This is a genomic window from Aurantimonas sp. E1-2-R+4, assembly GCF_036549515.1.
GTDB classification, from domain to species: domain Bacteria; phylum Pseudomonadota; class Alphaproteobacteria; order Rhizobiales; family Rhizobiaceae; genus Aurantimonas; species Aurantimonas coralicida_A.
Map to the genome: position 1 here is coordinate 1 of NZ_JAZHLK010000033.1, position 45,341 is coordinate 45,341.

Genomic DNA, 45,341 nt, shown 5'->3' on the forward strand with positions numbered 1-45,341 from the left:
CGGTGGTGTTGACCTTGGCCGATCAGCTCTACGAGACACGACAACGCCTGTTGTCACTGACCGCGGCTGTCGCGGCGCAGGACGAGCCCATCCAGAAGGCGATCATCGCGGCTTTGTCGCCGAGCGGCCTGGACTCGCCTCGATAAAGTGGCTCTTGCGCATGTTGTGTGGTTTTACGGCGCCAGGATCAGTCGGCGGCGGAGCAGTTCGAGATTTCCGCGGCCATACATGGAGCGCTTGAGCAGCTTCAGCTTATTCACCTGGCCCTCGACCTGGGCGCTACTCCAACAGGTTTCCAAAGCGGCTCGAACCGCATCGCCGTCATGCTGAAGGCCTGCGGCGAAGGTTTCGACAGGACGCAGACCACAGCGCTTTGCGCCACGAAGCCAATCGTCGAACGCGGGGCCGGCATCATGGGCCTTGGTTCCGACCCGGCGGACGAGATCGACGAAACGGCGAACAACTCGAATGAGGATGGCGGCGTCGCGATCCTGGCTGATTCGCAGGATCGCGTTAGCCTCTTCGATCGACCTCCTTTCTGGTGCCTTGACGATCAACCACGCGAGTTGCTTCGGGGACGGAATCGAAACAGGGTTTTGGGTGGCGGGAGCTGGCGGAGCCGTATCGACCGTCCTATGCGGGGCATGTTTCGACGGAGCCGTCCGGTGGTCCTGAAGCCACCGATGAATCTGGCTGGCGGAACCGCCATAGCCAAGATCGCGGCATTCGCGCCAGAGCTGCAGGCCGTTTTCGCATCCGTTCGCGAGCCGCGATCTCAGCAACGGCAGAGAGGGATCAATGATGCTGCTTGCCGTTGCCCGCACGGCCCGCTCGGGAAAGGCATCGGCATAAGCGAACTTACGGACGGTGGTCGGTGACAAACCTGTCGCTCGGCTGATCGCCACGATCGCCTCGCCGGCGAGGTAACGCCGACGCACATCGTCATATTGCGTCAGTCGCCGTGTGCGGCTTTCGGCAGCGACATCAGCGTCGGAACGCAATCGTCTGAACGCCTTCGTTCGACACGTCTTCGTTCGACACGTCTTCGTCGCCTTCGGCGATGACAGTTCGGGCAGCCGCCGCAAACGCGCATGAGCGCCGGCAGCCCATCGCTCGACCATCTGCCGCGTGTTGTGGAGAAGGTGCCAACGATCGGCGATCTGGACGGCGTTCCGGGCACCGATCGTTATGGCGCGCCGGTATTCTGTCGATCGGTCCCGAGCAACGATTTCGATCCCAGGCCTGGATTCCAGCCAAACGATCACCGTCTCCGCCGTGCGGTCAGGCAAGAGATCTATCGGACGGTGGCGTTGGAGGTCGACGATGATCGTGCCGTAGCGCAGCCGCTTCTTCATCGCCCAATCATCAACGCCGATAATTGTCGGTGTCGACGGCGTCGGCTCGGGCAGCAGACGAACCAGCCGAAGGATTGTGTCGCCGCTGACAGGCATTGCCATTTGCCTTGAAAGGCGGNGATTGTCGGTGTCGATGGCGTCGGCTCGGGCAGCAGGCGAACCAGCCGAAGGATCGTGTCGCCGCTGACAGGCATTGCCATTTGCCTTGAAAGGCGGCTGTCCGCCGCTCCGCCCAGAGCAATTCCCGTTCTTGCCTGCGCCTTGGACAAGCCGCTTCGTCCTTCGCGCCGACGGCGCGACCAGCATCGGCACGTTCTCGCCGAAGGTCCGGCGTCGGCAGCCGGCATTCCGGACACCGCGCAACCTTATAGCGCTTCTGCAACGAAATCGTCAGTCCCGATGGACCTTCGGGCCGGATTCCATTGAAGCGACATCCGGGCATCATCGATATTTGAGGCATGCTTCCTCCACCGCATCATCTGCGGTGTTAGAAAGAGTCGCCACGCCTCAAGACCACACAACATGCGCAAGAGCCACCAAATCGGGGCAAGTCCAGGGCGCTATCAGTCGGAGGACGGCACAAGGCCAGCTACAATGTCATGCGCTCGCCTCGAATCGCGGGAACAGCACGTTGTTCTCAAGGTGGATATGTTCCATCAGATCATCCTTGAGTTGCGCCGCTCCGGCGTAAAGCGCCTGCCACGACCGGCAAGCGCCGTCCGGCAAGGTATAGTCGTCAGTTATCTGCGCCACCCGCTCCAGAAAGGCGCCGTGAGCATCGTGATCGTGGCGCATCTCGGTGATCGGCGCATCCAATTGTCCCGCAGCCTGTCTACGCATGGCTGGAAACAGGATCAACTCCTCCTTCTTCATGTGCACTTCCAATTCGCCCATGATCAGTTGCAAGGCGTCGGCCAGCCCTTCCGGCGCGTTCGGGTGGGCGGCATGAACCGCCTCGACCTTGCGCGACAGTTCGATCAGTTCGGGAATCTGGCGTCGGTGGACCTCGTGATAGCGGGTCTGGATGTGATCGATCAGCGCGGTGGTTTCCCGCGGCGCCTGCGGTGCGGCTGCGGGGTCGAGCGCCTGCAGCGCTGTTTCAAGTTCGATAATATTGAGCTTGCGCTGGTACGCCGCCTCGGTCAGCGAAACGTCGCCGTGGCAGCAGAAATCGATTCCAAACCGGCGGAAGACACCGGTGGCGCCGGGAAGTTGCGCGGCGATCTCGCCGACATTCTGGTCGTGCAGGGGCTGGGTGGTCTCGGTCATGTTCTTCGCCTTGTGTAGATGATTTGATTGAGTTGAAAGGTGTGCGGGTGTGGGCCCCTGTGGCGTTGGTGCCCCGCTTTTCGATTCCGTCGACCTGACGTGGGCTCACTCCGCCGGTTCGGCCGCGAACGTTGCGCTGGTGTAGACGGCAAGCGGCTCGACATTCCGGGCGGCGAGCGAACTGAGGAACCGCCAGACGAAGAGCAGCGTCACCAGAAACAGCCCCGGATAGCCGACGCCGGCCATCAGGTACGGGAAGAACGGGCTGCCATCGCGCACGCTGGAAAGGTTGAAGCTCAGAAGCCCCAGCGTGATTACCGCGCCGAAAACCCACATTCCCAAGAGCCACAGCCCGGCTTCCCAGCCGGTCAGCAATCGCTTCCAGCCTGGCATGACAGCGTGCGCCGGGCCATCATAGGCGTCTGCTGTCTCGAAGCCGCGCGCCGCCGGCGTCGTAGCGACCCGTGCGCGATAGCCGAGCGTGAGCAGGTCGAAGACCAGAAGCCCGACGCCAATGGTAAACACCAGCCCGAAGACCGGCACCTGCAGCTTGGCGATCTGCATCGCAGGCGAGACGTCGCCTCCAAACCAGTCAAGGCCAAGCGTGCGGTAGACATAGACCTGGATCGTGCCGCCGATGGCGAAGGCGAAGGCCAGGCCAAGCATGCCGGTGAAGATGAGCCAGAAGGCCAGCTTGCCAAGACGCTGGTCGAAATCCCGGATGCCGCGCATCAGCGGCACCGCATAGTAGGCTGCCGACAGCCCCAGCATGCCGAATGTGCCGAAGAGCGCCAGATGCGCGTGGCTCAGCGTCACCCAGGTGCCGTGCGACCACACGTTGGTCAGCGCGAAGGTCATGGTGAAGCCGAGGATCCCCGCCCCTACCTGCTCCAGCACCACCGAGCCTAGAAGGAAGGCGAACGCAGGCATATTAGCGATAGGTTTGCGGTCGTGATGAGCGTCGAGATAGATGTGCCAGAAGCAGAAGATCAGAGGCAATGGTTCGAGCGCGCTGAACAGCGAGCCCCAGAATTGCCAAAACTCCGGCGTGCCTATCCAGAAATAATGATGCGCGTTGCCCAGAAGCCCCGAGAGCCAGACCAACGAAATGCCCCAGAAGACCGCGTAGCCCACGGTCTTCACGCTGGCGTTGAACATCAACACCACGAGGAAGCCGACCAGGCTGATATGGATGACCTCCCAGACTCCCTCGACCCAGTAGTGCACGACGTACCAGCGGAAATATTCCTGCAGGTCCAGCCGCCCGATGAAGAACAGCCCGAACACCCAAACAGCGGTCAGTGCCAGCACGCCAAGTCCCAGCCCCCAGTGAATCTCGTTCCACTGGGACATTGGCGGGAAAGTGCGCAGGACCACATAGCACAGGATTGCGAAGCCAATCAGGATCACAATATCGGCGACGCGACCGGCCTCGAGATACTCCAGTCCCTCCTGCAGCCAGGGCTGCCCCAGCCACCAGCCGGCGATCCCCTGTTGCGCCAGAAACTGCGTCAGGACGTTCCAGACTACGACGGCCAGTAGTGCATAGAACAAGAATTTGATCAGCCAAGGCGCGGCCAGTTCACGTTTCGACAGCAGCGGCCCGATGAACAGAATCGTGCCGATAAAGCCGGTGAGGATCCACAGAATGCCGAGATTGGTATGTTCGGCCCGGACGATGTTGAAATTGAATACCCCCGAGAGCAGTGTCGGATCGATGTGCTGCGCCGCCAGAAGCAGGCCGAATGCGGTCTGAAACAGGAACAGCACAAGCATTACCAGAAAAAAACGCAGGCTCAGCCTTTGGGTCTGGTATTCGATCCGGATCATTGTCCCTCTCCTCCGAGACTGCGGATATAGGCGACAATGGCTGCGACCTGATCGGCCTCCAGAATGTCGACATACGATGGCATGACGCCGGCGTGGAAGCCTGCGGCGACCTGCGCGTCCGGGTTCATGATGGCCTCGGTCAGATAGGCGTCGTCGACCTTTACCGTCGACCCATCGGCAAGCTCCGCCTCACCTCCGTAAAGCCCGCCCCAGGCCGGGCCGACGAGTTTCTCGGTTCCGGCGGAATGGCAGGCGGTACAGCCGTTATCCTCGACAAGTTGGGCACCAAGGTCGACCGGATCGCCCAAGGCGGCTGCAATGCTACCCTCGGGCGGTGCTGCTACTGCGGTTGCAACCGCCTCCGCCGGCATCTGCGTCGCCTGCGGGAAAGTTAGCCCGACGATCTGTGGGATCGGTGGCCAGCCCTCGGTATCCATCTGCGACGTGTATTTCAGGAAAGCGATCAACTGGGCGACCTCGCCCGCGCGAAACGGCAGGTTGGGCATGATCGTGGCATGGCCGCTGCGCCGATTGACCCGTTCCACAGCAGCGGGATACTTGTCGAAATAGGCGTCGATCGAGTTGACGTCCGCTTCAGTGACGACGGCAGATTTCTGCAACTGAACCTGCACTGCCGTCTGCGTCGGCCAGCTGCCTGCCGAGGGCAGAAACGCCTCCAGCCAGGCAGGCCCGACATCGCCATAGAGTTTGGTCAGATCCGGCCCAAGATAGGCACCATTGCCGACGATCGTATGACACCCCATGCAGTTATAGGCTTGGAAGACCCGCTTGCCCTCGACAGCATCATGGCCCGCATATTCGACCCCCGTCGGCACCACTTGGCCGCGGGAATCGAGGAAAGACATGAACGACAGCGCAACGAAGATCAGCGCCATCAGCCCAAGCACGCCAAGTGCGGTGCGCCGCTTCTTGCCTTCTTGACAGGGTTGACCTGGACGGCAACTCATGACTGGCCCTCTGTGTCATCGGGCTCCGCCTGTTCGACAAGTTCGGCGCGCTCGATGGCGTCATGCTCGAAAAGCGTGCGCAGGCTGCCGAAGAACGCATAGAAGACGTAGATCGCCAGCACGAAACCCGTTGCGAAATAGATCACCCACATGATCCGCGATTCCGCCCAGTAGCTGAAATCCCACCACCACGGCCAGGCGAGGAAGAAGGCGAACACGCTGGCAACGATAGCCAGCGAGAGCGCGATGACCCCTTGCGCCCTCGGGACCGGTCGTTTCCGGCTTGTATCGGATGTTTCGGCGTCGATCGCTTCCACATGTCGGCTCATCACATCCACCCCCTCAAGGCTTCGGCTGTCCGAGCCTGCCGTTAATAGGTATTTGCAATATGCATTATCTTCCGATATATTCGTATTGTCAATACCATTTAAGGAGCACCGATGCGGCTGGCGTCTTTCACCGACTACGGTTTACGCGTTCTGATGCGGCTGGCCGGAGCGCCCGAAGAGTCGATCTCCACCGGACAGATCGCCGAGGAGTTCGCGATCTCGCAGCATCATCTAGCCAAGGTGGTGCAGGATCTCGGTCGCGGCGGATTTGTCCGGGCGCAGCGCGGCAGGAGTGGCGGATTACGGCTGGCCCGCGCGGCACATACGATCACTGTCGGGGAGGTCGTGCGCCATCTCGAGCAGCGTTTCGCCATCGTCGAATGTTTTCGTGCGGATGGCAGCGCTTGCGTGCTGCAACCGCGGTGCCGCCTGAAACCCCAACTCGCCGCTGCGCGGGCGGCCTTTATGACGGAGCTTGACCGGACAACGGTGGCGGATTGCGCTTGGCCCGGGGACGGATCACTAATCGCGGCCGCATGAATCCGAGGAAGCGCAGGGAAGTGGAGAAGGTCAATGACTCATATCGCATTTGCCGATGACGCGATCCAGATCGACGCCGATGTCCTTGCCAAAGCGTTCCGGATCGAGGCGGATGACCTGAAACAGGGAATGCGCGACGGCACGATCACCAGCCGGTTCGAACGCGGCGCGGACGAAGACGCGGGCAAGGTTCGGCTGACGTTCTTTGCGGCAAGCCGTCGGGTCCGCATGACCATCGACGAAAGCGGAACGATCCTCACATGCAGCGCAATCGATTTTGGCAAGCTGCCGCTGCCCGCGTCGTCGAGAAGGGTCGGTTGATTCCCCTGCAACCGAATCTGACAAGTGGTTTGAGACTGCGTTCACGGTTCCGATCTGGGGATAATCTATGCGGGCGGCAAGGCGGCGCGCGGCGGATCAAGCGGCAGCGACGGCTTAGCGGGGCACGCTTATCCATGGGATCCTCATGATCTTGCTGCTGATCGTCGCGTTCCGAGGTGGTGGTTGAAGATTACGTCCGTTCGCGCGCACGCTTTAACGGACCCGGTCGGCGGCATCATCAGTCGGCCTAGAGAAGAAGGAGCCGCCCCATGAAATATCGAATGACGCTGAAACATATCGACCCGGTTACGCACGATACGAATCATCTGATTTTCGACCGGCCGGAAGGGTTCGAATATAGTCCGGGTCAGGGAGTGGAACTGTATCTTCTCAAGGATGGTTGGGAAGACAAAGGCCGCCCCTTTACCCCGGTGACCTTGCCGCATGAGCCGACTTTGGAATTCGTCGTCAAGTCCTATCCCGACCACCACGGCGTGACTGAACAGATCGGTGTGATGAAGGCGGGCGACGAGGTGGAAATCAAAGGACCGTTCGGCGCGATCTCGGATCAGGGACCGGGCCTGTTTATTGCCGGAGGGGCCGGGATCACACCAATGATCGCAGTGATGCGCAAGCGGTTGCACGATCACGGCACGCTCGCGGGATCGACGCTGGTTTTCGCGAACAAGACCGAGGCCGACATCATCTGGCGCGAAAGGTTCGAGGCAATGAAAGGGCTGAGAACCGTCTTCGTCGTGGACGAGCCTGGCGCCGGCGTACCGCAACAAAGACTTGATCGGGATTACTTGCGTCAGTTCGTCGAAGCAAACCGCCTCTGCTATCTCTGCGGCCCGCCGTCGATGATGGATGCGGTGCGCCAGGCGTTGCACGACCTTGGCATTAAGGACGACCGTATCGTCGAGGAGAGGATGTGAATGCCGTGGAACTGACCCGCGGGCGCTGCGGTGACCGGGATCGTCGCGGTGCTTCTCATCGCGCTGGCTGAGTAGGAGGCCATAATGTTGATCCAAAAGTTTCTGCCTACGGCAAGCAAGCGGATGCTCTGCATCGAGATGACGGCAACCCTGCTCGAGGCCGCTCGGCTTCTGGATGATGGCAGCGACATGCTGCTGGTCAGTGATGTAGAGGGCCGGATGGCAGGTATTCTTACCAAGACCGACGTGGTCCGCCAAACCGGCCGCTGCGCGGGCGCCAGCTGCACCGCGCCGGTGGTCGAGGCGATGACGCGTGATGTGATCACGGCGGAGCCCGAGGGCCAGTTGCACGGCGCCTGGGAGGTCATGAAGACCAGCGGCTTCAAGAACGTCCCAATTCTCGATTCGGACGGTAAGCCGCTGGGTGTTCTGAACGCCCGCGATGTCCTTCAGATGCTGCTGCAAGAGATCCAGCAGGAAGAGAACCTGCTGCGCGACTACGTTATGAATATCGGTTACCGCTAGGAAAATGCAGGAGAAACACTCATGTCCGATCCGCTATACCCGACGAACACCCATGCGTTGGCACAGCGCCGCAAGGCGCTGACGCCGGACGCTGAAGAGGCGTTCAAGGTGTTCAGCCAGACTGTGTTCGCCGATGGCGCCCTGGATGCAAAGACCAAGCAGCTGATCGCCGTCGCCGTCGCCCATGTCACCCAGTGCCCCTATTGCATCAAGGGTCACACGAAGGCGGCACTGCGGCATAAGGCGAGCGAAGCCGAGATCATGGAAGCGATCTGGGTCGCCGCCGAGATGCGCGCTGGCGGCGCCTATGCCCATTCGGTGCTGGCGCTCAACGAGATGGAACAAACCAAGGCCGGGAATTGATGGAAACTGGAGCGAACATTCCCAACACATTTTACAAAGGAGAAATCGACATGACCCGCAGGACCACCACTCTGGGAACCGCGATCGCGCTGGCGGTACTGACTGGAGCTGCTTCCGCGCAGGATTCGGATGGAGTCTATCGTGCCGATCTCGCGCCGCTCAACGCCGAGACGACGGGTAGCGAGGCCGGCGGCACCGCGACGCTCACCGTCTTCGGCGATACGCTGACAATTCGCCTCGACGCCACGGGTACCGCGCCGGGGATCATGCATCTTCAGCATTTCCACGGGTTCGCCGATGGCGACGAGACGTCCCGTTGTCCGAGCACCGACGCCGACACCAATGGCGACGGCATCATCGACTTGATCGAGACCGAGCCGCTCGCGGGCGTCACCATGGTTCCGTTCCACGACGATCCGGGCAGCATGGAGATCGTCGCCGACAGCTATCCGACCGCCGATGCCGACGGCGCCTACAGCTACGAGCAGAGCGTATCGCTCCCGGCGCTCCGGAAGGCGTTCGATGCCAAGTTCCCCGGACAGCAGCTCGATTTCGACCGGCGGGTGATCTTCCTGCACGGCGTGCCCGAGGCGAGCGAACTCCCGGACACCGTCCAGTCGCTCGGTGATGTTCCGGCGCAAGTGACGCTGCCGATCGCCTGCGGCGCTATCCAGCGGTCCGAAGGCTGACCGGGCGTCGCGCCCGGGCTGCCATCCACACCACGTCGCCAGGAGAGACGGTCATGCTTCGATGGCTTCACCCGATCGGAAGGTCCGGTCTTGGTCTGCCGCGGCTGCTCTGGTTCGTCGTCGGCGCTTTCTCTCTCGCCCTCGCCGGGCTCGGGGTCGTCCTGCCGGTCCTGCCCACGACGCCGTTCATCATCCTGGCGACTTTCGCCTTCGGCAGGAGCGCGCCGGGACTTCAGGCGCGGCTCCAACGCAGCCACGTTTTCGGCCCGATGATCGCCGAATGGCAGGAGCATGGCGTGATCGCTCCGCGTTACAAAACGGCGGCGATCGCGATGATGGCCGGGGCGATGCTGCTGAGCCTCGTCATGTCCGTCTCCGCGATCGTCATCGCGATACAGGCGGTCTGCATGGCTGCAGCGGTCGGCTTCATCCTCAGCCGCCCGAACGGGGCGGCTGCCCGGGTTCGATCCGAAATGACGGGAGCTCAGACCTGTGAACGATCGTAAAGTGCTTTTTAATGGCTCTTCCTCCGGGCCTCTGTCGCATCTGGGACGCCTCATCGCCATCGCCAGCGGCAAGGGCGGGGTCGGCAAGTCGACGGTCGCGGCCAATCTGGCAGTGATGCTGGCGCGCCAGGGGCTACGTGTCGGGCTGGTCGATGCCGATCTCTACGGCCCGTCGATTCCCGGCATGCTGGGTATTCCCGGCGGTGAGCCTCCGGCCATGACGCCGGGCAAGAAGGTGATCCCGGCCGAAGCGTATGGCGTCAAGGTGATGTCGATGGGGATGCTGACCGGCGACGACAAGCCGGCGGTCCTGCGCGGTCCGATGGTCACGAAATATCTTCAGATGTTCATCACTCAGGTGGACTGGGGCCAGCTCGACGTGCTGATTCTGGACCTACCCCCCGGCACCGGGGACACGCAGCTGACCCTGGCGCAGGCGTTTCCGCTGACCGGCGCGGTCGTCGTCTCGACGCCGCAGGATGTCAGTCTGAAGATCGCGAGGCGTGGCTTGCGGATGCTGCAGCAGGTGAACGTGCCGATCCTGGGGATCGTCGAGAACATGAGTGGCTTTACCTGCCCCTCCTGCGGGGAGGTCACGCACATCTTCCGTCAGGGCGGTGGCGAGAGCATCGCGGCCAGCCTCGGCGTGCCATATCTCGGTGCGATACCGCTCGACCCGGCGATCGTCGATGGTGGCGACAGCGGCGTGCCGCTGACGGCATCGGCTGCCGACAGTCCCGCGGCACTTGCCTATACAGCGATTGCGAACGCCCTGACCGCAGACATGAGTCCGGCGGGAGGTCTTCAGATTCCATTTGACTGGGATGTGACGTCCGGCAAGGGCCAGCCTACCCCTGTGCCGGATGCAGCATCCGACCGGCCCTTGGCGCTGGAATACGACGGCACTGGGCTGATGATCCGTTGGTCCGATCGCGAGCAGAGGATCGACCCGCGCGATCTGCGCCTCGCCTGCCGCTGCGCTGCCTGCCGTGACGAGGTGAGCGGGAAGCGACTGCTGGACCCGGCGACAATGCCGCTCGACGTTGTACCGGCGCGGATATGGAGCGTCGGCAATTATGCACTCGGCATCGCTTTCAGCGACGGGCACAATTCCGGCATCTACACCTTTACCGCGCTGCGTGAGATAGAAAGTGTCGAGACCGAAGATGTTTGACGTCGCCGTCCTCCGCCGCATCCGGGCACAGGCCTCGCCGCGCGACCCGACCGTGATGCGCTTCATTCTCGATGTGCCGGTCGAGGCCGGGCGGTCGGCTGGCTTCGATGGGCCGATGGACGAGGCCCCCCTGGCGCGTGCGCTGTTCGCACTCGCGGGCGTGACGAAAGTGCAGGTGAATGGTGAGACGATCCTGGTGACGCGGGCGCCCGGCAGCGAGTGGCAGGCGCTCAAGGCCCCTATCGCGGCAGCGATCCGCCAGGTTCTCGATGATACCGATCGGCCGCTCGGCGACGCACCGGCGACTCCGATGACCGAGGATAGTGACGCGGCGCTTCTGGCCGCAGTAACGCATCTGCTCGATACGAAGGCAAACCCGTCGATCGCCCGACATGGCGGCTATATCAGCGCTGAACGCGTGGGAAACGACACGGTCTATCTGCGAATGTCCGGTGGCTGCCAAGGCTGCGCGGCCTCGTCAGTGACGCTCAGGAAGGGGGTCGAGACCATACTGCGCGCGGCCCTCCCCGTGATCCGCGAGATCGTCGACGTGACTGACCATGCTGGAGGTCAGAACCCTTTCTACCGCGATGTGCCGGGGCAAAGCCCGGTCTTCGCGCGCCCCGTCCCGCGTGGCGTCATCGGATGGGATGGTGGTCAAGTGACGATTGACCCGGACTACCTCGCGCCACGCCTCGGGATGAAGCCGGACGCATTGCAAGCCGGATTGACGTGCGGCGACATCGTCATAACGACGGAGAGTGGCCCGGCAACCTCGCATGAAGGGATGCGGGTGATCGTGCGCAGTGCCGAGCGCACTTGGGCGGCGGAAGTCATGGCTGACGGAACTGCGCGAGAGCTTCCGCCCCCGCGGGCGGCGGCGGCGCCTGGCGGACGCACACCGGCCACGCTTGCTCAAAGTGTCCGCCGTCACTTGCACACTCTGCCGGCGGACAAACTTCCGATCACCTACGGCGCGCTCGCCTGGGGACTGGCGCTGTATGCGCCGGGCTCCATCCGCAAGATCACCCGCGCGCTCGAGACGACGATGCGCGAAGACGCAGAAGCTGGCCGTCCGTTTATCGCTGCGCGCGTCGTCGGCCGCGGACTTGGACAGGTCCCCGGGCGCGGGTTCTTCGACCTTGCCCGCGCGTTGGGTCGCGGTCCGGAGCCGGGCGAAACCGAGCGGGAATTCCACGATCGGCAGATGAATGAGCGCCGCTCGTCAAGCTGACGAAACGGCGCGGGCGAGATAACGAGACCTCGAATCGTTCGCTCGTCAAAGTGGTTGCGTCCGTCAAGCTGGTGTAAATTTGAAGGCGGCCATTCCGGTGGTCGTCATGCGGCGGCAGGTTGAAGTTTGAGGATGGGGTCGACGGCGATGGTATCGATCTGAGCCATAGCCTCGAGTTGCATGTATCGGTGCTGGGTCTGCCATTCGTCGTTTTGTTCGAGGAGGACGGCGCCTATCAGCCGGGTGATGGACTCCTCGTTCGGAAAGATTCCGACGACGTCGGCGCGGCGTTTCACCTCATTGTTCAGGCGCTCCAGTGGATTCGTTGAGTGTAACTTCGTGCGGTGCTGCACTGGGAAGGTCATGTAGGCGAGGACGTCTGGCTCGCTGGCAGAGGCGTTAGAGGTGGCTCGGGAAATCTGGACATCGGGCGTAGGGGGATTTTCGGCCTAAACGCAGCATGATTGTCGTGAACAGGAACGGAAATGACGAGACGAGTTCGGCGGAACCACAGCCCGGCTTTCAAGGCGAAGGTGGCTTTGACCGCAATCAAGGGCGAGAAGACGCTGGCCGATCTGGCGCAGCAGTTCGACGTCCACCCCCATCAGATCACGCAATGGCGTAGCCAGCTTCTTGAGGGAGCCGCTGGCGTCTTCGGTTCCGAGGCAAAGTCGGGAGCCGCAGCGCCCGCGATCGATGTGAAGACGCTGCATGCGAAGATCGGAGAGTTGGCGCTGGAGAACGATTTTTTGTCCGGCGCGCTCGGCAAGGCCGGCCTTCTGAGCGCAAAGCGATGATCGATCGCAGGCATGATCTGCCGTTGGCGCGGCAAGCCAAGGTGCTCGGGATCAGCCGGGGCAGCGTCTATTACCTGCGCCACGCGGTTAGCGCCGCTGACCTGGCGTTGATGCATCGGATCGACGCGTTGCATCTGGACACTGCCGACGGAAGGCTCGATGCCGGTTTCGGCGAGATGGTCTGCTCCCCGGAACGTGGTCCTCCCTGACGTATGGTTTTTGAACCATTGGAGGACGAGAGAATACCGCAGAAGAAGCACAAGCCCGAAGAGATCGTCGCGAAGCTCCGCCAGGTTGATGTCCTGGTTTCGCAAGGCCGATCGGTCGTCGAGGCCGTCCACGCGCTCGTGAATTCGCGGTCCACGATCAGCGAGCCGCAGTCCGTCCTGCTGCATTAGACGTTTGGCGTCCGCCGCTTGATCGAACCGCGGCACGGCTTGGTGTCGTCGGCCTGGCGCGTGACACGCTCCACCGCGAAGCGCCGGAGCTGGCGCGCGATGTCGATCATGTCGTCATCGACGGACCGCCACGCGTCGCCAGTCTGATGCGCTCGGTGCTGCTCGCCGCCGACCTCGTGCTGATCCCAGTGCAGCCATCGCCGCTCGACGGCTGGGCATCGGCCGAAATGCTCGCGCTGCTCAACGAAGCACGCATCTACCGCCCAGAGCTTGCCGCTCGCTTCGTGCTGAACCGCTGCGCGGCGCGCACCGTGCTCGCCCGCGAAACCGCCGAGACGCTCGCCGACCACGACCCGCCATTGCTCGCGACGACCATCGGTCAGCGCATCGTCTTCGCCGATGTCGTGCAGACCGGCCGGATCGCCGCCGAGCAGGACGAGGATTGTCCGGGCGCGCGTGAGATCACCGCGCTCGCGGCCGAAATCTTGGGGATCGGCTTATGAGCGAACGATCCCCCAAGCGTGGATTCGCGTCCCGGCCAGGCGATCCGGAGAGCTGGATCAAGGCGCCCGATCGCCAGGTACAGCGACCGCAGTCCACGGACGACTTCTCGGCCAGGCTGACCATCGACGTCACCGCCGATATGCGCGGCCGGATCAAGATCTCGGCCTTCCAGCGCGGCCAGACCGTCGCCGACATGCTCCGCGCACTGTTCGAACGCGAATTCCCACCTTCTCAAGGAGACACTCAATGACTGGCCTTGCCGCCGAATCCGCGCGCGCCGGCCGCGCCCTACACGCGCCGCCGGAGGATCTCACCCAGGTCGAACTCATCTGGATCGAGAAGCAGATCGAGCACTGGATCCGCTTCGGCCGCGAGGTGCGCGAACAGGTTCTCGACCGCCGTCGCCGTATCCTCTTCTTCCCTCCCGGCACGACCTTCGCGCTGGTGCGCTGGGCCACGAACGAGCATGGCACCGTGCTCTCGCGCCTCGACATTCTGCGCGCGGTCGGGTCCGGCGAACCCTGCCAGACGATCCCTACCGTGACGCCTGGCAGCGACATCCTGCTGCGCGTTGATGGCTGGCCGAAAGTGGAGCGCATGCTCCAGCTTATCGACGCGATCGAGGCGATCGGCATCGATCCAGTCGAGGTCGCACCGGATCACTGGCGGCACGTCCACAACCGTCTGACCGCCGGTGAGACGCTGCGCGCCTACACGATGCAGCGCCATCGCGCCTTCCTCTTGGCGCGGAGGATCGGCGCATAACTCGGCTCGGCTACGCCATCACCACGACGGGCGCGGTGTCGTTGCTCGGCATCATGTCCCTCGTGTCCTTCGCGCCGAAGCTGATCTGGAATGCCTCCGCCAGCACGCCGATCGGCCTCTATACGATCAGTCCCAGCGACGGATTGGGAGCGTCCGACCTTGTCGCCGTAGCAGCGCCAGAGCCGATCGCCACGTTTCTTGCCGATGGCGGATATCTGCCGCGCGGCGTGCCCCTGCTTAAGCGGGTCGCCGGCCTTCCCGGACAACGCGTGTGCCGTACCGACCGCACGATCACCGTTGACGCCTTGCCGATGGGCGATGCGCTCGATCGCGATCGTCGCGGCAATCCGCTGCCCGTCTGGCAGGGCTGCCGCGTCGTCGCCAAGGGCGAGCTCTTCCTGATGAACAGGGAAGTCCGCGACAGCCTCGACGGCCGCTACTTCGGGCCACTCCCCGCCTCCGCCGTCATCGGCCGGGCCATCCCTCTCTACACCGACGAGGACGGCGATGACCGCTTCGTCTGGCGCGCGCCGACGCGGTCACGGCGTGCCTATTCCCAACCTCACCGCACATCAATGGAGGCAATCATGTCCGTAATCGGTCAATTCACTCGCGACGAGTCCGGCTTCGTCGGCCATTTGGAAACGCTCTTACTGCAGCAGGACATCATCATCATCCCGGCTGAGCACTCCGATGCCGAGAATGCGCCAGATTTCCGCGTTCATGTCTTCGACGGTATGAACAACGAACCCGGCGCCGAGATCGGCGCAGGGTGGAAGCGCACCGGCGAGAAGGCCGGAGACTACGTTTCGCTGCAGATCGATGATCCGACCTTTGGTCATCCGATCCGCACCAATCTCTTCCAGTCGGCCGACGACAAATCCGTCTGGGGTCTGCACTGGAACCGCCCGCCCCGGCGCAGCGAGCGGGACTGAGCGATGTCGGCCCGCCGCCATCGCGCTGTCGTCGAGCGGTCGAGCACCGCCCGGCGCACAGCCTTCCTTCTCCTTTCCGGCCTGCTGATCGCCGCGCCGCTTTGCGCCGACGCGAATGCGCAGACCGTGTCGGCCGAGCGCCCCTCTCGCGTCGATCCCTACGCCGCCCTCATCGCCGAAACCGCGCGGCGGTTCGGCGTTCCCGAGCACTGGATTCGTGCGGTCATGCGCGTCGAAAGCGCCGGCGACATGCGCGCGATCTCTACGGCCGGCGCCATGGGCCTGATGCAGATCATGCCCGCAACCTGGGCCGAGCTGCGCGCCCGATATGGCCTTGGCAGCAATCCCTACGATCCACGCGACAACATCATGGCGGGCGCGGCGTATCTGCGCGAGATGCACGATCGCTACGGCTCGCCGGGCTTTCTGGCGGCCTACAATGCCGGTCCCGGCCGCTACGAGGAATATCGCGCGACCGGTCGCCCGTTGCCGGCCGAAACACGCGCCTATGTCGCCGCTCTCGCGCCAATCATCGGCGGAAGCGATCTTGCTGCCCCCGTCACGGTGGCGACCGCCGATCCGCTCGCCTGGACTCGTGCGCCGCTCTTCATCGTGCAAGTCGATAGCAGCGCTGGTGCAGTCCAGCGGCAGCGGCACGGCGATCCGACTGCACCCTCTGCGCAGGAGTCCGCGCGCGATCCGGTCCTGCCTGCACCGCAATCAGACGGCCTATTCGTGGCGCGAACCGATACTGCGGGGCCGCGATGAGGGCCTTCGCGCTTCATGCGGCATTGTCGGGATCTGGCGTGGATTTGGCGTCAGAGGCCGGAAGAGCAGGCAGCACAACCGAACGATGGCGAGATAAAAAGGCGCGATGTGCGCCTCGGTTGTGGGGAGTGATTTCAGGGACTTACACGACGATTTCGCGATGTGCGTGCATTCTGCGCAGCCTGCGATACTCCCGTTTTTGCCGTGAATTCAATGCCTTCGCGCGATGTGCGGGATTGCCGACATGAGCGACGAAGACGAGTTCCGCATCCGGCCCGGGCGCATCCGGTCATCCTCCAGCCAGCGGGCGCGGCCCTTCATCGCTCAGGCATTGGCGGCCGTCAAACGTGCCGGCGGGCATGTCTCCCATTCGGGCAGGATCACGTCGGGCCGTCGCTCCTATTTCGGACGCGGTAAGCGCGCCGCCGTGCAGGCCAATCGCTGGGTCACAAGCAGGTCCCGCATCGCCGTGATCAAGACCCGCGTTGTCCGTCATAGTACGCGTAGCGCGCCGCTCGCCACCCATCTCTCCTATCTGCGCCGCGAAGGCGTCACCCGGGGTGGAGAGAAAGCGCAACCGTTCGGACCGGGCGAAGACGAGATCGACGCCAAGGAGTTTGCGGAACGGTGTCAGGACGACCGGCACCATTTCCGCTTCATCGTCTCGCCCGAGGATGCCGTCGACATGACGGACCTCAAGGGCTTCACCCGCGATCTGATGCGCCAGGCGGAAAAGGATCTCGGCACCAAGCTCGATTGGGTCGGCGTCGATCACTGGAACACCGAGCACCCGCATATTCATGTGATCGCAAGAGGCCGCGCCGATGACGGCGAAGACCTCGTCATAACCCGCGACTATATCAAGGACGGAATGCGCGCCCGCGCTCAGGATCTGATCACGCAAGAACTCGGCTACCGCACCGACCGCGACATTCACAACACGCTCGAACGGCAGATCGACAGCAAACGTTGGACCGGACTTGACCGGCAGCTTGCGCGAGACGGTGATCGGCACGGCATCATCGATCTCGCGCCACCGTCCAGCCATCAACCCGACGAATTCCATGCCCTCAAAGTGGGGCGACTGCGCAAACTCGAATCCCTCGGCCTCGCGTATCAGCTCAGCCCCGGCCAATGGATCATGGACGAGACTGTCGAGACGACCTTGCGGGAACTCGGCGAACGCGGCGACATCATCAAGCGCATTCATCGCGGTCTCACCGAACGCGGCATCGAACGGGGAGCAAAGAACTATGTGCTCGCCGGCGAAAGCCTCGATGATCCCGTCATCGGACGGCTTGTCGATCGCGGCCTCGACGATGAACTGAAGGGCACGGCCTTTGCAGTGATCGACTGCGTCGATGGCCGCACCCATCATATCCGGCTTCCCCACATCGAAGCCGCCGGAGACAGCGCGCCCGGATCGATTGTCGAGCTGCGCAGGTTCGACGATGCGAAGGGTCGACGACGCCTGGCACTCGCAGTGCGATCGGATCTCGCCATTGACCGCCAGGTGACGGCGACCGGTGCGACATGGCTCGACCGGCAGGCGATTGCTCGCGAACCGATGCCGCTCGGTGGCGGCGGGTTCGGCGCCGAAGTCAGCGACGCGCTCGAACTCCGCGGCGAGCATCTGATCGATGAAGGTCTCGCGAAACGACAAGGGCAACGCATCATCTTCGCTCGTGATCTGCTCACCACGCTGCGCAAACGTGAGCTGGACGCCGCCGGCGAAAAGCTAGCCGCCGAGATCGGCCGTCCGCGTGGCGGAAACATCGAGGATTGATGACGCCGGATTGCGGAGTGCAGGAGGCACTGATCCAATGCCGGAGTTTACCGGCGCCAAACGCGCATGCGATCCTCGAGTGCAGATGCCAGGATCCGGTAGTCCATCCCGGCAAGGACGAAGTGGACCGTTAACGCGAGATGATCGGAGAGAACGGCGGGCGATGAATACCGCCGAGTCCGAAATACAACTCGGCTGCATCGACCGCCCGCCCGATTATATCCAGGGCCTCGACCATGGTGGGTGCCTCGGGGTTGCCTATGACATCAAGATCGACGGACAGGTCGACACAGCCGATCAGGATGCCATCGAGGCCGGGCACTTTGACGATGGCATCGATATTCTCGATGCCTTTCGCCGATTCGATCATCGCGATCGCCGGCGTCCTTCGGTTCCCTTCGTTCATGAGCTTTCTTGACGGGCTCTGCGGGTAACCGAGTTGGGGAGAGGCGCCTCCCCAGGAGCGGGCTCCCAGGGGCGGATATTTGCACATTTCGACCGGCTGGCGCGCTTCGTCTTCGCCTTCCACGACTTTCCGGGCATTCACCGCATTCGCACAAGGGTCCGCTCTTGGCGCATTGCGACACATGGAACCCAGGAGGGTCATCGGAAACAGAATTTCGAAGGATCGTCTGCAAGCGAAGTGGTTCAGTGGCTGAGCAGCGTAGCAAATCGCGCCTCGACCAGTTCCAGAAACGGCGCCGCTACACGCGAGGATTCGCGCAGCGCCGGCAAGTGCAAATCGTAACGGAACGGTTGTTCGGGGTGCAGGGGCCGCGCGATGACCCTTCCGGCCGCGGCGAAATTGGCGGTCGTTACCGGCTCGACGATCGACACGCCCGCCCCATTTGCCACCAATTCGCAGATCGAAGCCGACAACTGCGCCTCGGCGACGATGCGCGGACGGGCGCTGCCGGCCGCCAGAAAGATATCGGTTTCGGATCGCGTCGCGATTTCCGCCCCGAGCGCCACGAGATTTTCGCGCATTCTTTATTCGCTTTTGTTCGCACTGATTTCCACGCCGCGCCGTTCTGCGTACTCAATCAATGCCAATTCGATTACGGATGTGATCGAGCGCCGCTCAGTCTCGGCAAGCTGCTGAGCCAACGCCAATATCGAAGGATCGAGGCGTGTTGTGAATGGCTTCTTGGTCATCGCAACTCTACGGCTTGAATTTCCATCCCGGCAGGTTCATAACTATGCACGTGCTTTGCAATTGCATTGCACAGATAGCGGCCGACCGAAGTGCGCCAACACTTCAGCCGACCTGACCACTCGCCAAGCTGTAAGGAGCTCGGATCATGGCTGATTCTGAGACTAGCACGAGTCTGTCTACCGTCACCCGTCGCATGCTGCTAGCCGGCACCACATTGATGGCAGCGGCATGGACGACCAATCCATTGAGGAGATCGCCAGCAAGAAATAGCGCCGAGCCGGATGTCGCATTGCAGCTCTGGCACGAATGGAACGACGCTCACCTTCGCACTTATGAGGCTTGCTGCAAGCAGCAGACCCTCGAGGCCCGATTGGTCGAGACGATTGGGTTTCCTCGTGCAGAGGTCGATCTGCCTGACGAGGGCAGATCGATCTTCGTGCATACCCGTGATCAGATTGAAGAGACCTTCGGCGACGATCCGGCATTGGCCGCGACGTGGGCAATCGCGGAAGTTGAGCTCACGGCACACCAGGCTCGCTGGGATGCCGCAGATGGCGAGTTGGGATACTCCGTCGCCAAAGAGGCCGAAGAGGCCGCAGCCTTCCGCGAACAACAGCTGGTCGATGCGCTGATGAGTGCACCTGCCACGTCAGTTGCCGGCGTCGCGGGCAAGCTCGATGCCATCTTACGCGAGGGAGAAAGCTCCGCTGAATGTCCGGAGTTCCCCTGGCCCTTTCTCCGTTCGGCGCTTGTCGACCTCGTGCGCATCGCCCAAAAAGCTCAGCCAGATCGATTTGTGCCCGGCTCGGATCGCATTGCGTTGTTGTCAGGTAGGAGCGACCGTCAAGAATGAACTCACATTGTGGATAAGCGAGGAAGCGGGACCCCGCGGCGCGACGCCCGAAGGAAAGAAGGAACTTGTCGGATTTCAGGTGGGCGTTCGCGAGATCGCTCAGAGCTGGCGCGAACTGCTCGTCGATCTCAAGGCCCGTGGCCTTTCCATCGCATCCGTCCGCGTCCGTTTCCTCGAGATTGCCCTCGACTTGGACGCCCGCATGGGAATGGAAGCTCAGCAATCCCGGATAAAGACGGCGACTTCGGTCTTCGAAGTTTGTCGCGTTTCATGAGCGCATGTCGCACAAAAACAGGAAGGCCAGGGAAAGGCATCGAAAGCTGCGTTACAAGATGTTTTGCTTAGTGTCAGTGGAAAGATCGGGGGACACAGTGAATGCCCGCGCACGATGAAAACGACGCCGAGATCCTCCGCAGCCTTGCGGCCGGCGAGCGCAGCGCGTTCGAAAGCCTCTATCGCCAGCACAATGGTGCGATGGTGCGGGTGGCCTCGGCAATCTTGGACAATCACGCTTCCGCAGAAGAGGTGGCGCATGAGACTTGGATCGCAGTGCTGCACAACATTGGCGGATTTGAGGGGCGATCATCCCTTGGAGGTTGGATCTTCACGATTCTGTCAAACAAGGCCAAGACCCGTGCCATACGCGACAATCGCAGTGTGTCGCTTGACACCTCGGCGAACGACGACGAGTTCGCCGACGCCTTTGATGGGCGTGGTCGCTGGAAGCACATGCCGGATCTGTGGGACGAGTTGACGCCCGAACGTGTTGTCGCCGGACGCCAGATTCTGGACCATGTCGGCGATGCGATTGATGCCTTGCCACCCGCGCAACGCGCCGTATTGGTGCTGCGGGCGCAACAGAGATTGGATGCGCAAGAGGTTTGCAAGATACTCGAAATCACCGAGGGCAACATGCGAATTTTGCTGCACCGGGCGCGCCGGACACTGCGGCAGGCGATAGACGGGGCCGCGGGCTGATGTCCCGCCATTTGAATATCATAAAAACCATTTCAAAAATTCTTGTAACGAAACGCGGGCTGAATGGTCCTCTGTTCGTAAGGCATGACAATGGATGAAAACTATGCTGACCTGCCGCGATCTTGCCCAACAGGCTGACGCTTTTCTGGACGGAGAGTTGAACCTTGGACAAAGACTGCGGATTCGTCTGCATCTGTCGATGTGCAACGGCTGTGCCCGGTTCATGGGCCAGATGCGTCAGACGCGAAGCCTGATCACCGCTGAAGCACGCAATGCAGCGTCAGGCGAAGACAACACGGCGGTCGATACCGATATCGACAACATCCTTGATGCCTTTCACGATGGAAAACAGTCCGGCGGTTGAGATGGCCCCGCGACACCTGTGAAAGACCAAGAAAATGACAAACCTCAAGAACGGCTTTCTGGCCGGTTTCATTGCTACAGCCGTGTTGTCAGTGATGATGGTGGCCAAGGGCATAATGGGCGTGATGCCCGAGCTTGATGTCGCGGCGATGCTCAGCATGATGATGGGCGCCCCGGTTATCGTAGGCTGGCTCGCCCATTTCATGATCGGCACTCTGGCCTGGGGTGGTGGTTTTGCCATCCTCTATGAGGTGGTCCCTGGCGGCAGCGCCGTCGTCAAGGGCATTGTCTTCGGCGTGGCCGCTTGGCTGGCCATGATGATCATGGTCATGCCGATCGCCGGAGCTGGAGTCTTCGGCATGAACTTCGGCATCTTGGCGCCGATGATGACACTGGTCCTGCACATCGTCTTTGGCGCGGTGCTGGGGGGCGTTTATGGCGCGCGCGTACCAGCAGCGGTCGCGCACTAACTCCCCTTCCCTTTCCCGCGACCGGACAAGGTCGCGGGCCTCCCCTTGAATTTGCGGCGCAGACTTTGCGCGCCCTAGCCGTGCGCGCAAAGGCAGCATCCCTGCCGCCAACCAGAAAGTCTGGCCATGACCCCCGACGAAATTTTGGCGCTCAACGCCATGCCCCCTGCCAATCCAAGCTACCCGAAAGGGCCTTACCAGTTCGTCGACCGCGAGTATCTTGTGATCACCTATCTGAGCAACCCCGACGCGATCCGCGCCATAGTGCCGGGACCGCTGATCCCGGACGGCAGTGGCCAGGTGCATTACGAATGGATCAACATGCCCGACAGCACCGGGTTCGGGGCTTACCAGGAATCTGGTCTGGTCATTCCCTGCCTGCTGAATAATGAGCCGGTCAACTATACCGCGATGATGTTCCTCAACGACGAGCCGCCGATTTCGGCTGGGCGAGAGATTTGGGGCTTTCCCAAGCGCTGGGGCGAGCCAAAACTGGACGTGCGCACCGACACACTGACCGGCACGCTGCACTACGCCGGCGAGCGGGTGGCGATGGGCACCATGACCTACAAGTACCAAGACCGGATGGCTCCCGATCCGGCCCAGCGGGGGGCGCATCTGCGCAAGACCTCGGTCAACCTCAAGATTATTCCCTGCGTGACCGGTCATCAGCGGGTGGCCGAACTGGTCGCCTACAACCTGACCGATATCACCATGCATTTTCACTATTCGGGTCCGGCGCGGTTGCATCTGATCCCGCATATCAACGCACCCGTCGCTGATCTTCCGGTCCTGAGCGTGGTCGAGGGGCGCCATTTCAAGGCCGACCTGACATTGCCCTATGGCCGGATCGTTCACGACTACCTTGCCTGATTTCCTGAAAGGATTTCCTATGACCAATCCTAAGACCGCCGTCATCACCGGATCGTCCAGCGGCATCGGCCACGGCATCGCCGAAGGGCTTGCCGCTGCTGGCTACAACATCGTGTTGAACGGCATCGAGCCTGCCGAACAGATCGAACCTGCACGCAAGTCACTGGAGCAAGTGCATGGCATCAAGACGATCTATTCGCCCGCCAACATGATGAAACCAGAAGGCGCGCGCAGCCTGATCGCCGAAGCCGAGGGTGCCTTTGGCCAAGTCGATGTGCTGGTCAATAATGCCGGTATTCAGTTCGTCTCGCCCATCGAGGATTTCCCCGATGAGAAATGGGAAGCGATCTTGTCCCTGAACCTTTCGGCGGCTTTCTATGCCACCAAGGCCGTCGTGGCAGGCATGAAAGCGCGCAAATGGGGGCGGATCATCAACATCGCCTCGGCGCATGGTTTAGTCGCCTCGCCGTTCAAATCAGCGTATGTCGCGGCCAAACATGGGATCGTCGGGTTGACCAAGACTGTCGCGTTGGAGGCGGCGGAACATGGCGTGACAGTGAACGCGATCTGCCCGGGCTATGTCTGGACGCCGCTGGTTGAGAAACAGATCCCCGGTACCGCAAAAGCGCGCGGCATGACCGAGGAAGAAGTAATCCACGACGTCTTGCTGTCAGCGCAGCCGACCAAGAAATTCGCCACTGTCGAGGAATTGGCCGCACTTGCCGTGTTCTTGTGCAGCGATGGGGCCGCGTCGGTAACCGGAACCGCGTTGCCCGTCGACGGCGGATGGACGGCGCATTGATGGAAAAGACCATGAAAGTCGCGAGCAACGGCGCGAAGCCGCGCAAGCCCGCCTATAATCGCAAACGTATCAACCTCGCCTTACAGGGCGGCGGCGCCCACGGTGCCTTCACCTGGGGCGTTCTGGATCGCATTCTTGAGGATGGGCGACTGGAGATCGACGCAATTTCCGGCACCTCCGCTGGTGCGATGAACGCTGTAGCGCTGGCCGACGGCTATACCGCCAGTGGCGCTGATGGCGCACGCGAAAAGCTGGAAGGTTTCTGGCGCACCATGTCCGACGCCGCAAAGAACAGCCCAATCAAGCGCGCGCCGATCGACGTGATGATGGGGAATTGGAGCCTTGACCGGTCCTGGGGCTATCACGCGTTGGATGCGATGTCGCGGATGTTCTCGCCCTATCAGACCAATCCGCTGAACATGAACCCGTTGCGCGACGTGCTGGAGGAATGCGTCGACTTCTCCTGCGTTCGAAGTTGCAACAGCATCAAGCTCTACATTTCCGCCACCAACGTCGAGAGCGGCAAGGTCAAGGTCTTCGACAGCCGCTATCTGACTTCCGATATGGTGATGGCCTCTGCCTGTCTTCCGAACGTCTATCAGGCGGTAGTGATTGACGGCGTGCCCTATTGGGATGGTGGATACATGGGCAACCCGGCGCTTTTCCCGTTTCACGCCGGAAGCGATTGCGCCGATATCTTGGTCATTCAGATCAACCCAGTCGAGCGCAAGGGCATCCCCCGCACCCCGCAGGAAATCCAGAACCGCCTCAACGAGATCGCCTTCAATTCCAGCCTGCTGAAGGAGCTTCGCGCCATCGATTTCGTCGCTCGGCTGATCGACGAGGGCAAGCTGGACGAAAACCGCTATCGACGCGAGCGCATTCACAACATTGAGAACCAGGACGCGCTTATCCCGCTAGGGGCGTCCTCCAAGATGAACGCGGAATGGGCGTTCCTGACCCACCTGCGCGATCTGGGGCGTGAGACCGCGACGCGATGGCTTGAGGCGCATTTCGATGATGTCGGAGAACGCTCGACGGTCGATTTGCGCGCGATGTTCCTGGACATCGGCTCACAGCATCAAGGGTGAGCAGATAACGGGTGCAGATGAGTTCGGCTTTCCCATTGCCAGCGGCTTTCCGGCGATAGAGGCGCCCGGCATGACCGAGGTTGATATGCTGATGGTTTAGTCCCACGGGATCACATTGCCGCAAATGATGGAGAACGCAGGACGGGAGCTGGCGGGCAACACGACACCTACTGATCCGCGCTCATAGCGCATCCGGCAGAGTCGCGAGGGGCGGGCCATGTAACGAGCTCGGGCTCTCAGCCCACGGTCTATCGACGGCCTGCCCGCACCTTCGTGCTTCCGGCGCCCTACGTCCAGGATGGGCTCACCATATCGCCGTTCGAAGAAGAACAGCGGGACGAAAGAGGTGCCGTAGATCACATACCGGATAACGGGAAAGTCGAACGCTCGCACCTTTCCGACGAGCAGGAGTTCCACCAACTCCTCAGCTACAACGGCGACGTCGACCTGGAGGCAAAACTCGTCGAATGGGAGCGGTTTTACAACTTCGGAAGACCCCACGGCGCCTCCAACGGACAGAAGCCTTACGAGGCGCTCCGAGAGAAGCTATAATCAATCCTGAGAATGTCCCCCGAGTACCAGCAGCTTACAACGCGGAGCCGCGGTGCGCCCCCCCCCCCCTCCCCATCTGACTTGGCAGAACCTCCCGTTTCCCACAGATACGAAGAGCGCCTCGAACGCCGCCTCGTCCCGCGCCCGCAGCCACTCGACGAGCTGCCCGTCGTCGCGCGCCGCGCGGGTCCCGCCCGCATCGTCGGCGTCGGCGGAACCCCGCCGCATCAGTCCGCCGTCGGTAGCGCCGCGCAGTGCGCGCCGCTGGCCGCCTGCCCCGAGCCGAGCGCGAGGAGCGGCGGGGCCTGGAACGGGTTCGGGGACGCGCTCGCGGCGAGATCGAACGCGATGAGCGCCGCCACCAGCGCGGCAGTCACTGCCATAGTCACGCGCCGGGTCATCGCCGCTCCTCGAGCCCGAGCGCCGGGCGCAGCCGGATGCCGACCCAGGCGCCGGCGAAGGCCATGACGAACCAGGCCCAGCCGTGCAGGCTGCCGGTCGAGACGCCGCTGAAGAAGGCCCCGACATTGCAGCCGAAGGCGAGCCGCGACGAATAGCCGAGCAAGAGCCCGGCGACCACCGTCGCCGCCCAGGCGCGGAGCGGCAGGTCGGGGACGGGCTGCGTGAAGCCGTGCCGCCACGCGGCGACAAGGAACGCGCCGCCGACGATGCCGAGGTTCGTGAGCGAGGTGACGTCGGTCAGGATGCTCTGGCCCAGCCGCTCGACATTAGTCGGCGCGCTCCAGAACGGGGACGCCGAGAGGTCGGCGCCGAGCGCACCCGCCCCCTTGGCCGCCCAGAGGCCGAGGCCGTAGACCACGCCCCAGGGCTGCCCCGCGACCACGAGGTTCGCCAGCGCGAACGCAGCGAGCAGCCCCGCCGCCAGCCACAGCCGGCGCGGAATGCGTCGCGTGCCGGGTGCCGCGAGCCAGAGCGCCGCCGTCGCGATCGCGGCCAGACCCGCGAGCGTCACCGCCACCCCGTCGTAGCCGTCGAAGACGACGACGGGCGCGGTGCCGAGATCGGTCCACCAGGTCAGGTGATACGCCCCCGCGAAGCTGCCGATGGCGAAGAACGGCAGCGCCAGCACGCCCACCAGGTTGCCGCTGCCGGCGTTGACCAGCGTCCCCGAGCCGCAGCCCAGCACCACCTGCATCGCCGCCCCGAAGACGAAGGCCCCGCCCAGCATGGCGAAGCCGACCGGCGCGTGCGCCCCGATCAGCTCGGTTCCGTTCTGGGTAATGAGCGGAATCGCGACGACCGCGACGATGGCGATGGCGACAAGCTGCGCCAGCAGGCCCGCAGGCTCGCGCCGCACGATCATCGCCCGCCACGGGCCGGCGAAACCGAAGCGCAGCCCCTCGAGCGTGATGCCGAAGCCGAGGCCGATAAGCAGCAGCAGACCGTACCGCGCCCCAGCCGTCGCCGCCACGGCGAGTGCCGCGGCGAGCGCCAGCAGGATCAGGGCGGAGCGTTCGATCCCCCGGCCGAGACCGGGACGCACCGTCGTGACATCGGTCATGTTCGCCTCAGAAGACGTTGGTGATCTGCTGCCAGATCCGGCGCAGCGGTCCCGGCACGTTCGCCATCTCGTAGCCCGCGTTCGACCAGCCGACCATCGACTCGGGGTAGAGCTTGACGTTGTCGAGCCCGGCGAGCTCGCTCAGCGCGAACCAGTTCGTCGCCGCCCAATGCCCCGTGTTGCAGAACGAGATGATCTGCGCGTCGTCGGTGTATCCCGCCTCCGCCGCGAGTTCGCGCGCCGCCTCGGCGTCGATGATCGCAGGGCCGTCGCCGAACCAGCTCGAATGAACAAAATACTCTGATTGCGGCAATGTGCCCGGCTGCGCCGCTGCGGGATGCATCGCGTCACCGCGCCAGAACTCCTCTGGCCGCGCATCGACCAGCGTACCCGCCTCCTCGCCCGAGACGACGGCCTGCACGTCCTCTTCGGTCGCGAGCCACTCATCGGAGAAGCTCACCTCGATCTCGCTCGGCTCGGGAGTGATCGAGGTCTGGTCGACCGTCAACCTCGCCTCGGTCCAGGCGTTGATGCCGCCGTTCAGAATCGCCAGGTCACTGACGCCGCTCGATTTCAGTGTCCAATAGACGCGGGCGGCGGCGCCGAAATCACTGACATCGGCGCCCTGGTAGACGATCACGGTCGGCCGGTCCAGCGTCACGCCCAGTGATTGCAGGGTCTCGGTCAACTCAGCGGCGCTCGGCAGCTGGCCGGGATTCTCCTCGGGGCCGCGGAACAGCGCGTAGGGCGCGCTCACCGCACCCTCGATGTGGCCGGTCGCGTAGGATGCCGCACCCTCGGCCGCGCGGATGTCGAGGACGAGTGGGTCGCCCACCTCGAGAACCTCGACCAGATCGGCCGGAGCGAGCAAGGGCGGCAGATCGGTCTGGGCCGCAGCGAGCCCCGTCGGGCCCACCAGAACGGCCGCGAGTGCAACGGTTCGCATGTTCATGAAGATCTCCTCTTTCCGAACTCGTGGTGTCATCTCGCACTTCTGCTCAAGCTTCAAGCGGTCCGCGGGCGCGGCGCATCGATGGGGCGGGACCGGGTGTTCTCATTGACGGCCCAAGGGCGATTGCCATCCTCGATCGATCGGCCGGACCGGAACGTCGTTCTCTTTTCCGCCCCACCCGCAGAAACGACGCCGTCTGGCAGGTGCAGGGATCACGTTTGCGCTACCCACCGCCCCCGAGCATCCATGTCCCTTTGGGTAAAAGGCGTGAAACACAAAGGCAAATGGCAGGTCGTAGGGCACGTCGCGGCCGCGCGCGTCCCGCACCAGCACGTCGCCGACCTCGCGACCGCCGGCAATGGTGCCGCTGTCGAGCGCCGAGACCTGCCCCGATCGCCATTCCAGCGTCACGCCCGCCTCCTCGATCCGCCGCTCCTCGCGCTGCACGGCAGCGCGACGCGGGCCGGCGGCGGGATGCCGTGCAGCGGGTCCTCGCCGGAATAGAGGAACGGGCGCCGCGAGCTGTCATAGCCGATAGACGGGTTGCGGCCGTAGGCGCGCCGCCAGTCCGGCTCGTCCATCACGAAGCCGTCGGGATGCGCCTCGCGGAACGCCTGCCAACTCTCCATCCGGGCGGGCAGCGCGGTGAGCGTGCGCCCGGTGTAGCGCCCGACGATCCCCTCGCCGATGGCCTGTTGCCACCAGCTCTCGGTCGGCCGGTCGTACATGACCATGTCTGAGAAGCGCAGCTTGCCCTCCACGCCGAACGTGTGCCGCACCCCGTCTATCCGCGCGTCGAACGCCATGCCGCTGTTGCAGAGCGGGCTGTAAGTCACCGCATTCGGCACCGCCGCCACCACGTCGTTCACGATCTCGTGCCACATCAGGTAGCGGATCGGGTAGGCCCGCGCCGGCGCGCTGCCGGGGGCATAGCTCATCATCGACTCGCGCGGGTCGAGACGCGTCTCGTCGCGGGCCAGCCGGAACCGCGGCGCCTCGATCACCGGAATCCCGTCCTTCGGCGGGCCGCCGGAGACGATCTCGGCGAAGTCGACCGCGCTGCGGGAGAAGTCGGTGTTCGGCCATTCGCGCCGCCCCGCCTCAGGCTGCGCCAGCGCCGCCGTCGCCGTAAGGACGAGCGCGAGGGCGGCGAGAAGTCGCGTCATGCTGCGACCTCCTTGCGAGTACGGGCCGCGGGCCGCTTGGGGGCGTCCCGCGGCTCGGGCGTCAGTTGGAGACGCGATACGCCTCGGGGAGGTACGTCATGCTGTCGGTCTCGGCACCGATTCCCATATGGCAGGCCGCGCAGAACTGCATCGCCTCGCCATTCTGGCCGCCGGTACGGCCCATCAGCGAGCCGTCGGGCATCACCGCGGTGTAGATCCAGTCGCCGGTTCCGGGAGACGCGCCGGCCTCGGCCTTCTCCATCAGGAAGAGCGGGCCGAGCACGGCGTGGCCATCGGGCGAGACGGTGAAGCTCGGCTTGCCGAGTATGCCGCCCGCGGGCATCGCGCCGCCGGCCTCGAATTGCCGATAGGTTGGCGCCGCGTCCTCGTCGGCGAGATTCACCACATAGCGACCGCCATGGGTGGCCGAGCTGTAGGGTCCGGTGCTCACCGTCTCCCAGGATAGGAAGGCGCGCGCCTCGGGCAGGTCCGACTTCAGCCAGGACGGGCCCTCGATGCTCTCGCCCGCCTCGAGCGCCGCCGCCTGCTCCTCCATCTTGTCGAGGAGGCAGTCGTAGAGCTGCGCCGCCTCCTCGTCGCTGACCTCCTTGACGGCGCCGGCCGCACAGGGGTTGGCCGCGCAAGGATTCGCGGCGGCGCACGGGTTGGCTGCGGCAGCGCACGGGTTCGCCGTCGGCAGCACACAGTCCGTCTTGGCTCCGGCTTCCTGAGCCGCGCACGGATTGGCTGCGCAGGGGTTGGCCGCTTTGGGTTTGGCCGCCGCGCACGGGTTGGCCGCCGCGCACGGGTTGGCCGCGCACGGATTGGCGGCCTGGCCCTGGGCCGCCGCCGGGGTGGTTGCTACCGCACCCACGGATGCCGAAAGCGCGAAGGCGCCCATCATCAGCGCCATTGGCATTGCGGTGGAAAGGCGCAGCGCGCTGCGGGTCCGCCTCGGTACCTGCGTCAGGATGTTCATTCGGTCCTCCCAGTTGTGGATTGTTGTGTCTGTCGTTGCCGCGGGCCTGCCATTGACGCAGTCCGTCGTTTGCCTCTTCGCTGGCCGCTCCCCGGCTGTTACAAAAAAATTTCCTTTCGCGTTGATCCGGCATCGGGGCAGTATCGGGGAGATGCACCGAGCGAAGAAAGCCTACAGCCGATGCCGACGGAGCTACGCCCGAACGACGAGACGATCGCCGACGATGAGTGGCTGGTCGACCTTTACCGCCGCCGCGGCCGTGCCGGCAGGCTTCTCAAAGAGATGGCGGCTATCGCTGAAACCTTTTTGGGGTCCCGCGCGAACAGTCCTTCCGAAGAAGTCATGAATGGGATGTCGATGGAACGTGCATTGCTGGGATTGTCGGAGATCGAGCGCCGCGCCTTCACGCTGGTCCGCCTTCGCGGCATGTCGCTCGACGAGGCGGCGGGGTCGAGCGGTTCCACCGTCGCCGCCATCAAGGTCGCGGTCCACCGCGCCGCACGCAAGCTACAGGCGCTGGTCGGGAAGGGTCGTCTCTGATGCAGACCGACGCGCTCATCGACCGCCTCGCCCGCGATGCCGGGCCGGTGCGCCCGCTCCCACCCGCTTGGCGGCGTTGCCTCGGATGGCTCGCGATGGCAGTGGGATTCGCCGCGGTCATCGTGCTCCTGATGTCGCCGCGCCCGGACCTTGCCGAGCAGCTCCGCGAGACCCGCTTCTGGGTCGAGCAGCTCGCGGCGCTCGCCACAGCCATCCTCGCGGCTCATGCGGCGCTTGCCCTCAGCGTCCCCGGCACCAGCAGGCGGGTGGCCCTCTCGCCGCTCCTCCCCGCGGCACTTTGGCTCGGCTCGCAAGGGGTGGGATGTCTCTCGGCCCTTACCGGTCGCTCCGGCGTCAGCATCACCGGTGAGCCTGAATGCCTCGTCTTCATCGCCCTGACGGGATCGCTGCCGGCCGTCGCGCTGGTGGCGATGCTGCGGCGTGGCTTCCCCGTGCGACCCCGTCTCAACCTGGCGCTCGCCGTGCTCGCCGCGGCGGCGCTCGGCAATCTTGGCCTGCGCCTCTTTCACCCGCAGGACGCGGCGCTGATGGTGCTGATCTGGCAGAGCGGCTCGGTGGCGCTATTGTCCTTTGCCGGCTGGCTTCTCGGCCGGACCGTGCTGGACCGGCCCGTGGCTACATGACCGACCGCGCTGTCCTGATCCTGAAGAGCCCACCATCACTCGACGACCTCGATACCGCGGAACTGCGCCGGATGTGCGAGGCGGCGGACGAGATCGACGAATGCCTCCGCGTCCTGCGCAAGGCGCGCCTCAACGTCGTCGGCGAGGTGCTGAAGGGCCAGAGCCCGTTCGTGCAGATGACGCATTACCCGCAGGGCGACGTCTACGATGCCGAGACCCACTCGCAATATTACTATCACGCCCACCGCGAGGCGGAGCACGGCCATTTCCACTGTTTCCTGCGCGCCGGCGGCATGCCCGACGGCGCGACCCCCGCCGCCGACCCGGAGACGCAGGGCTGGCCCGAGGGCGACAACGCCATCGCCCATCTCGTGGCGATCTCGATGGACCGCTTCGGCACGCCGATCCGGCTCTTCACCACCAACCGCTGGGTCACCGCCGAGACGTGGTATCCGGCGGCCGACGTCACCCGCATGATCGACAGCTTCGCGGTCGACCACGCCCATCCGAGCTGGCCCACGAACCGCTGGCTGACCGCGATGGTGCGCCTCTTCCGCCCCGAGATCGCCGCGCTGATCGAGGCTCGCGACCGCGTCTTCGCCGACCACGCCGAACGCCACCCCGACCGCGACCCCTGGGAGGATCGCGCGCTTGAGACGTTAAGCGAGATCCCGATCGACGTCGCCGCGCAGAGGGAGCGGGTTCTCGCCGCGCTTGCCGAGCGATAGCCGGCCCCGGCCCACTCAGCTGGCGCGCGGCCCTGCCTTCTCGGTCGGTCACGCCATGCCCGGCACGCCGCTTTCGCTCGGGGCATTTCACCGCCTCGCACCGTGGACCGTGGACGCGGGCGGGGTGCCGCAGGCCGGGCCGCTCCTCGCGATCATGCTGCAGATTGTCGTCGTGGCGGAGCTCCTGCTGCCCGTCCTGCTTGTCGCCGGGCTCTTCACGCGTGGCGCTGCGGGCGGTCTTGCAGGCATCGTCGCGGCGACCGCGCTCGTTGACCTGCTGGCGCACGGTGTGCCGCGCGACGCGGCGGGAATGATCTTCGATTCGAACCCGTTCGGCGGGATCGTCGACGCCACAATCCTGTGGGCAGGGCTTCTGGTCGTGCCGCTGGCACTCGGGCCCGGGCCCCTCTCGCTCGACGCGCTCCGCTGGCGGCTGCGCCGGCGCGGGCGGAACCCGACGACACGGCTTCGTGAGCCAGAGTAACGCAGCGCCCGTCCCGACCGAACAGAGACTTCGAACGCACAGTCGAAAGGCGCCACCGAGCCCAATGACGCAACATCACCAACACACGGACGTCCTCGCCCGCAGCGGGAACCTTCCGCTTGCTGCGATCCTGCTCGCCGGGCTCGCCGGGCAGGCGATCTTCGAGATCACGGCCCTTGTGCTGATACCCGCGCTGCTCGGCATGCCGCTGATGCCCGCCGCACTCGTCACCGCGCTCAGCCAGTCGCTTCTCGGGTTCGACGTGGCCATGGGCGCGGCCTGGGCCGTGCATCTCGTCGCCGACATCGTTGCCTTCCCGCTCGGTTACCTGGCGCTGCGGCGCGCCATCGGTCTTTCGTGGTCGGCGGCGGGGACGCTCTGGGGCATCGTCCTGTGGCTTCTCGCGCAGGCAGTGCTCGCGCCACTCGCCGGGCGGCCGTTCATGCTGGGCTTCGTGCCCTACACCTGGGTGTCCCTGGGCGCCCACCTTGCCTACACCCTCGTCGTAGCCTTCGCCAACGCAAGGCTGACCCGGCGTTGACGCCTTTCCACCCTCAACGAAGAAGGAACACCATGACCACGAGCTACACGATCGACGTGATGCCCCAGACTCTGGACACCGCCGACGGCGGCGCCAAGGCGGTGCTCGAGCGCGCGCAGAAGAGCCTCGGCTTCATCCCGAACATGTATGGCGGGATGGCCGCAGTGCCGGCCGTGCTCGACACCTATCTCGACGGCTACAAGCGCTTCCGCGAGGAGACCGGGTTCTCGCCGGCCGAGCAGGAGGTCGTGTTCCTCGCCATCTCGAAGTTCAACGGCTGCGGCTACTGCATGGCGGCGCATTCCATGATTGCCGACAAGATGTCGGGCGTTCCCGCGGACTCGCTTGCCGCGCTGCGCGAGGGCCGCGCACTGCCCGATGCGAAGCTCGAGGCGCTGCGCGCCTTCACCGAGCGCATGGTCGAAAGCCGCGGCAACCCGACCGAGGCGGACGTCGCGACATTCCGCGAGGCGGGCTACGAGGAGCGGCACATTCCCGGCATCATCCTCGCCATCGCGGTGAAGACGCTCAGCAACTACAGCAACCACATCTTCAAGCCCGAGGTCGACGAGATGTTTGCCGGCTACAAGGTCTGACGGCGACGGGGGGCTGCGCGGAGCGGCCCCTCCCGGCTCAGGCCCGGTGCTCCGGGTTCTCGTAGCCGAAGCGGCAGCCGGCCGCCCAGGCGCGGCGATCGTTGCCGTGGTTCGGCAGGCCCTCCCGCCGCCTTCAGCATCCGCGCCATGTGTAGCAGGTTCCACGTCATGATCGTGATGTTGCGCCGGGTGAAGTCGTTGTCGAGCCCGGCGCCGTGGTCGCCGTAGGACGGCGCCGGCCCTGCCTCGCCGATCCAGCCGCAATCGGCCCGCGGCGGGATCGTGTAGCCGAGATGCCCCAGCGCATAGAGGATCGACATCGCGCAATGCTTTATGCCGTCCTCGTTGCCGGTGACGACGTCGTCGCCGACCTTGCCGTAGACGCTCGACTGCCCCTTGTATTCAGCTCCGCCGACATCGCGTAGAGCCGCTCGATCATCAGCCCGCAGACCGAACTCTCCTCGCCCAGCCAGATCGGCGTGCCGAGGATCGGTATGTCTCCGGCGGCCACCTTCGTCCCGATGCCGTGCCATGCGTCCTCAGGCCAGCCGCGCTTGGTCGTGTCGGGCTGCAGGCCGAAGGCAACGGGCATGCCCGCGGGCCGGATCGTCTCGACTGACACTCCCGCGCGCCGCATGATCTCGGCGTGCACCGACAGGAGCAGGTCGGTGTGGCTCGCCTCGCCCGCACGCTTCAGCGTGCAATTGAGGATCACCGCGGAGAGCCCGGAGAAATCCGTCTCGTTGCCGGCGCAGAGCGCCTCCTGCCGTTCGTTGAGCACCATGTGCTTTCCCCCTACGTGGCTGGAGATGCCCGACGCGCGCCGACATCTTCCGGCCCGCGTATGTCCTGAAATGCGTTCGCGTGGCCGCGTCCTACTCGGCCGTCGCCCGCTCGGCGATCGCGGCGAACCGCTGGTCGAGCTCGCCCGCGATCTCGGCCAGCGCCTCGCCGCCCTCGTCTTCATACGGCGCGAAGACGTGGCTCGGCTCCTTCCAGCTCAGCGTCGCGGTACCGTCCTCGTTCTCGGTGACGTAGAATCGTACCGGCGCCTCGATCATCGCCGCGGTGCTGAGTTCGAGGATGCGCACGGCGAAGTCGTTGTTGAAGACGCCGACCACCCGGTTCCCGGGAATTTCAACGCCGCGCTCCCGCGCCGCCGCCGTCGGCCCCGCCTGGGTGACGACGCCCATGCCCTCCTCCGGGGCCGCCGCGAGGAGCCGCTCCAGAAGCTCGGCATGTGAAAGCTCGGTCTCGATCACCTGCCAGCCGTCGCGTGGCGCGATCTGCGCCGTCGCCGTCGCGAGTCCGAATGCCATCATTCCCGCCGCTGCAATCATCCGCATCGTCCTGTCTCCCTTTTTTTCCGTCTTTCTGAAGTATAGCGCGGCAGGTCAGTCGCGCCCGCCCGGCACCCACTTGCGCACACGGCCCGCCACCTTCGACGCCATCAGCGCCGACCATTCGAGCGGACACGCCTTGGCGATCTCGAGAATCGCCTTGAGATACTCCGCATGGCTGAAGAGGAGCGGCGTTTGCCGAGGAACGCCTCGGCACGGTCGGGCTCGCCCGCCACGAGCCAGAAGGTGCAGGGCAGGAACGCACCCTCGGCATCGCCGAGCGGCGACGAGATCTGCTCAGGGTCGAACCGGAACACCAGCCCGCCCCGCGTCAGCCGCGCCTCGATCCGGGCGACGGTGGCGGCGAAGCGCGGATCGTTGGGCGGCAGGAAGCCGAGCCTCCCCAACAGCAGCGCCGAGGCGTCGAGCCCATCGGCATCGTAGTGCTGACGGAACGCCTGCATCCGCTCGTGCAGCGACGTCGTCGGCGCGGCGACCAGCGCCCTGGTCGGCGCATAGTTCAGCAGGTGGAACGTCATGGCCGATCGCCGGACGTTCGCAGCACCGATTGCTGCGAAGAACGAAGCCGGATCTTTCGGTTCCGGACCAGGGCGTAGGCAAGGCCTTTCCAACCCTCGGTAGAGCCGACCAGACGCCGCGCACGATCCGCGTTCGTGCCGCGCAGCGCCTCGCGGCCGCCGCGCTCGTAGAGCGCTAGAAGCTGGGCGCTCGAGATCAGAGACAGGTGGGTGAAAGCCTGCGGGNCGCACGATCCGCGTTCGTGCCGCGCAGCGCCTCGCGGCCGCCGCGCTCGTAGAGCGCTAGAAGCTGGGCGCTCGAGATCAGAGACAGGTGGGTGAAAGCCTGCGGGAAGTTGCCGAGGAACGCGCCGCTCTCCGGGTCAATTTCCTCTGCATAAAGGCCAACATCATTGGCGTGGCCGAGCAGCCTTTCGAAAAGGGCGCGCGCCTCGTCGCCGCGGCCCACTATGAGCAGCGCCTCGACGAACCAGAAGCTTGTGATCATGAAGGCTCCCTCGCCGCCCGACAGGCCGTCGTCGCCGCGATACCGGTAGACGAAGTCGCCCTCCTTCAGGTCGGCCTCGATTTTGCGGACGGTCTCCTCGATGAGCGCGTCGTCAAGCGGCATCCCGAGAAGCGGCACTTGCAGCAGCGACGCATCCGTGCCTTCCGCGCCGAACGATTGCGCGAGGTATCGGGGATTGCCCGCACAGCCCTCGTCCTGGACCGCGCGCAGGATCGCATCGCGGTTTTCGCGCCAGACGGGGCGATCGCCGAACAGCCGCGCTGCCCGGTCGAGCGTCACCCACGCCATGATCTTTCCCTGCGTGAAATGCCGGGACCCTCCGCGCATCTCCCAGAGCCCCTGGTCCGGTTCCTGCCATATCCGGCACACATGGTCGGCGACGCTGATGAAAAGCGCCGCCTCGTCGGCGCCGATGCGCTCACCGAGGCAAACGCGCAACTCCGCCCAGTCGAGCACCTCGCCGAAGACGTCGAGCTGGCGTTGTGCGGCGGCGCCGTTGCCGACTCTTACGGGCCCGCTCCGATGATAACCCGAGAGGTGGTCGAGCGTCCGCTCAAGCAGGAACGGCGAGCCGTCGATGCCGTACATGATCCGCATCACCGAGCCCTCGCGCAGGCATTGGCGGGTCAGAAACTCCGTGAAGCGCCGACCTTCGCCGCTGTAGCCGAGCACCGACAGTGCAAAGAGCGCGTAGGTCGCGTCGCGCATCCAGCAGAACCGATAGTCCCAGTTGCGCCCGCCACCGATTTCCTCGGGAAGCGAGGTGGTGGGCGCCGCGACAAGCGCGCCGGTCGGGGCGTAAGTCAAAAGCTTGAGCGCGAGTGCGCTTCGCCCGACAGCATCCTCGTACGGCCCCCGGTAGCGCGAGTATTCTGTCCATTCGGTCCAGTAGGACTTGGTCGTTTCGAAGAGCGCGTCGGTCTGGTCCCGCGGGTCACTCAGCGCCTCCATCCCAGTCAGGACCAAGCTCTGCCGATCTCCTTCGCGGAGGTCGAACTCGGTGACTGCAGCTCCCAACTCAAGCCGGAGTTTCCCGTTGCACCACAGCTTCATGCCGCCGTCGCAGCAGACACCGTCCGTCTCGATCCTGATGTCCGGCGGCTTGACCGAAAAACCTGCGGCGCGCGGTGCGAAGCGCGACGTGACGCGGACAGTTCCGGCCACGCACTCAAGGCGGCGCACGAGCCAGCCGGGTGCATTGAGCGTGACGTAATCGTGGACACCGGCGCTCCGTGATCTCCCAACCGGCATGAAATCGATCACATCGAGTGTCCCTGATTCCGACTCGAAGCGCGTGCGCAGGATGTTGGTCCGAGGAAGGTACTTTCGCGACGTGCGGGCGGTGCCCTCGACGCAAATCTCCCAAGCGCCGCCGCCGTTTTCGTCGAGGAGACGAAAGAACACCGGATCGGCGTCGAACCGCAGCAAGGTGCACCAGTCGATGCTGCCCTGCGCTGAGACAAGCGCCGCTCCGTGGCAGTCGCCGATCAGAGCATAGTCCCGGATCGGCGGCTGGAGGGGGGCGGAATACGGGACCGGCTCCATCGCTATTGTGCCTCGATCAGACCAGCGACCACCTCTACCAGCGTGACGCCCCGGACATCGGGCGCCTCCATCGCCGCGGGAAAGGCCGCCCCGTCTCGCGCGACATATCCGGCAATCAACCCGCTGCGTCGCGCGCCCTGGATATCCCAAGGATGGGCGGCGACCAGCGCCAGCCGGTGCGGCTCAACCCCGAGCCTCTCGGCGCAATGGCGATAGACCTCGCGATGCGGCTTCCAGTGGCCGATTTCGTCGATGGAGATCACCTGTCGGACGAGATGACGCAGGCCCGCCCGCTCCAGCAAGGCCGACGTCACCTTCGCGCTGCCGTTCGTCAGTGTCGCGACTTCGATCCCAGAATCTCGCAGCGCCGACATGGCCGGCGCCACGTCGTCGTGTGCGTCGAGTTCAGCGAAACCGTCGAGGACATGGTCGACCGCCTGAGGGTCGGCTCTGCCCAGTTCCTTCTCGAGCAGGACGGACAGGTTGGCTGAAGCGATTTCGCGGAACGGCTTGTACCCGCCCGTGATCTCCAGGGCGAACGCGTCGCGCAGAAATGACGCGAACCAGGTCTCCAGTTGATGACCGCCGAGCCCTGCCGTCAGCAGCCGAGGTCTGAGCGATTCCAGCGAGAACAGCGTCTCGACCACATCGAAGGCGACCGCCTTGGGGCGGTTCATCGCGTCTTTCCTTCCGATCCGGCCGCCAACCGCGGGCCGGCGATTTCCGCCGTCTGGCTCTCGCGCAGAAGAAGATTGATTTCCTCGGCGATAATTTCCGGATGGTCCTCGGGTGTGAAATGCTTGCCGCCTTCGATCCGCCGCAGCGGCGCCTTCAGATCCCGCGCGAAACGCTCGCCATATTCCAGCTTCTGAAACTGGTCCGCCTCGCCCCACACCACCCGAGCTGGCACGCCGAGGCGTGTCAAATCATCGGCGACTGCGAGCGTATCGCGGACGTCCAGCGCTTCTATCTGTCGGACAAACGCGCGTCCGCCGCCGTGCTGCGCATAGTGAGGCCAGTGTGCGGCGATCGCCTCGTCAGCCGCGCCACCGTCGTCGTGTCCCCGGCGGATGAAGGTAGATACAACCTGGTGAAAGACCAAGTTCGGAAGGCGTCGGACAACCGGTGCGGCCGCTCGCATCATCTTGACACTCGGGATCGGCCAGGAGTCGTAGCCGATCGCGTTGGTCAGAAGGAGCCCGGCGCACATCCAAGGATGTCGGGTCGCCGCGATCTGGGCGACGCCACCGCCCAGGTCGTGTCCGGCGAAGACCGCCTTCTCAATGCCGAGGTGACGGAGCCACTCGATCAGATAGTCGGCCTGCCGCGCGACCGAGATATCTCTGTTCCGTCCCTCGGGAATAGAGGTGCCGTACCCCACCATTTCCCAGGCCAGGCACTTCGCGCCTTCGATCCGCGGTATCACATGTCGCCAGAGCGCGGGAGAGGTTGGAATGCCGTGAAGAAGAACGAGCGGCATGCCGTCGCCATGCTCCTCCCAACGCATGGTGACGCCGTTCAGCGTTGTCGTTTTGCTCTGCATGAGCGCCTCCTGTTCTGTTTCTCAATCGGAGCCTTCGCTCTCGTAGGGCGGCATAGGGCAGACCGGCACCGGCAATTCGCACCGCCCGTGTATCCGAATGCGGCTGGCGCCTGCATCAACGTCTGGCATGCGCCGAGTGCACTGTTCGGCTTTCCAGCCTTCCGAAAACGGCCCCGAGAACGAGCCCGTAGATGACGTGCAGCACCAGCGTCGCGATCGGCGCCATGATCCCCAAGGCCATGCCGAAGAAACCAGCGCCAGCCATCGGCATCGCCACAATCATCATCAGGAGCCAGGCCGAGACAGAGAACGAGGCCCCCCTCGCCAGATAGCTTGATCCCGGCCACATTGGTGCTGTCGCAGCGAAGATCAGCCCCCACAGGATCGAACCGATAAAGAGGTGCATGATCCAGCCAATCACTGGGCTTGCCGGCAGGCCACCGTAGTTTGTCCCCATCTCCGTCAGCATCTGGATGACGTTCAGCTGCGGCATCAAGCCCATGGCGCTCTTCATCAGCATGATCGCCGAGAGCACGATCGTTGCGACGAACCCCGCAATCACTCCGTTCGCATATCTCATCTGGTTGCTCCCTTTTTCATGATGGCAGCTCACAGCCGACGATTGGTGGATCTGAAAACAATGGTGGCGAGCACCGCAACTCCGACCCCGAGCGTGGCGGCCGCCGCCGCTGTCCGCCATGCGGGCGGCAGCGGACGGTAGAGGTCTGCGAGCCACGCCATGACGCCCATTGGCGGAGCCGCCCGCCAGAGGTCGCTCTGGGCGCGCGGGCCGGCCCGCCGCGTCATCTCGCGCATGGTTCCGACGCCGCGAGCCATCGGCACGAGCCGGCGCGTGCTTTCCTCCTCGGGCGGTCGCTCGCCCTTGGCGACAGCTTCCAACGCCCGCGCGAGACCCCGCTGGTCCCCGGCCCATAGCGAGCGGAAGACGATGGTCCCGGACCAATCCCGTCAGATACGCAGCGTTCGGCTTCTCATCGAGCCGACGATGGACCGAACCGTCCGGACCATCGACCGCAACCGTCCAGGGGAGCTGATCGCGGCTTTTCAGCGCGCGGGCTGCCGCCCGCTTCTCCTCACCCACACCCGCCTGGTCATGATGCTCTCCTGGATGCGCTTCCCGCACATAGAGCGTGATGAATTCGATGATGCTGCCAAACTTCGCATGGAACTCCTTGAGGATCGGATCGGAGCTCGCCGTCATCGGGCAGGTGAACGAGCCGGTGACCAGGAGAATCGGGCGTCCTGCCAGATCGCTCGTCTTCAACTGTCCGCCGCCTGCAGTCGGCAGGTCGAACTCCGGCAGGCGTTCACCGGGCTTGGGTGCGCCTTCTCCGAACTGCATGTCCTCGGACAGAATCTCCGACGAGACGTGCTCATAGGCATATCGTTTGGTGGTCAAATGGGGCCTCTACGGTCTCAGGCGGCGGCGCCGCGGATCGGATAGTTCTTGTCCTGGATGAACTTGAGCCCGTTCAGGACACCCTGAAGATCAGGACGCGCGAAGGGCGCGTTCGAGATGTCGATGATCTGCAGAAGCCCGTCAGGGTTGGTGACGAAGAGCCCCGGCTCCGCGAAGGGCCGATCCGTCTCCTGCGCCGAGCGTGGTTCGGAAATGTAAAGCCCGAGCTGGCGCATCTGCTCCTGGGACAGTTCGCAGGCCACCGGAAACCGCCAGCCCTCCTCGGCGGCTTCTTCTTTGGCGCGCTCGCGCGGATCGCCGGAAATGGCGATGACGTCCGCACCGGCGTCCCGAAAGTCATCGAGCAGGCTGTTTAGTGCCGCGAGATACTTCCGGCACAGCGGGCAGTGCTGGCCGCGATAGACGACGGCCACCTGCCAGCGTCCCTTGCCGCCAAGCTGGATCTGTTCGCCGGTCGTTGTGACAAGGCTCATCGGGGGTGTCGGATGTCCGGGTTTGGTCATGTATTCGTTCAATGTGGGTCTCCTTCGGCTTTTGACGTCGAGGCGCCCGCAGGATGCGAGCCGTCGCTGGTGCGGAGCAGCGCGAGCAGGGGGCGGACGGCGCCCTCCATGGTTTCGCGGTCCGGGCGGGTTCGTGCGAGGACCCGAAGTCCGAACATGAGTGTGCTGAAGGACCGCGCAGCATCCGCAGGCGCGACGGACAGGTCCGCTTCGCCAGCCCGTTGCGCGGCCTCGAAGTTGCGCCGGAAAAACGCCTCCACCTCACCCAGGTAGCGGGCGACGATTGCGGCGATCTCCGGATCGTGCGGACCGAGTTCGATCGCGGTATTGATGACGAGGCACCCCATGCGATCCGGATCGCCGAGCGCCGCCTCGATCAGGCGCGCGACAAACGCCCGGATGCGGTCCGCGGGAGAGGAAAGGCGCTCGAGCTCTCGCAGGCACTCGCCGGTCCGGCTCTCGGAATAGTGTTCCAAGGCAGTTCGGAACAGCGCCCGTTTGCCCCCGAACGCGTTGTAGAGGCTCGTCATGCCAAGCCCGGTCGCGGCCTCCAGATCGCGGACCGAAGTGGCCTCGAAGCCCCGCGCCCAGAACTGTCGAACGACCAGGTCCATCGCGGCGGTTTCATCGAATGATCGCGGGCGCCCCACTGCGCTTCTCCTCGTTTTGCAGCACACGTCACAAAACGCCTTACAGGCACCGAGGTTCCTTCCGGCAGGCGGCGTTGTGCAGCGACTGCAACAAAACTGCGTCTCATGTGTTTCGTTCCCACGGCACGACCCGAGCCGATCGACGAGGAGAAGGACGTCACAATGAGATCACCGATATTCGGCAGCGCATCGAGCCTGGTGGTGAGCGCCGCGGTCGCGCAGGATTTCGGCGGGCGAGAAGACCGAGGCTGCGCCGGCCAACTCGCGCAGAAGCAGAATATGCAGGGCAATATATGATGCAGCATGAGCAGATGATGGGAGGTAATGGGGCTGATTGCCATTCTGGTGATCGCTTTCCTCGTCACCGGCATCATCTATTTCGTCCGCGGATCACGTCGGTGACGCACTCCCCGTTCCATAGAGGAAGAGCCATGATTTTGACCGACTCCATCATCGATTGAGGCAATGCGGAAACACAGCCGCGGCGGCGAGAAGAGCCCTCGATATATCTGACGAGGACATTTGGGCGCCCTCCTCGACCTGTAGCCGAATACCCTTTTGGAGCGCGAAGCGGTCGGACAGAAGTCCAGCGCGCAATATCCTGCAATTCAATGAAAAGAGGACCCAATGGACCTGAGCGAAAAGCAAGCCGGCCTGTGCGACGAAAACAAGACCGACTTTTCCGATCTGCGCGCCGTGTTCTTCAACTGCACGCTGAAGCATCCCGACCAGGCGTCCCACACCTCACTGTTGATGGGCAGCTCGGCCGAAATCATGCGCAAGAGCGGTGTCGCCGTGGAAGATATCCGCATGACGGCCCACAAGGTCGCCTTCGGCGTGCAACCCGACATGCGCGAGCATGGCTGGGACCACGACGACTGGCCCGACCTGTGGCGCAAGGTGGAGACGGCGGACATCCTCGTGATCGGCACGCCAATCTGGCTGGGCGAGCAATCCTCGGTCTGCCGGCTCCTGATCGAGCGTCTCTACGCCATGTCCGGGATGCTGAACGACCGCGGGCAGTCGATCTTCTACGGCAAGACCAGCGGCGTCGTGGTCACCGGCAACGAGGACGGGATCAAGCATGTGGCGATGAACGTGCTCTATTCCCTGTCGCATCTGGGCTATGTGATCCCGCCGCAGGCCGATTGCGGATGGATCGGCGAGGCAGGGCCCGGACCGAGCTATGGCGACGATGGCGCGGGGTTCGACAACGAGTTCACGCAGCGCAACACCACGATCATGACCTGGAACCTGCTGCACATGGCGCGGATGCTGAAGGATGCCGGGGGGTTACCTAGCCACGGCAACGACCGTAGGGCCTGGTCGGCCGGCTGCCGCTTCGACTTCGAGAACCCCGAGCACCGGAGCTGAGGCCGAAGGCGATCCTGCCTATGGCAGGGCGGGAAGTCCGCACACTCCCCAAGCAGTCCCCACTGGAAGTTCTGGCAACAAAAGGCGCAATGAAATCAATCGACAGTTGTTGGAGAAGGTTGGATGATAGACCCGTCCTCTCTGCCACTTGCCCCTTCACACATCCAAGTAGGGTGATTTCCTGATCGCCGCTGTAGACCGGCTGGTGACAGGACAAGGTGTGGCCGACTTTCCGGCGGCGGAAGGAAATTCCTCTTATCCTGATGCCGGTTCAGCCATCCGATTTAGTGCGGGCAGATCGAGAAGAATGAAGGAGGTCCAGGATGACCTGTCAGTCGATCGAGAACTACGCGATGATCGGCGACATGGGCACTGTGGCGCGGGTCGCACTCGACGGCTTGATCGACTGGTTGTGCATGCCGCACTTCGATTCGCCGAGCGTGTTCGCGCGCATCCTCGACGAGGACAAAGGCGGCCATTTCAGCATCGCCGCCGCCGATAACGGTGGGACCTGCAAGCAGCTCTATTGGCCCGCAATCCGCCCGGGTTTCTATCCTGTAGCGTATTTTACCACGATAACTTCATCCATCGATTGCGCAATGTCGATGAATGGCCTCGAGGTCCGGTCGAGCTGCCTTCGGTGGTTTCTGCCCATGTATCCCAGTCATTTGAGCCACCGACGGCCCGTTAGGCGCCCAGGAGCGTCCGCATTGGAGAGTGCATGAGCGCGATTTTGCCGATCACCTCTCTGCTTGCGAGCGTCAGCTTTCTGCTCATGGGACATGGGCTGATGGGAACGTTGTTGCCGCTGCGTGGCCTGGCGGAGGGGTTTTCCGCCTCGGAACTCGGGGTACTTGGCGCCTTCTATTTTTTCGGATTCGGCCTCGGCACAATACTTGGCCCCCATGCCATCGGTCGGGTCGGCCATATCCGCACCTTCGCCGCGATGGCCGCGGTCATATGCATTGCTGTCATGGCCCAATCGCTGCTGACCGTTCCGGTCTTCTGGTGGGTCACGCGGGCGGTTACCGGGCTTTGCCTCTCGACCCTCTACGTTGTGATCGAGAGTTGGCTGAACGCCAATTCGACTAACCGGAACCGTGGCCTGATCTTTTCGGTCTATACCGTCGTCAACCTGGGCGTGATGACAGTGGGGCAGCTGCTGACCGCTACCGCCGCGATCACGGACTTCGTACTCTTCGCGGTCGCGACGATGCTGTTCGCTGCCTCAATTCTACCGGTTTCGCTATCGCGCACTTCAGCGCCCGCTCCGGCGCACACGGTCCGGCTGCGCTTGCGTCATCTGTTCGGATTATCTCCTGTCGCCGTCACCGGCGCGCTAGCGGTCGGTTGGGCCAATGGTGCTTTCTGGACACTGGGGCCGGTCTTCGCGCAGCAAGAGACGGGGCAGGCCGGACTGGTTGCCATTTTTATGAGCGTTACCGTCTTTGCTGGGGCGGTCGGACAGCTTCCCTTCGGCTGGTTGTCCGATCGTATCGACCGCCGCATCGTCATCCTTCTGGCGGGGACGGGCGCGATGCTCGCTGCGATCGGACATGTCCTGGCCGCGCGTTACTGGCAGGTTGGCATCTTTCCCTGTGCCGCGGTATTCGGTTTCTTCGCCCTGCCGCTCTACGCCCTCTGCGCCGCCCATCTGAACGACCAGGTGGAGGAGGATGGTTATGTGGAAGCCGCAAGCGGTCTCTTGCTGCTTTACGCGCTGGGCGCGGTGATCGGACCGCTGATTGCCTCCGCTTTGATGGCCCGCTATGGCGCCGACGCGCTGTTCCTCTTCACGAGTGCTGTCCATGCCTCGCTGGTGGTCTTCGCGGTTGGGCGCATCTGCTGGAAGAAACCGCCGTTGCCGGCCGAAAAGGTGGCCTTCACTGAATCGCTTATCTCCGCCGGGACCGTCGCCAATCTCGAACCGAGGCCCGAAGGTGAGGCAGGCGATCGTCCTCCGCGGCAATACGTGTGAGGTCTCGCGACAACGCCAAGGCGGAAAGCGATGGCGTATTTTCGCGGCATTTAGATGCCGCGGTCATGGACAGACCGCCGCCGGAATTTCGCGCCGTCATTTCAATAAAATGCCCAGCAGGTTGTCTCGGAACGTTGGATCGCTGGCGATTTGCGAGTGGGGAATGCAAAGGAAGCGAACGACGCCCGGGTCGAACGGGGTAAGGGCCTCCGAAGCGAAAATGCCGTGACCGACCAGCGATTGACGCGTCACCCGGCCATCGCCGGGGTCACTCATCAGCCGCTTGTAGGCGATACCCGGTTTCGGTTTGGCGATTTCCTCGGGCGTCAGCCTGACGACCTGGCGTCCATCGACTTCCTCCAGAAGGCACAGCGCCGGCGTTTCATGACATCCGCCACCAATGGAGACGACCTCGGTCGCCGCATGCGGTCGCATCTGCATGCACTATGATCTCGGATATATCGACCTCGAACAGAGAACCTTGCAGACAATCGACAACCCGTTCGGCACGCGGTTGTCACCCATTTCTTAGTGTCGGTCCACAAAGAAGTTGAATGATATGAATCGTTTGTGATTCCATGCTGTTGATTTGATTCGACGAGGGCATGGAAGCGATGTGGACGAAAGCAAACCGCGGGA

59 protein-coding genes and 5 pseudogenes are annotated in these 45,341 nt (G+C 63.9%); 37 read left to right on the forward strand and 27 right to left on the reverse strand.

Going from position 1 to position 45,341, the window contains the following annotated elements:
- Positions 1-173: 173 nt before the first annotated feature.
- The 5 genes from VQ045_RS14820 to VQ045_RS14840 all read right to left on the reverse strand — a co-directional run bounded on the left by VQ045_RS14820 (position 174) and on the right by VQ045_RS14840 (position 5,751).
- The gene (locus VQ045_RS14820) at positions 174-1,661 is read right to left on the reverse strand and encodes an ISL3 family transposase (RefSeq protein ID WP_331830647.1); all 1,488 of its coding nucleotides are present in this window, start codon (positions 1,659-1,661) and stop codon (positions 174-176) included.
- Between the two features lie 291 nt (positions 1,662-1,952).
- Positions 1,953-2,624: an iron-sulfur cluster repair protein YtfE gene (ytfE, locus tag VQ045_RS14825; protein WP_331830648.1), complete on the reverse strand. Its 672-nt coding sequence runs from the start codon at positions 2,622-2,624 to the stop codon at positions 1,953-1,955.
- A gap of 105 nt (positions 2,625-2,729) precedes the next feature.
- Positions 2,730-4,454: a cbb3-type cytochrome c oxidase subunit I gene (locus tag VQ045_RS14830; protein WP_327650173.1), complete on the reverse strand. Its 1,725-nt coding sequence runs from the start codon at positions 4,452-4,454 to the stop codon at positions 2,730-2,732.
- Entirely contained in the window at positions 4,451-5,422 is a 972-nt protein-coding gene (locus VQ045_RS14835; protein WP_327650175.1) for a c-type cytochrome, read from the reverse strand. Before VQ045_RS14835 ends, VQ045_RS14830 begins: the two co-directional genes overlap by 4 nt.
- On the reverse strand, positions 5,419-5,751 hold the full coding sequence (locus tag VQ045_RS14840) for a hypothetical protein (protein WP_331830649.1): 333 nt from the start codon (positions 5,749-5,751) through the stop codon (positions 5,419-5,421). The genes VQ045_RS14835 and VQ045_RS14840 overlap by 4 nt, the downstream gene beginning before the upstream one ends.
- Before the next feature lie 111 nt (positions 5,752-5,862).
- On the opposite strand from VQ045_RS14840, the gene VQ045_RS14845 reads away from it, so the two are divergent.
- The 9 genes from VQ045_RS14845 (at position 5,863) to VQ045_RS14885 (ending at position 12,038) form a co-directional block, all read left to right on the forward strand.
- Positions 5,863-6,291, forward strand: a complete 429-nt coding sequence (locus tag VQ045_RS14845) for an RrF2 family transcriptional regulator (protein WP_327650437.1) — start codon at positions 5,863-5,865, stop codon at positions 6,289-6,291.
- Between the two features lie 33 nt (positions 6,292-6,324).
- Positions 6,325-6,612: a DUF6522 family protein gene (locus VQ045_RS14850; RefSeq protein ID WP_327650438.1), complete on the forward strand. Its 288-nt coding sequence runs from the start codon at positions 6,325-6,327 to the stop codon at positions 6,610-6,612.
- Positions 6,613-6,881: 269 nt separating this feature from the next.
- A complete protein-coding gene (locus VQ045_RS14855; protein WP_331830650.1) occupies positions 6,882-7,547 on the forward strand; it encodes an FAD-binding oxidoreductase in 666 nt (221 codons plus the stop codon).
- A gap of 84 nt (positions 7,548-7,631) precedes the next feature.
- Positions 7,632-8,072, forward strand: a complete 441-nt coding sequence (locus VQ045_RS14860) for a CBS domain-containing protein (protein ID WP_327650277.1) — start codon at positions 7,632-7,634, stop codon at positions 8,070-8,072.
- A 21-nt stretch (positions 8,073-8,093) separates the two neighbouring features.
- Positions 8,094-8,435 carry a carboxymuconolactone decarboxylase family protein gene (locus tag VQ045_RS14865; RefSeq protein WP_327650276.1) on the forward strand — a complete coding sequence of 114 codons (342 nt, stop codon included), beginning with the start codon at positions 8,094-8,096 and terminating at the stop codon, positions 8,433-8,435.
- 50 nt (positions 8,436-8,485) lie between these two features.
- Positions 8,486-9,124 carry a hypothetical protein gene (locus tag VQ045_RS14870; RefSeq protein ID WP_331830651.1) on the forward strand — a complete coding sequence of 213 codons (639 nt, stop codon included), beginning with the start codon at positions 8,486-8,488 and terminating at the stop codon, positions 9,122-9,124.
- 53 nt (positions 9,125-9,177) lie between these two features.
- Positions 9,178-9,630 carry a YbaN family protein gene (locus VQ045_RS14875; protein WP_327650273.1) on the forward strand — a complete coding sequence of 151 codons (453 nt, stop codon included), beginning with the start codon at positions 9,178-9,180 and terminating at the stop codon, positions 9,628-9,630.
- On the forward strand, positions 9,617-10,804 hold the full coding sequence (locus VQ045_RS14880) for a P-loop NTPase (RefSeq protein ID WP_331830652.1): 1,188 nt from the start codon (positions 9,617-9,619) through the stop codon (positions 10,802-10,804). The genes VQ045_RS14875 and VQ045_RS14880 overlap by 14 nt, the downstream gene beginning before the upstream one ends.
- A complete protein-coding gene (locus tag VQ045_RS14885) occupies positions 10,797-12,038 on the forward strand; it encodes a NifU family protein (protein WP_327648561.1) in 1,242 nt (413 codons plus the stop codon). Before VQ045_RS14880 ends, VQ045_RS14885 begins: the two co-directional genes overlap by 8 nt.
- Before the next feature lie 104 nt (positions 12,039-12,142).
- Here VQ045_RS14885 and VQ045_RS14890 read toward each other — a convergent pair.
- Positions 12,143-12,427 (reverse strand): annotated as a pseudogene (locus VQ045_RS14890) (transposase); the annotation flags it as partial.
- 96 nt (positions 12,428-12,523) lie between these two features.
- Here VQ045_RS14890 and VQ045_RS14895 point away from each other — a divergent pair.
- The 8 genes and pseudogenes from VQ045_RS14895 to VQ045_RS14930 form a co-directional block, all read left to right on the forward strand.
- A pseudogene (locus VQ045_RS14895) lies at positions 12,524-12,975 on the forward strand (transposase); the annotation flags it as partial.
- 179 nt (positions 12,976-13,154) lie between these two features.
- On the forward strand, positions 13,155-13,736 hold the full coding sequence (locus VQ045_RS14900) for a ParA family partition ATPase (RefSeq protein WP_442879879.1): 582 nt from the start codon (positions 13,155-13,157) through the stop codon (positions 13,734-13,736).
- Positions 13,733-13,987 carry a hypothetical protein gene (locus VQ045_RS14905; RefSeq protein ID WP_331830653.1) on the forward strand — a complete coding sequence of 85 codons (255 nt, stop codon included), beginning with the start codon at positions 13,733-13,735 and terminating at the stop codon, positions 13,985-13,987. Before VQ045_RS14900 ends, VQ045_RS14905 begins: the two co-directional genes overlap by 4 nt.
- Entirely contained in the window at positions 13,984-14,502 is a 519-nt protein-coding gene (locus VQ045_RS14910; protein ID WP_331830654.1) for a DUF2840 domain-containing protein, read from the forward strand. The genes VQ045_RS14905 and VQ045_RS14910 overlap by 4 nt, the downstream gene beginning before the upstream one ends.
- A pseudogene (locus VQ045_RS14915) lies at positions 14,499-15,041 on the forward strand (S26 family signal peptidase); the annotation flags it as partial. The gene VQ045_RS14910 and the pseudogene VQ045_RS14915, both read left to right, overlap by 4 nt.
- A gap of 48 nt (positions 15,042-15,089) precedes the next feature.
- Positions 15,090-15,437 carry a DUF736 domain-containing protein gene (locus tag VQ045_RS14920; protein WP_331830683.1) on the forward strand — a complete coding sequence of 116 codons (348 nt, stop codon included), beginning with the start codon at positions 15,090-15,092 and terminating at the stop codon, positions 15,435-15,437.
- Positions 15,438-15,440: 3 nt separating this feature from the next.
- A complete protein-coding gene (locus tag VQ045_RS14925; protein WP_331830655.1) occupies positions 15,441-16,205 on the forward strand; it encodes a lytic transglycosylase domain-containing protein in 765 nt (254 codons plus the stop codon).
- Positions 16,206-16,449: 244 nt separating this feature from the next.
- Positions 16,450-17,991, forward strand: a complete 1,542-nt coding sequence (locus VQ045_RS14930; RefSeq protein ID WP_331830656.1) for a relaxase/mobilization nuclease domain-containing protein — start codon at positions 16,450-16,452, stop codon at positions 17,989-17,991.
- 130 nt (positions 17,992-18,121) lie between these two features.
- Here VQ045_RS14930 and VQ045_RS14935 read toward each other — a convergent pair whose 3' ends face one another.
- The 3 genes from VQ045_RS14935 to VQ045_RS14945 form a co-directional block, all read right to left on the reverse strand.
- Positions 18,122-18,520, reverse strand: a complete 399-nt coding sequence (locus VQ045_RS14935; protein ID WP_331830657.1) for an aldolase/citrate lyase family protein — start codon at positions 18,518-18,520, stop codon at positions 18,122-18,124.
- 119 nt (positions 18,521-18,639) lie between these two features.
- Entirely contained in the window at positions 18,640-18,978 is a 339-nt protein-coding gene (locus VQ045_RS14940; RefSeq protein ID WP_331830658.1) for a LysR substrate-binding domain-containing protein, read from the reverse strand.
- A 3-nt stretch (positions 18,979-18,981) separates the two neighbouring features.
- The gene (locus tag VQ045_RS14945; RefSeq protein WP_206453817.1) at positions 18,982-19,146 is read right to left on the reverse strand and encodes a hypothetical protein; all 165 of its coding nucleotides are present in this window, start codon (positions 19,144-19,146) and stop codon (positions 18,982-18,984) included.
- 146 nt (positions 19,147-19,292) lie between these two features.
- Between VQ045_RS14945 and VQ045_RS14950 the strand changes: the two genes are divergently transcribed.
- The 9 genes and pseudogenes from VQ045_RS14950 to VQ045_RS14990 all read left to right on the forward strand — a co-directional run.
- Complete coding sequence (locus tag VQ045_RS14950; protein ID WP_331830659.1) at positions 19,293-20,000, forward strand: hypothetical protein; 708 nt, start codon at positions 19,293-19,295, stop codon at positions 19,998-20,000.
- 37 nt (positions 20,001-20,037) lie between these two features.
- Positions 20,038-20,154 (forward strand): annotated as a pseudogene (locus VQ045_RS14955) (transposase); the annotation flags it as partial.
- Positions 20,155-20,375: 221 nt separating this feature from the next.
- On the forward strand, positions 20,376-20,978 hold the full coding sequence (locus VQ045_RS14960) for an RNA polymerase sigma factor (protein WP_331830660.1): 603 nt from the start codon (positions 20,376-20,378) through the stop codon (positions 20,976-20,978).
- Between the two features lie 94 nt (positions 20,979-21,072).
- The gene (locus VQ045_RS14965; RefSeq protein WP_327625877.1) at positions 21,073-21,342 is read left to right on the forward strand and encodes a zf-HC2 domain-containing protein; all 270 of its coding nucleotides are present in this window, start codon (positions 21,073-21,075) and stop codon (positions 21,340-21,342) included.
- A 34-nt stretch (positions 21,343-21,376) separates the two neighbouring features.
- Positions 21,377-21,811 carry a DUF6789 family protein gene (locus VQ045_RS14970; RefSeq protein ID WP_331830661.1) on the forward strand — a complete coding sequence of 145 codons (435 nt, stop codon included), beginning with the start codon at positions 21,377-21,379 and terminating at the stop codon, positions 21,809-21,811.
- Between the two features lie 126 nt (positions 21,812-21,937).
- Positions 21,938-22,684, forward strand: coding sequence for an acetoacetate decarboxylase (locus VQ045_RS14975; RefSeq protein ID WP_327625874.1), 747 nt, complete (start codon positions 21,938-21,940; stop codon positions 22,682-22,684).
- A 19-nt stretch (positions 22,685-22,703) separates the two neighbouring features.
- On the forward strand, positions 22,704-23,486 hold the full coding sequence (locus VQ045_RS14980) for a 3-hydroxybutyrate dehydrogenase (RefSeq protein ID WP_331830662.1): 783 nt from the start codon (positions 22,704-22,706) through the stop codon (positions 23,484-23,486).
- 11 nt (positions 23,487-23,497) lie between these two features.
- The gene (locus tag VQ045_RS14985; RefSeq protein WP_331830663.1) at positions 23,498-24,577 is read left to right on the forward strand and encodes a patatin-like phospholipase family protein; all 1,080 of its coding nucleotides are present in this window, start codon (positions 23,498-23,500) and stop codon (positions 24,575-24,577) included.
- Between the two features lie 369 nt (positions 24,578-24,946).
- A pseudogene (locus VQ045_RS14990) lies at positions 24,947-25,129 on the forward strand (IS481 family transposase); the annotation flags it as partial.
- 227 nt (positions 25,130-25,356) lie between these two features.
- On the opposite strand, the gene VQ045_RS14995 reads toward VQ045_RS14990, so the two are convergent.
- The 6 genes from VQ045_RS14995 to VQ045_RS15020 all read right to left on the reverse strand — a co-directional run bounded on the left by VQ045_RS14995 (position 25,357) and on the right by VQ045_RS15020 (position 29,748).
- Positions 25,357-25,518, reverse strand: a complete 162-nt coding sequence (locus tag VQ045_RS14995) for a hypothetical protein (protein WP_331830664.1) — start codon at positions 25,516-25,518, stop codon at positions 25,357-25,359.
- 8 nt (positions 25,519-25,526) lie between these two features.
- Complete coding sequence (locus tag VQ045_RS15000; RefSeq protein WP_331830665.1) at positions 25,527-26,651, reverse strand: YeeE/YedE family protein; 1,125 nt, start codon at positions 26,649-26,651, stop codon at positions 25,527-25,529.
- 7 nt (positions 26,652-26,658) lie between these two features.
- A complete protein-coding gene (locus tag VQ045_RS15005; RefSeq protein ID WP_331830666.1) occupies positions 26,659-27,603 on the reverse strand; it encodes a sulfurtransferase in 945 nt (314 codons plus the stop codon).
- Positions 27,604-27,705: 102 nt separating this feature from the next.
- A complete protein-coding gene (locus tag VQ045_RS15010; RefSeq protein ID WP_331830667.1) occupies positions 27,706-28,014 on the reverse strand; it encodes a hypothetical protein in 309 nt (102 codons plus the stop codon).
- Complete coding sequence (locus VQ045_RS15015) at positions 28,011-28,769, reverse strand: DUF3179 domain-containing (seleno)protein (protein WP_331830668.1); 759 nt, start codon at positions 28,767-28,769, stop codon at positions 28,011-28,013. The genes VQ045_RS15010 and VQ045_RS15015 overlap by 4 nt, the downstream gene beginning before the upstream one ends.
- 61 nt (positions 28,770-28,830) lie before the next feature.
- Entirely contained in the window at positions 28,831-29,748 is a 918-nt protein-coding gene (locus VQ045_RS15020) for a hypothetical protein (RefSeq protein ID WP_331830669.1), read from the reverse strand.
- A gap of 69 nt (positions 29,749-29,817) precedes the next feature.
- On the opposite strand from VQ045_RS15020, the gene VQ045_RS15025 reads away from it, so the two are divergent.
- The 6 genes from VQ045_RS15025 (at position 29,818) to VQ045_RS15050 (ending at position 33,281) form a co-directional block, all read left to right on the forward strand.
- Positions 29,818-30,288: an RNA polymerase sigma factor gene (locus tag VQ045_RS15025; RefSeq protein ID WP_331830670.1), complete on the forward strand. Its 471-nt coding sequence runs from the start codon at positions 29,818-29,820 to the stop codon at positions 30,286-30,288.
- Positions 30,288-30,932, forward strand: coding sequence for a DUF1109 domain-containing protein (locus tag VQ045_RS15030; RefSeq protein ID WP_331830671.1), 645 nt, complete (start codon positions 30,288-30,290; stop codon positions 30,930-30,932). The genes VQ045_RS15025 and VQ045_RS15030 overlap by 1 nt, the downstream gene beginning before the upstream one ends.
- Positions 30,929-31,660, forward strand: a complete 732-nt coding sequence (locus VQ045_RS15035; protein ID WP_327625863.1) for a DUF6969 family protein — start codon at positions 30,929-30,931, stop codon at positions 31,658-31,660. The genes VQ045_RS15030 and VQ045_RS15035 overlap by 4 nt, the downstream gene beginning before the upstream one ends.
- A 55-nt stretch (positions 31,661-31,715) precedes the next feature.
- Positions 31,716-32,144 carry a DoxX family protein gene (locus tag VQ045_RS15040; RefSeq protein ID WP_327625862.1) on the forward strand — a complete coding sequence of 143 codons (429 nt, stop codon included), beginning with the start codon at positions 31,716-31,718 and terminating at the stop codon, positions 32,142-32,144.
- 64 nt (positions 32,145-32,208) lie between these two features.
- Positions 32,209-32,685: a hypothetical protein gene (locus VQ045_RS15045; RefSeq protein WP_331830672.1), complete on the forward strand. Its 477-nt coding sequence runs from the start codon at positions 32,209-32,211 to the stop codon at positions 32,683-32,685.
- Positions 32,686-32,717: 32 nt separating this feature from the next.
- Complete coding sequence (locus VQ045_RS15050) at positions 32,718-33,281, forward strand: carboxymuconolactone decarboxylase family protein (protein WP_331830673.1); 564 nt, start codon at positions 32,718-32,720, stop codon at positions 33,279-33,281.
- On the opposite strand, the gene VQ045_RS15055 is transcribed toward VQ045_RS15050, so the two are convergent.
- The 9 genes from VQ045_RS15055 to VQ045_RS15095 all read right to left on the reverse strand — a co-directional run bounded on the left by VQ045_RS15055 (position 33,269) and on the right by VQ045_RS15095 (position 39,656).
- Positions 33,269-33,601 carry a hypothetical protein gene (locus VQ045_RS15055; RefSeq protein WP_331830674.1) on the reverse strand — a complete coding sequence of 111 codons (333 nt, stop codon included), beginning with the start codon at positions 33,599-33,601 and terminating at the stop codon, positions 33,269-33,271. The genes VQ045_RS15050 and VQ045_RS15055 overlap by 13 nt on opposite strands.
- Positions 33,602-33,612: 11 nt before the next feature.
- Positions 33,613-34,065, reverse strand: a complete 453-nt coding sequence (locus VQ045_RS15060) for a flavodoxin family protein (RefSeq protein WP_331830675.1) — start codon at positions 34,063-34,065, stop codon at positions 33,613-33,615.
- Positions 34,066-34,156: 91 nt separating this feature from the next.
- The gene (locus VQ045_RS15065) at positions 34,157-34,627 is read right to left on the reverse strand and encodes a DUF302 domain-containing protein (RefSeq protein ID WP_327625857.1); all 471 of its coding nucleotides are present in this window, start codon (positions 34,625-34,627) and stop codon (positions 34,157-34,159) included.
- 104 nt (positions 34,628-34,731) lie between these two features.
- Positions 34,732-35,160, reverse strand: a complete 429-nt coding sequence (locus tag VQ045_RS15070; protein WP_327648562.1) for a glycoside hydrolase family 15 protein — start codon at positions 35,158-35,160, stop codon at positions 34,732-34,734.
- 196 nt (positions 35,161-35,356) lie between these two features.
- A complete protein-coding gene (locus VQ045_RS15075; protein WP_331830676.1) occupies positions 35,357-37,213 on the reverse strand; it encodes a glycoside hydrolase family 15 protein in 1,857 nt (618 codons plus the stop codon).
- Between the two features lie 2 nt (positions 37,214-37,215).
- On the reverse strand, positions 37,216-37,890 hold the full coding sequence (locus VQ045_RS15080; protein ID WP_327625853.1) for a haloacid dehalogenase type II: 675 nt from the start codon (positions 37,888-37,890) through the stop codon (positions 37,216-37,218).
- A complete protein-coding gene (locus tag VQ045_RS15085; protein WP_327625852.1) occupies positions 37,887-38,756 on the reverse strand; it encodes an alpha/beta fold hydrolase in 870 nt (289 codons plus the stop codon). Before VQ045_RS15085 ends, VQ045_RS15080 begins: the two co-directional genes overlap by 4 nt.
- A gap of 115 nt (positions 38,757-38,871) precedes the next feature.
- A complete protein-coding gene (locus tag VQ045_RS15090; protein ID WP_331830677.1) occupies positions 38,872-39,336 on the reverse strand; it encodes a DUF6789 family protein in 465 nt (154 codons plus the stop codon).
- A gap of 29 nt (positions 39,337-39,365) precedes the next feature.
- Positions 39,366-39,656 (reverse strand): hypothetical protein, encoded by a 291-nt coding sequence (locus VQ045_RS15095; RefSeq protein WP_331830678.1) that lies wholly within the window; start codon positions 39,654-39,656, stop codon positions 39,366-39,368.
- A gap of 106 nt (positions 39,657-39,762) precedes the next feature.
- Between VQ045_RS15095 and VQ045_RS15100 the strand changes: the two genes are divergently transcribed.
- Positions 39,763-40,221 carry a hypothetical protein gene (locus VQ045_RS15100; protein WP_331830679.1) on the forward strand — a complete coding sequence of 153 codons (459 nt, stop codon included), beginning with the start codon at positions 39,763-39,765 and terminating at the stop codon, positions 40,219-40,221.
- Here the strand turns inward: VQ045_RS15100 and VQ045_RS15105 are convergent.
- Together VQ045_RS15105 and VQ045_RS15110 are read right to left on the reverse strand one after the other, a co-directional pair.
- Positions 40,194-40,712 (reverse strand): peroxiredoxin-like family protein, encoded by a 519-nt coding sequence (locus tag VQ045_RS15105; protein ID WP_327625847.1) that lies wholly within the window; start codon positions 40,710-40,712, stop codon positions 40,194-40,196. The two genes, VQ045_RS15100 and VQ045_RS15105, sit on opposite strands and share 28 nt — an antisense overlap.
- The gene (locus VQ045_RS15110) at positions 40,709-41,314 is read right to left on the reverse strand and encodes a TetR/AcrR family transcriptional regulator (RefSeq protein WP_327648566.1); all 606 of its coding nucleotides are present in this window, start codon (positions 41,312-41,314) and stop codon (positions 40,709-40,711) included. The genes VQ045_RS15105 and VQ045_RS15110 overlap by 4 nt, the downstream gene beginning before the upstream one ends.
- A gap of 198 nt (positions 41,315-41,512) precedes the next feature.
- Here VQ045_RS15110 and VQ045_RS15115 point away from each other — a divergent pair, with 198 nt between their 5' ends.
- The 4 genes from VQ045_RS15115 to VQ045_RS15130 all read left to right on the forward strand — a co-directional run bounded on the left by VQ045_RS15115 (position 41,513) and on the right by VQ045_RS15130 (position 44,702).
- Positions 41,513-41,647, forward strand: coding sequence for a hypothetical protein (locus VQ045_RS15115; protein WP_327648567.1), 135 nt, complete (start codon positions 41,513-41,515; stop codon positions 41,645-41,647).
- 330 nt (positions 41,648-41,977) lie between these two features.
- Positions 41,978-42,724 (forward strand): flavodoxin family protein, encoded by a 747-nt coding sequence (locus VQ045_RS15120; RefSeq protein ID WP_327625844.1) that lies wholly within the window; start codon positions 41,978-41,980, stop codon positions 42,722-42,724.
- A 323-nt stretch (positions 42,725-43,047) separates the two neighbouring features.
- The gene (locus VQ045_RS15125) at positions 43,048-43,449 is read left to right on the forward strand and encodes a trehalase-like domain-containing protein (RefSeq protein ID WP_331830680.1); all 402 of its coding nucleotides are present in this window, start codon (positions 43,048-43,050) and stop codon (positions 43,447-43,449) included.
- A complete protein-coding gene (locus tag VQ045_RS15130) occupies positions 43,446-44,702 on the forward strand; it encodes an MFS transporter (RefSeq protein WP_331830681.1) in 1,257 nt (418 codons plus the stop codon). The genes VQ045_RS15125 and VQ045_RS15130 overlap by 4 nt, the downstream gene beginning before the upstream one ends.
- A gap of 96 nt (positions 44,703-44,798) precedes the next feature.
- Here VQ045_RS15130 and VQ045_RS15135 read toward each other — a convergent pair whose 3' ends face one another.
- Entirely contained in the window at positions 44,799-45,143 is a 345-nt protein-coding gene (locus VQ045_RS15135; RefSeq protein WP_331830682.1) for a hypothetical protein, read from the reverse strand.
- Positions 45,144-45,341 lie beyond the last annotated feature (198 nt).

Excerpts from the sequence above, each read along its gene's own strand:
- VQ045_RS15000 (WP_331830665.1), bottom strand. The coding sequence starts at position 26,651 with ATGACCGATGTCACGACGGTGCGTCCCGGTCTCGGCCGGGGGATCGAA.
- VQ045_RS15035 (WP_327625863.1), top strand. The coding sequence starts at position 30,929 with ATGACCGACCGCGCTGTCCTGATCCTGAAGAGCCCACCATCACTCGAC.
- VQ045_RS14945 (WP_206453817.1), bottom strand. The coding sequence starts at position 19,146 with ATGACCAAGAAGCCATTCACAACACGCCTCGATCCTTCGATATTGGCG.
- VQ045_RS15135 (WP_331830682.1), bottom strand. The coding sequence starts at position 45,143 with ATGCAGATGCGACCGCATGCGGCGACCGAGGTCGTCTCCATTGGTGGC.
- VQ045_RS14920 (WP_331830683.1), top strand. The coding sequence starts at position 15,090 with ATGTCCGTAATCGGTCAATTCACTCGCGACGAGTCCGGCTTCGTCGGC.
- VQ045_RS15050 (WP_331830673.1), top strand. The coding sequence starts at position 32,718 with ATGACCACGAGCTACACGATCGACGTGATGCCCCAGACTCTGGACACC.
- VQ045_RS14970 (WP_331830661.1), top strand. The coding sequence starts at position 21,377 with ATGACAAACCTCAAGAACGGCTTTCTGGCCGGTTTCATTGCTACAGCC.
- VQ045_RS14835 (WP_327650175.1), bottom strand. The coding sequence starts at position 5,422 with ATGAGTTGCCGTCCAGGTCAACCCTGTCAAGAAGGCAAGAAGCGGCGC.
- VQ045_RS15125 (WP_331830680.1), top strand. The coding sequence starts at position 43,048 with ATGACCTGTCAGTCGATCGAGAACTACGCGATGATCGGCGACATGGGC.
- VQ045_RS14830 (WP_327650173.1), bottom strand. The coding sequence starts at position 4,454 with ATGATCCGGATCGAATACCAGACCCAAAGGCTGAGCCTGCGTTTTTTT.
- VQ045_RS14850 (WP_327650438.1), top strand. The coding sequence starts at position 6,325 with ATGACTCATATCGCATTTGCCGATGACGCGATCCAGATCGACGCCGAT.
- VQ045_RS15130 (WP_331830681.1), top strand. The coding sequence starts at position 43,446 with ATGAGCGCGATTTTGCCGATCACCTCTCTGCTTGCGAGCGTCAGCTTT.
- VQ045_RS14865 (WP_327650276.1), top strand. The coding sequence starts at position 8,094 with ATGTCCGATCCGCTATACCCGACGAACACCCATGCGTTGGCACAGCGC.
- VQ045_RS15120 (WP_327625844.1), top strand. The coding sequence starts at position 41,978 with ATGGACCTGAGCGAAAAGCAAGCCGGCCTGTGCGACGAAAACAAGACC.
- VQ045_RS14965 (WP_327625877.1), top strand. The coding sequence starts at position 21,073 with ATGAAAACTATGCTGACCTGCCGCGATCTTGCCCAACAGGCTGACGCT.
- VQ045_RS15110 (WP_327648566.1), bottom strand. The coding sequence starts at position 41,314 with ATGGACCTGGTCGTTCGACAGTTCTGGGCGCGGGGCTTCGAGGCCACT.
- VQ045_RS14870 (WP_331830651.1), top strand. The coding sequence starts at position 8,486 with ATGACCCGCAGGACCACCACTCTGGGAACCGCGATCGCGCTGGCGGTA.
- VQ045_RS15100 (WP_331830679.1), top strand. The coding sequence starts at position 39,763 with ATGGACCGAACCGTCCGGACCATCGACCGCAACCGTCCAGGGGAGCTG.
- VQ045_RS14910 (WP_331830654.1), top strand. The coding sequence starts at position 13,984 with ATGACTGGCCTTGCCGCCGAATCCGCGCGCGCCGGCCGCGCCCTACAC.
- VQ045_RS14875 (WP_327650273.1), top strand. The coding sequence starts at position 9,178 with ATGCTTCGATGGCTTCACCCGATCGGAAGGTCCGGTCTTGGTCTGCCG.
- VQ045_RS14985 (WP_331830663.1), top strand. The coding sequence starts at position 23,498 with ATGAAAGTCGCGAGCAACGGCGCGAAGCCGCGCAAGCCCGCCTATAAT.
- VQ045_RS14860 (WP_327650277.1), top strand. The coding sequence starts at position 7,632 with ATGTTGATCCAAAAGTTTCTGCCTACGGCAAGCAAGCGGATGCTCTGC.
- VQ045_RS14855 (WP_331830650.1), top strand. The coding sequence starts at position 6,882 with ATGAAATATCGAATGACGCTGAAACATATCGACCCGGTTACGCACGAT.
- VQ045_RS15090 (WP_331830677.1), bottom strand. The coding sequence starts at position 39,336 with ATGAGATATGCGAACGGAGTGATTGCGGGGTTCGTCGCAACGATCGTG.
- VQ045_RS15115 (WP_327648567.1), top strand. The coding sequence starts at position 41,513 with ATGAGATCACCGATATTCGGCAGCGCATCGAGCCTGGTGGTGAGCGCC.
- VQ045_RS15085 (WP_327625852.1), bottom strand. The coding sequence starts at position 38,756 with ATGCAGAGCAAAACGACAACGCTGAACGGCGTCACCATGCGTTGGGAG.
- VQ045_RS15045 (WP_331830672.1), top strand. The coding sequence starts at position 32,209 with ATGACGCAACATCACCAACACACGGACGTCCTCGCCCGCAGCGGGAAC.
- VQ045_RS14845 (WP_327650437.1), top strand. The coding sequence starts at position 5,863 with ATGCGGCTGGCGTCTTTCACCGACTACGGTTTACGCGTTCTGATGCGG.
- VQ045_RS14950 (WP_331830659.1), top strand. The coding sequence starts at position 19,293 with ATGGCTGATTCTGAGACTAGCACGAGTCTGTCTACCGTCACCCGTCGC.
- VQ045_RS14885 (WP_327648561.1), top strand. The coding sequence starts at position 10,797 with ATGTTTGACGTCGCCGTCCTCCGCCGCATCCGGGCACAGGCCTCGCCG.
- VQ045_RS14905 (WP_331830653.1), top strand. The coding sequence starts at position 13,733 with ATGAGCGAACGATCCCCCAAGCGTGGATTCGCGTCCCGGCCAGGCGAT.
- VQ045_RS15040 (WP_327625862.1), top strand. The coding sequence starts at position 31,716 with ATGCCCGGCACGCCGCTTTCGCTCGGGGCATTTCACCGCCTCGCACCG.
- VQ045_RS15030 (WP_331830671.1), top strand. The coding sequence starts at position 30,288 with ATGCAGACCGACGCGCTCATCGACCGCCTCGCCCGCGATGCCGGGCCG.
- VQ045_RS14840 (WP_331830649.1), bottom strand. The coding sequence starts at position 5,751 with ATGAGCCGACATGTGGAAGCGATCGACGCCGAAACATCCGATACAAGC.
- VQ045_RS15065 (WP_327625857.1), bottom strand. The coding sequence starts at position 34,627 with ATGCGGATGATTGCAGCGGCGGGAATGATGGCATTCGGACTCGCGACG.
- VQ045_RS15070 (WP_327648562.1), bottom strand. The coding sequence starts at position 35,160 with ATGACGTTCCACCTGCTGAACTATGCGCCGACCAGGGCGCTGGTCGCC.
- VQ045_RS15055 (WP_331830674.1), bottom strand. The coding sequence starts at position 33,601 with ATGTCGATCCTCTATGCGCTGGGGCATCTCGGCTACACGATCCCGCCG.
- VQ045_RS15015 (WP_331830668.1), bottom strand. The coding sequence starts at position 28,769 with ATGACGCGACTTCTCGCCGCCCTCGCGCTCGTCCTTACGGCGACGGCG.
- VQ045_RS14940 (WP_331830658.1), bottom strand. The coding sequence starts at position 18,978 with ATGCGCGAAAATCTCGTGGCGCTCGGGGCGGAAATCGCGACGCGATCC.
- VQ045_RS15005 (WP_331830666.1), bottom strand. The coding sequence starts at position 27,603 with ATGAACATGCGAACCGTTGCACTCGCGGCCGTTCTGGTGGGCCCGACG.
- VQ045_RS14960 (WP_331830660.1), top strand. The coding sequence starts at position 20,376 with ATGCCCGCGCACGATGAAAACGACGCCGAGATCCTCCGCAGCCTTGCG.
- VQ045_RS14925 (WP_331830655.1), top strand. The coding sequence starts at position 15,441 with ATGTCGGCCCGCCGCCATCGCGCTGTCGTCGAGCGGTCGAGCACCGCC.
- VQ045_RS14980 (WP_331830662.1), top strand. The coding sequence starts at position 22,704 with ATGACCAATCCTAAGACCGCCGTCATCACCGGATCGTCCAGCGGCATC.
- VQ045_RS14975 (WP_327625874.1), top strand. The coding sequence starts at position 21,938 with ATGACCCCCGACGAAATTTTGGCGCTCAACGCCATGCCCCCTGCCAAT.
- VQ045_RS15060 (WP_331830675.1), bottom strand. The coding sequence starts at position 34,065 with ATGGTGCTCAACGAACGGCAGGAGGCGCTCTGCGCCGGCAACGAGACG.
- VQ045_RS15020 (WP_331830669.1), bottom strand. The coding sequence starts at position 29,748 with ATGAACATCCTGACGCAGGTACCGAGGCGGACCCGCAGCGCGCTGCGC.
- VQ045_RS15080 (WP_327625853.1), bottom strand. The coding sequence starts at position 37,890 with ATGAACCGCCCCAAGGCGGTCGCCTTCGATGTGGTCGAGACGCTGTTC.
- VQ045_RS14930 (WP_331830656.1), top strand. The coding sequence starts at position 16,450 with ATGAGCGACGAAGACGAGTTCCGCATCCGGCCCGGGCGCATCCGGTCA.
- ytfE (WP_331830648.1), bottom strand. The coding sequence starts at position 2,624 with ATGACCGAGACCACCCAGCCCCTGCACGACCAGAATGTCGGCGAGATC.